Origin of the sequence: Amycolatopsis iheyensis, assembly GCF_024703995.1 — a bacterium.
GTDB lineage: Bacteria > Actinomycetota > Actinomycetes > Mycobacteriales > Pseudonocardiaceae > Amycolatopsis > Amycolatopsis iheyensis.
The window spans coordinates 166,137-223,807 of record NZ_JAMXQV010000012.1 but is presented as its reverse complement, the minus strand read 5'-3'; the positions used below and the strand labels follow the sequence as shown (position 1 = coordinate 223,807).

The window sequence follows — 57,671 nt, the reverse complement described above, 5'->3', positions numbered from 1 at the left end:
TGCGCGGCGTGCTGGAGCTCGACGGCGACGTCGGGCGGGCCCTGGTGGAGGCGTTCCGGCTGGGCCGGCTCGACGTGCCGTTCTGCCTCCACCCGGACAACGCCCGCCGGACCCGCAGCCACCTGGGCGCCGACGGCCGGCTGTCCTGGGCCGACATCGGCGGGCTGCCGATCGGCGACGTCACGACCGCCCGCGGCGGGCCCGCACCCGGCTCCGCGGAGCTGTTGTCCGCGCTGTCGTTCGTGCGGGACGAGTTCGACCGCGCCGCGGCGGCGCGGTCAGGGAAGCAGTGGCGCACCACCACACCGATCGGGAGGACGACATGACCGAGCAGAGCCGTGACCCGGGCGCGCACCTGCGCAGCCCGGCCACCCAGGCCGTGCTGCGGATCCAGGGCCGGATCGTGGCCGCGGCGCGCGAATGCCTGCGCGACGCCGGGTTCACCGAGCTCCTGCTGCCCGTCATCGGCCCGGTCACCGATCCGGGCGGGCGCGGGTCCAAGCAGGTCGACGTCGACTTCTACGGCCACCGGTACAAGCTGATGACGAGCGCGATCCTCTACAAGCAGGCCGCGCTGCTCGGGTTCGAGCGGATCTTCACGGTGGCGCCGAACGTCCGCCTCGAACCACTCGAAACCCGCGACACCGGCCGGCACCTCGTCGAGTTCCACCAGATCGACGTCGAGGCCGCGGGCGCGTCCCGTGAAGAGCTGATGACGGTCGCCGAAACCGTGGTGCGCCACGCGGTGTCCGCGGTCGTGCGCGACGCGGCGGCGGACCTGGCCCTGCTGGGCCGGGACCCGGCGGCCTTCGTCGAGCTGCTGGCCCAGCCGTTCGACCGGCTCACCCACACCGACGCGGTGGCCGACCTGCGGCGGTTCGGTCACGACCAGAACCCGGACGCGGAGCTCGACTGGGCCGGCGAGGCGTTGCTGTCCGGCAAGGCCGGACGCCCGTTCTTCGTCACCGGCTACCCCAAGGGCGCGCGGGGCTTCTACGACCGCGAAGACGAGGACGAGCCCGGCCGGCTGCGCAACTTCGACCTGATCGCCCCGGAGGCGTTCGGTGAACTGGTCAGCGGCGGCGAGCGGGAACACGACTACGCGCGGATCGTCACGCGGATGCGGGAGACCGCCGAGAACCCGGCCAAGTACGGCTGGTACCTCGACCTGGTGCGCCAGGGCATTCCGGCCAGCGCCGGGTTCGGCCTCGGCCTCGAACGGCTGACCCGCTACGTCGCCGGGCTCGACGAGGTGTGGCAGGCGAGCGCGTTCCCGAAGCTGGCCGGGGTGGTGTCGCCGTGACCGGCCTGCGGGCCGCGGGCTTCCCCGAGGCGGCCGTCCGCGAGCGGGCCCGGTCCGGCGCCGCCGCGGTGTTCCCCGCGGAGGAGGAGTACGGCCGTGGGCTGTTCGGCGCCGTCGCGGACCGGAGCGGGGCTGACGCGCTCGACGCGCTGCGCCTGGTGCCGCCGGTCTTCGTGCCGGAACGGCTGGAGAAGCTGATCGACCTGGGCCGGGAGCCCGGGCACGAGGACGTCGCCCTGGACACCGACATCGGCGGGTTCTCCGCCGCGTTGCCGCTCTACGTCTCGGCGTTCGGCTCGACGCGCGCCGGCTCGTCGCTCGCGATCGCCCTCAGCGCGCAGGCCGGAGCACTCGGGATCCCCTTGGTGATCGGGGAGAACGTCGTGCCGACCGACGGCTCTCGGTCCGAAAAGGACGGTGCGCGGGGGCTGATCGCGCGGCTGCTCGCGTACGCGGAATCCTCGAGCGGCACGAGCGGCGGCGTCGCGGTCCAGCAGAGCACGGAGGACGCCGACGCCGAGGTGTGGAACCTGGTCTACAGCGCGCCGGAGGCCCAGCCGCTGCTGGCGTCCGGGCGGCTGGCCTTCGAGCTCAAGGTGGGACAGGGCGCGAAACCCGGGCTGGGTGGCATGGCCATTGTGGACGCGGCAGCGGAGACCGTGGCCGCGGGCCGCTACCGCTCCGCCGACGTCCTGCGCGACGGCCGCCGCGTCCTGCGGTGCGCGACCGCGGGGACGTTCACCGAGGAGATCCTGCGCCAGCAGGTCCGGTTCATGCGCAACAACTACCCGCGGGCCCGGGTGTGGGTCAAGCTCCCGCCCGGCCGGGACGTCGGCGCCGCGTCGGCCATCGCCTGGGCGGCGGGTGCGGACGTGGTGACCGTGGACGGCGCCGAGGGCGGCACGGGGTGGGCGCCGAAGGCGGCGCTCGAGCACGCCGGGTTGCCGCTGGCCGAATGCCTCGAGCGGATCGACCCGGGTGAGTCGTGCCTGCTCGTGTCGGGCCGGATGTGGGAAGGCGCCCGGGTGGTCAAGGCGCTGGCGCTGGGAGCGCGCGCGGCCGGCCTCGGGCGGGCGGCGCTGCTGGCCGTCGACGAGGACCCGGCAGCCGGGCTGACCCGCCTGGTGGCCTGCCTGCGGCTCGAGCTGCAGCTGCTGGTCAGCGCGCTCGGCAAGTACTCCGCCCGCGCGCTGCGGGTCGAAGACGTGTGGCGGCCCGGCGAGCCGGCGGCGGCCCGGGAGGTGGGGAAGCGCGATGACGAATCCGTTCGATGACGGCGACGCGCGGTACGTGCTGGTGGTCAACGAGCTCGGGGACACCGCCCTGTGGCCGGCGGACCACGCGGTCCCCGGCGGCTGGTCACGGCGGCACGGACCGGCGAGCCGGGCCGAGTGCCTGCGGGAGGCCGACGCGTCCGGACGGACCCGGCCGGTGCCGCTCCCGCCCGATCCCGCGCTTCGCGTGCACCAGCTCTTCGAACAGCAGGCGGCGGTCACGCCCGACGCCGTGGCGCTGCTGTTCGCCGGGACGCGGCTGAGCTACGCCGAGCTGAACGACCGGGCGAACGTCTTCGCCCACCGGCTCCTCGCCCGGGGGGTGGGCCGCGGCGACGTCGTCGGGGTCCACCTCGAGCGCGGCATCGAGCTGGTCGTCGCGCTGCTCGCCGTCCTCAAGACCGGCGCGGGGTACGCCTTGCTGGACCCGCACTTCCCGGTCGCGCGGCTCGACGCCGCGTTGGCCGACAGCGGCAGCGCGCTCGTCGTGTGCTCGCCGCGGCTGCGCGGGCAGCTGGCCGCGGAACCCCTCGTCATCGAGCCACCGCAGGCCGGCGAACCGGCTCCCGGCACGGTCAACCCCGCTGTGCCCGGCCACCCCGCCGACACCGCCTGCGTGATGTACACGTCGGGCTCGACGGGGCGGCCCAAGGGCGTCGCGGCGCCGCACCGGGCCCTGCTCGGCACCTACGCCGGGCAGACGTACGCGAAGTTCGGCCCGGGCGAAGTGTTCCTGCAGTGCTCGCCGGTGTCCTGGGACGGGTTCGCGCTCGAGCTGTTCGGCGCGCTGCTCTTCGGCGGGGCGTGCGTGCTGCAGCCGGGGCAGAACCCGGACCCGGCCGCGATCGAGGAACTGGTCGCGGTGCACGCGGTGACGATGCTCCAGCTTTCGTCGAGCCTCTTCAACTACCTGGTCGACGAGCACCCGGCGGCGTTCACCGGCGTCCGGCTGGTGTTCACCGGTGGGGAGGTGGCTTCGGCCGAGCACATCGCCCGCGCGCTCGGCCGGTTCCCAGGGCTGCGGGTGGGCAACGGGTACGGTCCGGTCGAAAGCATGGGGTTCACCACCTGCCACCCGGTCGGCCCCGACGATTTCACGGGCGAGCCCGTGCCGATCGGGAACCCGGTCGAAAACAAACGGCTGTATTTGCTCGACAACCGCCTCGAACCGGTCCCGGACGGGGAAACCGGCGAAATCTACCTGGCCGGCGCCGGACTCGCGAACGGATACCTGGGCCAGGCGGCGCGCACGGCGGAACGGTTCGTGCCCGACGTCGTGCGGGCGGACGGGAGCCGGATGTACCGCACCGGCGACCTCGGCCGGCGACGGCCCGGCGGGACGCTGGACTTCCGCGGCCGCGGCGACCTGCAGGTCAAGATCCGCGGGTTCCGCGTCGAACCCGGCGAAGTCGAAGCAGCGCTCGCGAAACACCCGGACGTCGGCCGGGTCGCGGTCGTCGTGCGGGAGGACCGTCCCGGAGCGCGTCGGCTCGTCGCCTACGTCGTCGGCCGCGCGGGCGCGGCGCCACCACGAGCCGGCGAACTGCGTGCGCACGCCCGCAAGACGTTGCCGGAGCACATGGTGCCGGCCGGGTTCACGATGCTCGCCTCGTTGCCGTTGACCGCCAACGGAAAACTCGACCGGGCCGCGTTGCGCGCGCTTCCCGCCGCCGCCCGGAACCGGCGCCGTCCGGTCGCCTGAGGCGTTTCGCCGGGCCGTTTCCAGAATGCGCCGCCGATACGCGGCGACTTTATCTTCGAAGAAGCCTCAGCTCGTTTCGTGGTGAAGGGGAGCCGTCTTGAGTGACCGATTCGTGGTCGTCGTGAACGACGAAGAGCAGTATTCGATCTGGCCGGCGGAGCGCGCGCTCCCGGCGGGCTGGCGCGAGAGCGGGTTCACGGGGAGCCGGGCCGACTGCCTCGCCCACGTGGACGAAGCCTGGCGCGACATGCGCCCGGCGAGCCTGCGTCGCGAAATGGAGCGGGCGTGACCGCCGAAAGCCTGCTCACCTCGGCGCCGGCCCGGACGGCCCTGGTGCACCGGATCGTCGCGGAGTGGGCGGAACGACGGCCCGGGGCGCTCGCCGTCGCGGACACCACGGGACGCCGGCGGACCTACCGCGAACTCGACCGCGGTGCCGACGCGGTGGCGCACCGGCTCGCCGCACTCGGCGCCGGACCGGAAACCGTGGTGGCACTGGCTTTCGAGACCGGGGTCGAGGTCGTCACGGCGATGCTCGGCGTGCTCAAGGCCGGCGCGGCCTACCTGCCGCTGAGCCTCGCGGACCCGCGGGAGCGGCTGGAGTTCCTGCTCGAAGACGCGGGCGCGCGGTTCGTCCTGGCCGACGCGGCCGGCTCGGAACGCTTGTCCGGCACCGGGATCCCGGTGCTCGAACTCGACGACGACGTGGCGGGCGAGCCGTTCACCGCGCCGGTCTCCGGCGACGCGCTGGCGTACCTCATCTACACCTCCGGCTCGACCGGGCAGCCCAAGGGCGTCGGGGTCACGCACGCGAACCTGGCCGCCTACGTCGACCAGATCCTCCCGGTGCTCGGGGCGGAGCCGGGCGAGGTCTTTTCGATGGTCCAGCCGGTCACCTTCGACTCCTGCCTGACCGTGCTGTACCCGGCGCTGGCGAGCGGGGGCGCGCTGTGGCTGGTGCCGCCGGAACGCGCTGCCGACGCCCGGTGGCTGGCGGAGCACTTCCGCGACGCCGGAGTCGACCACGTCAAGATCACCCCGTCGCACCTGGCCGCGTTGCATCAGAACGGCGACCCGGCCGCGGTCATGCCGCGGCGGACCCTCCTGCTCGGCGGGGAACCGTCCACCCGGGAGTGGTTCACCGGGCTGCGGAGCCTGCGGCCGGGCTGCGCCGTCGTCAACCACTACGGCCCCACCGAGACGACCGTCGGCGTCGCGGCGTTGACGGACCCGTCGGCGGCCCGCCCGCCCGGTCCCGGCACCCCGCTCGGCCCGGCCATGCGCAACGCGAGCCTGTACGTGCTCGACGAAGCCGGTGTTCCGGTGGCCGACGGCGAAGCGGGGGAACTCTGCGTCGGCGGCTCGACCGTCAGCCGCGGGTACGTCGGCCGTCCCGCGGCGACCGCGGCCGTGTTCGTCCCCGACCCGTTCGGGGACGTCGCCGGGGCGCGGCTGTACCGCACCGGGGACCGCGTCCGCCGTCGCGCGGACGGCACCTTCGACTTCCTCGGCCGCGCCGACGACCAGGTGAAGGTGCGCGGCTTCCGGGTCGAGCCGGCCGAAGCCGCCCGGGCGTTGCGCGAGTGCGATGGCGTTGTGGACGCCGTCGTCGTCCCGGTGCGCGACGAGGCAGGCGGGCACCGGCTCGCCGGGTACGTGCGGGCGTCGGCGGGCACCACTTCCGACGCCGTCCGCGCCGAGGCCGCGCGGCGGCTGCCGGCCCACCTGGTGCCGGAGTCCGTCCGGATCGTGGCGTCGTTCCCGTTGACCCGGCACGGCAAGCTCGACCGCGCCGCGCTGCCCGCGCCGGAGTTCCCCGCGCCGTCCCCGGCCGGGCCGCTCGCGGGCACCGCCGGCCGGCGCGTCGCGGCGATCTTCGCCGACCTGCTCGGCCGCCCGTCGGTCGAGGAGTCCGAGAGCTTCTTCGACCTGGGCGGGCATTCGCTGCTGGCGGCCAAGCTGATTTCCCGGCTGCGCGCGGAGTTCGCCGTCGAGGTCCCGGTCAAGCTCGTGTTCGAGGCGCCGACGCCGGCCGGGATCGCCGCGCGGCTGCGGCCCGAGGACACCGGGGACGTGCTGCCCCCGGTGCGCCCGGCGTCGCGCACGGAGCCGATCCCGGCGTCCCCCGGCCAGCGGCGGATGTGGTTCTTCAACCAGTTCGCGCCGGAAAGCGCGCTGTACAACACGAATCTCGCGGTGCGCATGCTCGGCGCGGTCGAGCTGACCGTGCTCCGCGACTGCGTGAGCACCCTGGTCGAGCGGCACGAAGTGCTGCGGACGCGGCTGGTCGCCGACGGCGACGAGCTCGTCCAGCTGATCGAAGCCGCGCCGGTGCTCCCGTTCGAGGAGGCCGACCTGACGGACTGCGCGGAGGACGAGCTCGACGACGAGGTCCGCCGGTTCGTCGAGAGCTACAGCGAGCGCCCGTTCGACCTCACCGCCCGGATCCCGGTCCGGGTGCTGTACCTGCGGCTGGCCGAGGACGAGCACCTGCTGCTGCTGAGCCTGCACCACGTGGCGACGGACGCGTCGTCGATGGTGCTCCTGCACCGCGAGCTCGGCGCGTTGTACGCCGCGAAGCTGGCCGGCCGGGAGGCCGGGCTGCCGCCCGTGGCCGCCCAGTACGCCGACTACGCGGCCTGGCAGCGGGAAGTCCTCGCCGGCGACGCGTGGGCCGGACAGCTGGAGTACTGGCGCCGCCGGCTCGCGGACGTCCCGCGCCGGCTCGAGCTGCGCACCGACCGGCCCCGGCCCGTCGAAGGCGGGGCCGCCGGCTCGCGGGTGCGGTTCGCCGTGCCCGACCGGACGGTCGAGAAGCTGCGGGCGCTGGGCGCCCCGGCGGGGGCGACGCTGTTCATGGTCCTGTTCGCCGGCACGCTCGTCGCGCTGCGCGACCTGACCGCCCAGGAGGACATCGCCGTCGGGGTGCCCACGGCCTTTCGGCCGCGGCCGGAGCTGGAAAGCACCGTCGGCTACTTCGGCAACCTGGTGGTGCTGCGCACGGACGTCTCCGGTGCGCCGACGTTCCGCGAGCTCGTCGGGCGGGTCGCCGAGACCGCCGTTTCGGCGATGGCGAACCGCGACCTGCCCTTCGAAGCGCTCGTCGAACAACTCGCGCCGCGCCGGAGCTTCGCCGAGACCCCGTGGGTCAACGTCATGTTCGCGCTGGCCTCCGAAGAACGGGAGCCGGTCGTACTCGACGAGGTGACCTTCCAGGCCGAGCCGGTGGACACCGCGACCGCCGCGGCCGACCTCGCGGTGCTCTTCCAGCAGACGGCGGCGGGGTGCGCGGCGGAGGTCGAGTACCGCACCGACCTGTTCGACGAGGCGACCGTGCGGCGGTTCGCCGACCGGCTCGGGCGGGTGCTCGAAGCCGTGGCTGCCGAGCCGGAGCGCGCCGTCACCGAGTTCGCCGACCCGGACGTCCCCGCCGTGGGGCCCGCCGCGGAACTCTTGGTGCCGGCGGCCGACCTCGACGAGTACGTGGCGCCGGCCACCGACCTCGAACACGAGCTCTGCGCCCTGTGGGCCGAGCTGACCGGGACCGACGACATCGGGACGGCGGACGACTTCTTCGCCGTGGGCGGGCATTCGCTGATGGCGGCCCAGGTCGTCCAGCGGATCCGGCACCGTCACGGCGTCACGCTGCCGCTGCGCTGGTGCTTCGACCAGCCCACGGTCGCCGAGCTCGCGCTGCTCGTGCTCGCCGCGCAGCTGGGCGGCCGTGCCGACGGTGACCGGATCCTGGCCGATGTGGAGGGGGACGACCGATGACCGAGTTGCTGGAGCGGCTGGCTTCGCTGACCGCGGACCAGCGGGCCGCGCTCGAACGGCGTGTCCGCACGACGCCGGCCGAACCGGCGCCCGCACCGGTGGCCACCGGCGCGCGCCCGCCGCTGTCCCACACCCAGCAGCGGCTGTGGTTCCTGGACCGGCTCGACCCGGACGGCGTGGGCTACAACACCTTGTCCGCCTGGGAGCTCGTCGGCGACCTCGATCGCGACGCCCTGGTGGCCGCGTTCGCCGCGGTCGTCGAGCGGCACCCGGCGCTGCGCACGGTCTTCCCGGACGATGGCGGCGAACCCTGGCAGCACGTGCTGCCCGCGGCCACCGCGCCGGTGGAGTTCGACGAGCCGGCCGGCGCGTCCGAGGACGACCGGCGCGCGCAGGCCGCCCGGATCGCGCGGCAGGAGGTCCGTCGCCGGTTCACGCTGGCGACGGGCCCGCTGGCCCGGCTCAGGATCGTGCGGATCGGCCCGCGGGAGCACCACCTCCTGCTCACCGTGCACCACATCGTGCTCGACGGCTGGGGGCTGTCGATCCTGCTGACCGACCTCTTCCGCGCTTACGAGGACCTCCGCGCCGGGCGAGCGCCGGCGTGGGCGCCGCTCACAGCGTCGTACGCGGACTTCGCGGCCGCGCAGCGGGCAGCCGGCGTCGACGAGGCAGGGCTGGCCCACTGGCGGGACGCGCTCGCCGGGCTGCCCGCGGTCCTCGAACTGCCGGCCGACCGGCCCCGGCCGCCGCGGCCGAGCCTGCGCGGGCACCGGGTCACCCGCTGGCTCGACGCGGACCTCACCGCGGGCCTGCACCGGTTGGCGCGCAAGGAGAACGCGACGCTGTTCACCGTGCTGCTGGCCGGCTGGCAGGTGCTGCTGGCCCGCTACACCGGACGCTCGGACATCCCGGTCGGCACGCCGATTTCGATCCGGCCGCCGAGCCACGAAGGGGTCGTCGGGCTGTTCCTCAACACCGTCGTCCTGCGCGGCGACCTCGCCGGAGACCCCGCGTTCGCCGACCTCGTCCGGGCCACGACGACCACCGCGTTCGAGGGCTACGAGCACCGGGGCGTGCCGTTCGAGACCCTCGTCGACCGGCTCGGCGTCGAGCGCGACCTCAGCCGGAACCCGCTCTTCCAGGTGATGCTGGCGTTGCAGAACACGCCGCCACCGCCACGGCGGGCCGCTGGGTTGGAGATCACCGCCCTGCAAGTGGACACCAAGGTCGCGAAGTTCGACTTGAACCTGGGCGTCACCGAGGTCGACGGCCGGCTCCGGTGCGACCTGGACGCGGCGGCGGACCTGTTCGACCTCGAGCGCGCCGAACGCGTTTGCGAACACCTGCGGGAGCTGCTGACCGCCGCGATCGCCGACCCCGGGCTGCGGGTGTCCGAACTGCCGCTCCTGACGACGGCCGAACAGACAGCGATCGACGAGTGGAACCGCACGAGCACGACGTTCGGCAGGCAGATGCTTTCGGAACAGTTCTTCGCCCGGGCGGCGGAGACCCCCGATGCCCCGGCACTCGGGTGCGAAGGCACCTGGCTGACCTACGGCGAACTCGTGTCCCGGGTGCGCACGCTGGCCGCCCGGCTGCGCCGAGCCGGCGCCGCACCGGACACGGTGGTCGGGGTCTGCCTGCCGCGAGGTGCCGACCAGGTCGTGGCCATCCACGCGGTGCACGCGGCGGGGGCCGCGTACCTGCCGCTGGAACCGGGCTACCCGGCCGAGCGGCTCGAGTTCATGCTCGGCGACGCGAAACCGGTCGCGGTGGTCACCGAAACCGCGCTTGCCGCGCGGTTCGACCGGCCGCTGCTGGTCGACGCCGACGTCGCGCCCGGGCCCGGACTCGAACAGCCGGTGCCGGTGCCGCCCGACTCGCTCGCCTACGTGATCTACACGTCGGGTTCGACCGGCCGGCCCAAGGGCGTCGGCGTCTCGCACCGCGCGATGGTGAACCGGCTCGCGTGGATGCAGGAGTACTTCCCGCTCACCGCGGCGGACCGGGTCCTGCAGAAGACGCCGTTCAGCTTCGACGTCTCGGTGTGGGAGTACTTCTGGGCGTTCGCGACCGGGGCGAGCCTGGTCGTGGCGAGTCCGGACGGTCACCGCGACTCGGGCTACCTCGCCGGGCTGATCGAACGCGAGCGCGTCACCACGGTGCACTTCGTGCCGTCGATGCTGGACGCCTTCCTCGACGAGCCGGACCTGGGCACCCGCCTGCCGGGGCTGCGGCGGATCTTCTGCTCGGGTGAGGCGCTGCCCGCCGAGTTCGTCGCCAGGGCGTGTGCGGCGCTGCCGGGGACCGAGCTGCACAACCTGTACGGCCCCACCGAAGCCGCGGTCGACGTGACCTGGCAGTCGTGCCGGGGGCTCGCGCGTGACGGCGGCGTGCCGATCGGGAAGGCCGTCGCCAACACGCGGCTGGAGATCGTCGACCCCGCGCTGCGTCGGGTGCCGGTGGGGGTGCCCGGCGAGCTGTGCCTCGGCGGGGTCCAGCTCGCCCGCGGGTACCTCGGCCGCCCGGGCCTGACCGCCGAGCGGTTCGTCCCGGACCCGTACGGCCCGGCGGGCGAGCGGCTCTACCGCACCGGCGACCTCGCCCGGTGGCGGCGGGACGGGACCGTGGAGTACCTCGGCCGGCTCGACCACCAGGTGAAGATCCACGGGTTCCGGATCGAGCTCGGGGAGATCGAAACCGCGCTGCTGGCGGAGCCGGACGTCCGCGCCGCGGCGGTGCTGGCCGGCGACGGCCGGCTCGTCGCCTACGTGGTCCCGGAACCCGGGACCGGCGAGGACGCCGACTGGGCCGGCCGGCTGCGGCGGTCGCTACCCGAGCACTGCGTGCCCCGGCACTGGGTCCGGCTCGACCGGATGCCGGTCACCGCCAACGGGAAGCTCGACCGGGCGGCGCTGACCGCGCTGTCGCCGTCGGTCCCGGCCGGTGGCTCGGCCACGCCGCTGGCGCCCGGCGCCGAAACCGTGATCGGCGCGGTCTGGGCCACCGTGCTCGGCGTCACCGGTCTCGGCGCCGAGGACGACTTCTTCGCTGTGGGCGGGGATTCCATCCGGAGCCTCAAGGTGCTGTCCGGGCTGCGGGAGGCCGGCTACGCGGTCACCCTCGCCGAGCTCTTCACCCACCCCACCCCGCGCGCGCTCGGCCGGCTGCTCGCCGGGCGCGGCGGGCAGGCGCCGTCCGGAGCCGGACCGGCCCGCACGGCCTTCGCCATGCTCACCGCGGCCGACCGGGCCCGGTTGTCGGCCACCGACCGGGAGGACCCGTCGTGATCGAAGACGCTTATCCGCTCGCCGCACTGCAGTCCGGCATGCTCTACCACGGCCTGAAGGAAGCCCGCACGGCCATGTTCCACGACGTCTTTTCCTTGACGCTGGCGGGCCCGTTCGACTACGCGACGCTGCAGGCCGCGGTCGACGCGGTGCTCGCCCGGCACCCGGTGCTGCGCACGTCGTTCGACCTGACCGGGTTCTCGGAGCCGGTCCAGCTCGTGCACGACCGGGTCGAGCTGCGCATCGAGGTGACCGACCTCGCCGCGGTGAGCGCCGCCGAAGCCGGCGAAGCCCTGCGGCAGTGGCGCACCGACGAGCAGTTCCGCGGTTACGACCTCACCGCCGCGCCGCTGCTGCGGGTCGCGGTGCACCTGCTGCCCGAAGGCCGGTTCACCCTCAACATCAGTTTCCACCACGCGATCCTCGACGGCTGGAGCGCGGCGAGCCTCGTCACGGAGGTCTTGCGCCGGTACAACGACAGCCTGCGCGGCCGGACGTCGCCCGCGGTGCCGCTCGAGGACAGCTACGCCGATTTCGTCGCCGCCGAGCGGGCGGCGGTCGAGTCCGCCGAGACCGCGGAGTTCTGGCGCGACGTGGTCACCGGCAGCCCGGCGACCCGGGTGCCGCGGTGGCCGGGGCACCCGAGCGACGGGCCGACGGTGTGCGAACACGCCTCCGCCGACCTCGACCCGGAGCTCACCGAGCGGCTCGTGAAGGTCGCCGAACGGCTGCGGGTGCCGCTGCGCGCGGTGCTGCTCGCCGCGCACGTGCGCGTGCTGGGCCTGCTGAGCGGGGAAACCGAGGTGCTGACCGGGATCGTCGCGCACGGCCGGCCCGAAACCGCCACCGGCGACCAGGTGCTCGGGCTGTTCCTCAACATGGTCCCGGTGCGGGTCCGCCTCGACCGGCCCAGCTGGGCGGAGCTGATCCGCGACGTCCACGCGGCACAGGTCGCCCTGCTGCCGCACCGGCGCTTCCCGTTGTTCGAGATCCAGCGGCTCGCGGGACGCTCGCCGCTGTTCGAGACCGGCTTCGACTACCGCGACTTCCACGTCTACGACACGCTCGACGACGACGCCCCGGTCACGCTGGTCGAGCGAGACCACCGCGAGACCACCGACATCCCGTTCGCCGCCGCGTTCGCCCGCTCGCGCGACCACGGCGGGCTGGTCATGATGCTTTCCCACGACCGCACGCAGTTCCCGGCGGCCCAGATCGCCGAGGTGCTCGACCGGTACCTCGCGGCGCTGGGGGAGATCGCCGCCGACCCGGCCCGCGACCCGCGGCCCGCCGAGCCCTTCCTCGCCGGCGACCCGGCCCGGATCGAGGAGTGGAACGACACCGCGGTCACGTTCACCCGGCCGGCCGCGATGCACGCGCTCGTGGCCGGAGCGGCCGCGGCCACGCCGGACGCCGTGGCCGTCGTCGACGAGCACGGCGCCACGACCTACGCCGAGCTCTGGCGGCGGGCCGGCGCGCTCGCCGCCCGGCTCGAAGCGGCCGGCGCCGGCCGTGAGTCGGTGGTCGCCGTCGGCCTGCCGCGGACGGCGTCAGCCGTCATCGCGATGCTGGCCGTGCTGCAGGCCGGCAGCGCGGTGCTGCCGCTCGACCTGGGCCATCCCGACGCGCGGCTGGCCGAGCTGATGGCCGCCGCGGGCGCGGACCTGCTGGTGACCCGCGCCCGGCTGCGTGACCGGTTCGCGAGCGCGCAGCAGGTCGTCCTGGTCGACGCTGTCGAGGAGGTCGCCACGGGCCTGAGCCCGGCACCCGCCCCGCGTTCGCCCGCGTCGCTCGCCTTCGTCCTGTTCACCTCCGGGTCGACCGGGCGGCCGAAGGGCGTCATGCTCTCGGACGAGGCGGCCGCGCACCACCCGCTGGTGGCGGCGGCGAGCCTCGGGCTCGGCCCGGACACCCGGATGGCCCAGCGTTCGCCGTTGAGCGTCGACGCGTCGCTGGCGGAGCTCATCACGGCGTTCGCGGCGGGCGGCGCCGCGGTCATGGTGCCCACCGAGACGGTGGTGGACCCGGCGGCGTTCGAACAGGCCTGCCGGGACTTCGGGATCACGACCGCGATCCTCGTCCCCAGCCTGCTCGCGCCCCTGGTCGAAGCCGGGACGCTCGCCCGCTGTCCGTCGCTGCGGCAGATCGCTTCGGTCGGCGAGGCGTTGCCGCGCGCGCTCGCCGAAGCGTTCCTCGCACAGTCGGACGCTCGGCTGCACAACCTCTACGGGCCGACCGAGGCCGGCATCGGCGTCACCGAGTTCGCCGCCCGCGCCGGGCAACCCGGCGACGTCGTGCCGATCGGGCCGCCGAGTGCGAACGTCCGGGCCCGGGTGCTCGACGCGCGGGGCGAACCGGTGCCGGTCGGCACGCCGGGTGAGCTCCACGTCAGCGGGCGGCAGCTCGCCCGCGGCTACCTCGGCCGGCCGGGGCTGACGGCGGAGCGGTTCGTCCCCGACCCGTTCGCCACCGAGCCCGGGCAGCGCATGTACCGGACCGGCGACCTGGTTCGCTGGCTGCCCGACGGCGTCCTGGAGTTCCTCGGCCGCGCCGACGGCCAGCTGAAGATCCGCGGCGTGCGGACCGAGCCGGGCGAGATCGAAGCCGTGCTGCTGGAGCACCCGGACGTGGTGCAGGCGGTCGTCGTCCCGCACCAGGAGGGCGACCGGGATCCCGTGCTCGTGGCGTACCTGCGCTGGACCGGGGAGCTGTCCCGGCCCGCGGCCGTCCTGCGCGCGTTCCTGTCCGACCGGCTGCCGCGGGCGCTCGTGCCGACCGCGTACGTCGTGCTCGACGAGCTTCCGTTCCTGCCCAGCGGAAAGGTGGACCGGGCCGCGCTGCCCGCGCCGTCGCTCACCCCCGGCGGTGACCGGCTGCCGCCGCGGGACCTGATCGAGGGGCGGCTGGTCGCGTTGTGGGAGGAGACGCTCGACCTGCCCGAAGTGGGGGTCCGGGACGACTTCTTCGCGCTGGGCGGGCACTCGCTGAGCGCGTTGCGGCTGACCATGCGGATCCGTCAGGAGTTCGGCCGCGACATCGCGATGGACGCGCTGCTGTCCGGCCCGACCGTCGAGCAGCTCGCGGCGGTGCTCCGCGCCCCGGAGCTCCTCGCGCCGTCGGTGCCGGTGGTGCCGCTGCGGGCCACCGGGAAGAAGCCGCCGCTGTTCTTCGTGCACGGCCTGGGCGGCCAGGTCTTCCGCTACCACAAGATCGCCAAGCACCTCGGCGAAGACCAGCCCGTGTACGGCATCCCGGCCCGCGGCTTCGGCGCGCAGGAGGAACCGCACCCGAGCGTCGACGCGATGGCGGACGACTACGCCCGGCGGATTCTCGAAGCCCGTCCGGAAGGGCCGTATTTCGTGGGCGGGTTCTGCGTGGGCGGCAACCTTTCACTGGAAGTCGCCCGCCGGCTGCGCCGGGCCGGCGCCGAGGTCCCCCTCGTCGTCGCCTTCTGGTCGCACGCCGACAACCCGATCTCACCCGACCTCTACGACGACACGACGTTGATGATGTACGCGCTGGCGGACGGGCCCTTCGAGATCGACCGGGAGAGCCTCGCCGGGCTGAGCGCCGACGAACAGCTGCTGGCCGTCGTCGAGGGGGCCGGGCGGCGGGGCGACCTCAACCCCGCGGTCACCGATCTGGACCAGGCCCGGCGGATCATGCGGGTCTACCGGTCGAACGCGATGGCGCTCGGCGGCTACCGGCACGAGCCCTACGACGGGGACATGGTGCTGCTGAAGCCGGTCGAAGACGACGACTTCCCGATCGAGGACGACTTCAGCTGGGGCGAAGTCGTGCGGGGCGAGCTGCGCCTGGTGCCCATCCCGGGCAGCCGGGGGAATGTTGCCGACGAGCCGCAGGCCGGTGGGGCCGCGGCGATCCTGAAGGGCCTGATCGACGGTGTCCAGTGAACTGACCGAGCTCGACGCGCCGCGCCCGGAGGACCGGGCGCCCAAGACGCTGTGGCGCCAGCCCGACTTCTTGAAGCTCTGGGCGGGGCAAAGCCTGTCGCTGATCGGGTCGGAGGTGACGGTGGTCGCGCTGCCCTTGGTGGCCGTGGCCGTCCTGCACGCGACGACCGCCCAGATGGGGGTGCTGACGGCGCTGGGCCGGGCTCCCTACATCCTGATCCTGTTCGTGGGGGTGTGGGTGGACCGGGTCCGGCGCCGTCCGCTGCTCGCCGGCTCCGACCTGGGCCGGGCGTTGCTGCTGGCTTCGGTGCCCATCGCCTACTTCGGCGGTCAGCTCGGCATGGGCTGGCTGTTCGTGGTCATGCTCCTGGTCGGGTTCCTGACGGTGATCTTCGACGTCGCCTGGGCGGCCTACCTGCCGTTCCTGGTCGACCGCCGCAACCTCGCCGAGGGCAACAGCAAGCTGCAGCTGAGCATGTCCACGGCCGAGGTGGCCGGGCCGGGGCTGACCGCGATCCTGCTGCGCTGGCTCTCGGCGGCGACGGTCGTCCTCGTGGACGTCGTGTCGTTCCTGGTTTCGGCGGTCCTGCTGGTGCTGATCCGCAAGCCCGAGGAGCCGCCGAGCCGGAACACCGAGAAGCAGCCGGGAGTCCTGCGGTCCATCCGCTCCGGGCTCCGTCTCGTGTGGACGGAGCCGCTCCTGCGCCCGACGCTCCTCTCGACCGCGTTCTTCATGTTCTTCGTGCCCGGGATCCAGGCGCTGTACTTCGTCTTCACCTACCGCGAGCTGCACCTGTCGGCGAGCACGATCGCGGTGGTGCTGACGCTCGCCGGGCCCGGTGCGATCGTCGGCTCCATCCTGGCGCCGCGGCTGATCAAGAAGATCGGGCTGGGCCGGATGTGCGTGATCGCCGCGCTCGGCGGCAACACCTCGTACCTGCTCGTGCCGCTGGCCGGCGGGCCGCCTTGGCTGGCCGTCGGGATGCTGGGCGCCGCCCAGGTCCTGTTCGGCTTCACGATGCCGCTCGGCGGGATCAGCGTCACGACGATCCGCCAGGCCATCACGCCGGACGACATGCAGGGCCGGGTGGCGGCGACGTTCCGCGCGTTCGGCCTGGGCCTGGCGCCCTTCGGCGCGCTCGCGGCCGGGTTCGCGGGCGACGTCATCGGGCTCCGCACGACGATCCTCGTCGGCGCGGTCGGTGTCCTCGTGCCGATCTTCTTCCTGCTGCGCTCCCCGCTGCCGAAGGTCCGCGGCGAGGAAGACCTGGTGAAGGTGGGCTCGTGAGCCGGGCCGCGGTGGCGCGCATCTGGGCGGAGGTGCTGCGCGTGCCGGAACCCGGCGCGCACGACGACTTCTTCGTGCTGGGCGGGGATTCCATCGCCGCCACCCGGCTGATGGCCCGGCTGCGCGCGGAGCTGCGGATCGACCTGCCGGCGACCGCGGTGTTCGGTTCGCCCGTGCTGGGGGAGCTCGCCGAGCTCGTGGCGGGCGCCGACGTGCTCCCGCCGGCCGCGCCGCCGCGCACGGACCCGGCGGAGCTGTCGGCGGCCCAGCGCCGGCAGTGGTTCCTCGAGCTGTTCTCCGAAGGCGCGCCGTCGTACCACATCCCGCTGGTCCTGCGGATCCGCGGACCGCTCGACACCACGGCGCTGCGGGCGGCCGTGCGCGACCTGGCCGCCCGGCACCGGATCCTGCGTACGCGTTACCCCGACCGGGACGGGGAGCCGTACGCGGTGACCGACGACGCCGGCGGGTTCGCCGTCGGGATGGCCCGGGTGCCGCCGGACGAGGCCGGCGCGTGGGTCCGGGCGCGGGTCCGCGCGCCGTTCGAGCTCGCCACCGGTCCCGTGTTCCGCGCGGCGATCGGGCGGACCGGGCGCGCCGACCACGTCTTGGCGATGACCGTGCACCACATCGCCGCGGACGGCTGGTCACGCCGGATCCTGCTCGACGAGCTGGGGGAGCTCTACGCGTTCCACCGGGGACTCGGCCCGGCGCCCGCCGCCGCGCCCCCGCAGTACGCGGACGTCCCCCAGCGGCCGCCGACCGAGGCCGACGTGACGTGGTGGGCAGAGGAGCTGCGTGGGGCGCCCGACCGCACCACCTTCCCGGCCGCCCGGCCCCGTCCGGCCGTGCTGACGGACGACGGCGCGACCATTCCGTTCGACCTGGGCGCGGACCTTTCGGCGGCGGTGCGGGCGCTGGCCCGGTCGTGCCGGACCACGACCTACACCGTGCTGATGACCGCGCTGCAAGTACTGCTTTCCCAGGAGACGGGCGAGACCGACGTCGTCGTCGCGACGTCGGTCGCCGGCCGCGACGACGCGGCGGCCGAGCCGGTCGTCGGCTGCTTCATCAACACCGTCGCGATCCGGGCCGACCACTCGGGGGATCCGGTCGTGACCGAGCTCGTCGGCCGGGTCCGGGCCGCCACGATGGGCGCGCTGGACCACGCGCACGTGTCCTTCGACCGCGTGGTCGAGGCGGCGGACGTCCGGCGCGATCCCGCGTACCGCCCGCTGTTCCAGGTCATGCTGACCGTCCACAACGAACCCGTGCCGGACCCGGCGCTGGCCGGGCTCGAGGTCACCTGGCTCGACGTGGACACCGGTGGCGCCAAGTGCGACACCTTCTTCGCCGTGACCGACGACGGGGGGCCGTTGACCGGCGCCCTGACCTACCGCACCCAGCTCTACGACCACTCCGACGCCGTCCGGCTGGCCGGTCGCTTCCGCGCGGTCCTCGCCGCCGTGGCCACCCGGTCCGGCCGGCGGGTTTCGGAGCTCGGCACCGCACAACCGGAGGGAACCCCAGATGACTGACGAAAAGCTGAGCCACGGCGGGACCACGCTGACCGTGCTGAGCGCGACGAGGGCGGAGCTCCCGGACCGCCGCGCCGAGATCGAGGCGGCGTGCCTGCGCGACGGCGCGGTCGTCGTGCGGGGGCTCGGCGTCGCCGAGCCGGCGGACCTGCACGAGGTGGTGAGCGGGTTCGGCGCGCCGCTGGACAGCTACCGCGGCGGCAACACGCCACGGAAGTCGCTGGCCGACGGCGTCTTCACCTCGACGGAGTACCCGGCGCAGTTCGAGATCTCGTTGCACAACGAGCTTTCCTACGCTGCCGCGGCGCCGCGGCGGCTCTACTTCGCCTGCCTGCTGGCCGCCGAGACCGGCGGCGCCACCCCGGTGTGCGACGGCCGGGCGCTGCTCGCGGACCTCGAACCCGCGGTGCGGCACCGGTTCGAGGACAAGGGGGTCCGTTACCACCAGCTCCTGCACGGCGGGCACGGCTTCGGCAAGTCGTGGCAGGAGACGTTCGAGAGCGACGACCGCGCCGTCGTGGAGTCGTTCCTGGCGGCGTCGCGGGCCACGTGGAGCTGGACCCGCGAAGGCGGCTTGCGCGTCGCGCAGAACCGCCCGGGCGTGCGGCGGCACCCGGAAACCGGTGAGCCGGCGTGGTTCAACCAGGCCGAGCAGTGGCACCCGTCGAGCCTGCCGGCCGAAGCCGCCGAGGCGATGCTGGCCCTGGCCGGCGTCGAGGAGGACCTGCCGCAGTGGGTGACCTACGGCGACGGCACCCGGATCCCCGACGCGGACCTGGCCCAGGTGCGGGCGGCCGCCGAGCGCAACAAGCTCGTCCGGCCGTGGCGGGCCGGTGAAGTGCTGTTCGTGGACAACGTGCTGGCGCTGCACGGGCGTTCGCCATACACGGGCCGGCGCCGGGTCACCGTCGCGATGACCTGAACTCAGGAAAGCACCGAGCCCGGCAGCTCCTCGAAGATCAGCCACGTCCGCGTCGACCGGACGCCTTCGAGGGCCTGCAGGCGCTCCAGGACCACATCCCGCAGCGTCTGGTTGTCCGGCGTCCGCACCAGCAGCAGGATGTCGAAGTCGCCGCCCACCAGGGCCACGTGGTCGACGTACGGGATCTCGTGCAGGTCCGTGGCCATCGTGCGCCACGATGTCTGCTCCACCGTCACCATGATGTACGCCGACGTGCCCAGGCCGGCGCGGCGCGGGTCGATGCGGGCGCCGAAGCCCGTGATCACGCCCTCCGCCATCAGGCGCTCCAACCGCGCGTACGCGTTCGTGCGCGAGATGTGCAGCTTCTCCGCCAGTGCGCGCACCGCCAGGCGGCCGTCCGTCGACAGCTCCGCGAGCATGGCCCGGTCGACCTCGTCCAGGGCGGGGGCCGTTCGTCCCGGCGGGGCGCCGACAGCCGACGTCGTCGAAGACGTTTGGTCACCAGGAGCACCCGTCAGGGGCCGTTTGTCGCTCATTTCGCCGAGACCTTGAACACAAGACCGCCAAGAACCACCATTTCAGCATCATATGTCTGCGAGAGGTGGTGTCCATGGAGACCTTGCTGCCGTCCGCGTCGCCGGTGCGGTTCGTCGCCGAGGACGGGACGCGCGTCGACCAGCACGGCGAGTACGCCGAGCCGGCCCGTGACCGGCTCGAGGAGGCTTACCGGCTGATGGTCCTGGGCCGCCGGTTCGACGTCCAGGCGACCGCGCTCACCAAGCAGGGCCGCCTTGCCGTCTACCCGTCCAGCGCCGGCCAGGAGGCCTGCCAGGTCGCCGCCGCGCTCGCGCTCGCCGAGAACGACTGGCTCTTCCCGACCTACCGGGACTCGGTCGCCCTCATCGCGCGTGGCCTGAAGCCCGGCGAAGTCCTGACGCTGCTTCGCGGCGACGCGCACTGCGGCTACAACCCCGCCGAGACGCGCGTCGCGCCCCAGTGCACTCCGCTCGCGACGCAGACGCTGCACGCCGCCGGGCTCGCGCACGCGATGCAGCGACGCGGTGAGGACGCCGTCGCGCTCGCGCTCATCGGGGACGGCGCCACCAGCGAAGGCGACTTCCACGAGGCGCTCAACTTCGCGGCCGTCTTCAAAGCGCCCGTCGTGTTCTTCGTGCAGAACAACCGCTACGCCATCTCCGTCCCCTTCGAGAAGCAGAGCGCCGCGCCCGCGCTGGCCTACAAGGGGATCGGCTACGGGATGCGCTCGGAGCAGGTCGACGGCAACGACGCCGTCGCGGTCCTCGCCGTGCTCGACGACGCCGTGAAGCACGCCCGCGAAGGCCAGGGGCCGGTGCTCGTCGAGGCCCACACCTACCGCATCGACGCGCACACCAACGCCGACGACGCCACCCGCTACCGCGACGCCGGCGAAGTCGCGAAGTGGCGCGAAGCAGACCCGCTCAAGCGGCTCGAGACCTATCTGAAAGACGACCTGACCAAAAACGACATCGAGCGGTACCAGCAAGAAGCCGAGGAGTTCGCCCAGTCCGTCCGCGACACCCTCAACGCCGACGCCGAGCTGGACCCGATGTCCCTGTTCGACCACGTCTACGCCGAGCCGACCCGCCAGCTGGAACGTCAGCGGGCCGCCCTCGAAGCCGAGCTGGAGGCCTGATGACGACCACGATGGCGCAGGCGCTCAACGCGGCCCTGCGCGACGCGCTCAAGGACGACGACCGCGTGCTGGTCTTCGGCGAGGACGTCGGCACGCTCGGCGGCGTCTTCCGGGTCACCGACGGCATCACCGCCGACTTCGGCGAGGACCGCTGCTTCGACACGCCGCTGGCCGAGTCCGGCATCGTCGGGTTCGCCGTCGGGATGGCCATGGGCGGCTTCCGCCCGGTCGTCGAGATGCAGTTCGACGCCTTCGCCTACCCGGCGTTCGAGCAGATCACCTCGCACGTGGCGAAGCTGCGCAACCGCACCCGCGGCGCGCTCTCGCTGCCGATGGTCATCCGCATCCCCTACGCCGGCGGCATCGGCGGCGTCGAGCACCACTGCGACTCCAGCGAGGTCTACTACACGCACACGCCGGGCCTGCGCGTCGTCACGCCGGGCACCGCGCAGGACGCCTACGACCTGCTGCGCGACGCCATCGACTCGCCGGACCCGGTCGTCTTCCTCGAGCCGAAGTGCCGCTACTGGTCCGCCGAAGAGGTGAGCTTCACCCGCTCCGGCCCGGCCATGGACCAGGCCGTCGTGCGACGACACGGAAAGGACGTCACGCTCATCGCGTACGGCCCGATGGTCGCCACCGCCATGGAGACCGCCGAAGCGGCGAAGGAAGAGGGCTGGGACGTCGAGGTCGTGGACCTGCGCTCGTTGAGCCCGTTCGACGACGAGACCGTGACCGCGTCCGTGCGTCGCACCGGCCGGGCCGTGGTCGTGCACGAGGCAGCCGGCTTCGGCGGCTACGGCGCCGAGGTCGTCGCGCGCGTCACCGAGCAGTGCTTCCACCAGCTGCACGCGCCCGTGCTGCGCGTGACCGGGCTCGACATCCCCTACCCGGCGCCGAAGCTCGAGCGCCACCAGCTGCCCGACGTCGACCGGATCCTCGACACCATCGCGCGCCTGCAGTGGAACGACACCCCGGCGGTGGCCGGTGCCTGACTTCCTGCTGCCGGACCTCGGCGAGGGCCTGACCGAGGCGGCGATCCTGAACTGGCACGTCGGCGTCGGCGACACGGTCGCGGTCGACCAGGTGGTCGTCGAGGTCGAGACGGCGAAGGCGTCGGTCGAGGTGCCGGTGCCCTTCGCCGGCGTGGTGTCCGCGCTGCACGGCGAGCCGGGGCAGCTGCTGCCGGTCGGCTCGCCGCTGCTGAGCGTCGGCGGGTTCGCCGAGCCGGGCGTCACGACGTCCGCCGGCAGCGGCAACGTCCTGATCGGGTACGGCACCGCGCCGACGACCCGGCGCAAGCGGGTCCGCCGCGTCGAAACCCCCGCCCCGAAAACGAAGACTCCGGGCGTGATCTCGCCGTTCGTGCGGAAACTGGCTTCGGACAACGGAATCGACCTCACGAAGGTGACCCCCACCGGCGCGGACGGCATCATCCGCCGCGCCGACGTCGAGGCGATGCTGCGGAAGAAGCCCGCCGCGAACGGCAAGCGGATCCCGCTGACCGGGGTGCGCAAGGCCGTCGCCGACAAGCTCACGACGTCCCGGCGGGAGATCCCCGAGGCCACGGTCTGGGTGGACGTCGACGCGTCCGAGCTGGTCGCCGCGCGCGTGGCGCTGAACGCCAGGTCGGACCGGCCGGTCAGCCTGCTCGGGCTGATCGCGCGGTTCGCCGTCGCGGGGCTCAAGAAGTACCCGGAGCTGAACTCGCGCGTCGAGGGCGACGAGATCGTGCTGCTCGACGAGATCCACCTCGGGTTCGCCGCGCAGACCGACCGCGGGCTCGTCGTGCCGGTGGTGCGCGACGCCGGAGACATGTCGACGCGGGACCTGTCGGCGGCGATCGGCGACCGCGCGAAGACCGCGCGCGACGGCAAGCTCGCGCCCGCGGACCTCACCGGCGGCACGTTCACCGTCAACAACTACGGCGTCTTCGGCGTCGACGGCTCGGCCGCGATCATCAACCACCCCGAGGCCGCGATCCTCGGCATCGGCCGGATCATCGACCGGCCGTGGGTGGTCGACGGGACGCTGGGTGTGCGCAAGGTCTGCGAGCTGACACTGGCCTTCGACCACCGCGTCTGCGACGGCGGCACGGCGGGTGGCTTCCTGCGGTTCGTCGCGGACTGCGTGGAGTCGCCGGTCACGGCCCTGGGCGACCTGTAACGACTCACCGCGCGCATTGTCCGGTGGTGACGGCCGTGGCACTTAAAGTGTTCGCGTGACGACTCCAGCCCAGCACGACCGGGACCAGGCGGAAACCCGCGTGGGCCGGCTCAAGCAGGACCTGCGCGACGGGCTGACGACCCCACCCGCCGACGTCGAGGCGATGGACGAGCTCGTCGCGACGGCCCACCGGCTGCTCGACGCCGAGCTGGCGTTCGACGAGGCGAAGCACCGGCTCGCGAACGCCGAGCTGGAGTCCCGGCACGCCGCGACGCAGCGCGCGGTCGTCTACTTCGCGGCCCCGCCGGTGCTGGTGCCGCTGGTCGCCGCGGCGCTGGTCCTGTTCGACGTCCTCGAACCGGTGTGGCTGCTCGCGCTCGTTCCGCTGTTCGCAGCGGGGCTGTGGATCGGCTTCGGACCGGTCCGTCGCGTCGGCGACGTCATCCGCGAGCGGACGCGGGCGGCGTGGGCGGGCAGCGTCACGGCGGTGCTGCTGGTCGCGGCGCTGGTTCCGTGGCCGGGGGCGGTCGTGTGCACGATCCTGACGGCGCTGGGCGTCGCGGCCACGGCCGGGCTGCTGTGGCGGGAAAGCCGGATCCCATGAGCCACGGCTACGCGACCTACGGCGACGACCCCGAATTCACCCAGGAGTACCAGGAGTACCCGGACACCACCCGCCGGGACCTCGACGAGCTGTTCGCGGCGGTCGACGGGTTGCGCACGGCGATCGAGGACGTCGACGCCCGCGATGCCGCGTTGCGCGAGGAGTTCGCCGAGCAGCTCCGGCCGGAGCCGGTCCAGGAGGGCCGGATCGACCAGCTCGGTCGGCAGCTGGAGCGGCTGCAGCAGCAGGTGCAGGCCCTGGAGCGCGCGGTGCGCGTGTCCGACGGCGTGCCGCAGGTGAACCTCGACGACGTCGGCGCGGAGACGCGGGCGCTGGCCGCGGAGGCCGCCCGCTGGGACGACCTGCACAAGGAGCTCGTCACGAAGGAGCAGCGCGCCCGCCACCAGCAGGAGATCGCGCGCCTTTCCGAGGTCCGCGAGGCGTTGTCCCGCTGCGACGGCGATCTGCTGGCCGTGATCGGTGTGCTGGCCACGACCGATCGGGCGGCGCGCGGCCGCGGGGACGCCGAGTCGTCGTTGCGGGCGTTGTCGACGCGGCGCCGGACGTTGCTGGACGAAGAGATCCCGGCCGCGGAGGAGGCGGCGGAGCAGGCGAAGCTCGCGCTGCGCGAGGCGGACGCGGTCGAGGCGCGGATCGTCCCGCAGCTGGAACGGGCGGAGCGGGCCTGGCACGACCTGCAGGTGCGGCTGCGCACCCGCATCACGGACGCGCTGGGCTCGAACGCCCTGCTCCCGACCTGGTTCGGCCACGCGCTCGGCGTCGCGCCACCGGCGGGCGCGTCGGGCGACGCGTGGATCCGCACCGCGGCTTCGGTGCTGGCGTACCGGGTGACGTTCGGGATCGTGGACCCGGCGTTGCCGCTGGGCCCGCCCGCCGGTGAAGACGTCGACAAGACCGAGCGCCGCTGGACCTGGCGGGCCCGCCTGGAATCGGACCTCGACGAGCTCTCGCTCTAGCCGGACTTCTTGCGCTGGTTGGCCAGGTAGCGCGCTTTTTTCTCGCGGTTCCCGCACGTGCCCATGTCGCACCACCGGCGGGTGCGGCTCTGGCTCGTGTCGAAGAAAGCGGCCTGGCAGGTCGGCGACCCGCACAAGGCCATCCGCCCGTCGCGTTCGCCGGAGACGATGCCGATCGCGTCGGCGGCGATGACGCTCAAGGCGTCTTCCACGCGGGAAGCCGAGCCGAGCTGCCAGCGCCGGTCGCCCTCGGGCGTGAGCACCGGCGCGGCCCGGCCCCGCGTGCTGCGTTCGTTGATGACTTGGACGGCGGCCGCGGGCAGCGCTTCCCCGCGCGCGGTCGCGGTCGCGGCGGCGTGGATGGCTTCCCGCAGCTCGCGGGCGAGGTCGAGCTGCGCGGGAGTGCAGGACTCGACGGCGAGACCGCTCACGGCCAGCCAATCGACGAGCCGCTGCGGCGTGGGGATGCGTTCCAGGGCGTCACCACACCGCTCGGTCAGGGTCGCCGTGAAGCTCGTCGCCAGCACGCTGCCGAGCCGGAAGTCGGGGTACCGGGCCGCCACGGAACCAGCTTAGCAGGTTGCTCGTGGCCGACGGTCCGTGTTAGAACCTTCTCAGCCGGTTCAGAACCAGCAAAGCCGGTTCCGCGACGATCAGGAGGCCCGACATGACCCGCGAGGTGCACCCGTTCGAAGCCCACGCTCCCGACGCCGACCTCGACGACCTGCGCGCGCGGCTGGCCGCGGCGCGGCTGCCGGAAGCCGAGACGGTCCACGGCGCCCGCCGCTGGGACCAGGGCGTCCCGCTCGCCGACCTCGCCGACGTCGTGGCCTACTGGCGCACCGGGTACGACTGGCGCGGGTTCGAAGCGCGGCTCGAGGAGATCGGCCAGTTCCGCACGACCATCGACGGGCTGGGCATCCACTTCCTGCACCGCCGGTCCCCGCGGGCGGACGCCACCCCGCTGGTCATGACGCACGGCTGGCCGGGCAGCGTCGCCGAGTTCGTCGACGTCATCGACGAGCTCGCCGATCCGGCGGACGCGACCGCGCCGGCGTTCCACGTCGTGGCCCCCTCGCTGCCGGGCTTCGGCTACAGCGGCAAGCCGGCCACCACCGGGTGGGGCACCGAGAAGATCGCCGCCGCCTGGGTGGAGCTGATGGGACGGCTCGGCTACGCGGAGTTCACCGCCCACGGCGGTGACTGGGGCGGCACCATCACCACGGTCCTCGCCGGCCGCTTTCCGGCGCACGTGCTGGGCGTCCACACGACGTTCGCGGAGGCCCCGCCCGGGTTGTCCACCGACGGGCTGACGGCGGAGGAACGCCGGTGGACCGAGGAAACCCGCCACTTCTGGCGGCACCGCGCGGCGTACGCGAAGCAGCAGGCGACCCGGCCGCAGACCATCGGCTACGCGCTCGTCGACTCACCCGTCGGGCTGCTCGCCTGGATCCTCGACAAGTTCGCCGAGTGGACGGACACCGGGGACAGCCCGTTCGAGACGGTTTCCCGGGACCGCGTGCTCGACGACGTCACGCTGTACTGGCTGACGCGCAGTGGCGCGTCGGCGGCTCGCATCTACCACGAGAGCCACAACTCGCTCGACCCCGAGCTGCGGGTCGACGTCCCGGCGGCGGTCACCATGTACCCCCGCGACATCGAGAAGACCCCGCGTCCCTGGGCGCGGGAGCGGTACCGGCAGATCGTCCGCTGGCGCGCGCCCGAAGCCGGTGGGCACTTCCCGTCGCTGGAGGTGCCCGGGTTCTTCGTCCGGGACCTGCGCGAAGGTCTCGCGGCGGTGCTGGCCGCGCGTCCGTGAGCACCTCAGCCGCGCAGCGCGGTCTCCAGCTGCCGGTGCAGCTCGCCGAGGCGGGTGCGGCCCGGCTTGCCCGGTGGGAAGCGGCGCAGGAGCTCGCGGACCTCCGGCGGGGCGTGGTCCAGCGCCCAGGCGATCTCGGCCGAGGCGTCGCCGCCGGCGAGTTCGCACGCCAGCGCCGCCTGCTGGGACGGACCGACGATGTGCTTGACCTGGTGTGGCGACTCCAGCGGGTGCAGGTAGGCCGCGCCCGCCGCGCCGACGGCGGCTCGGGCCGCCGCCGAAGCCGCCGGGTCTTCGGCCGCCCCCGCCGCGGCCAACGCGGCCCAGGCCGCCGTGCGCAGGGCCTTCGTGCGTGGACCCCCCGAAGCGAACTCCCGCGCCGCCGAGATGGCCGCCGCCGGGCGCGGGTCACCCGGGATCAGCGGCAGGGCTCGTGCGGCGCAGTCGGCGGCCCAGCCGGTCAGCGCCCGCAGCTCGTCGAGAGTCAGCTCCATGTGGCTGAAGCGTATCTTTGAAACCTCGGTTGAGACTTTCAGACGACGGCCGGGCGCCGGAGCGGGCGGCGCAGGCGGTTGAACAGCTTCGCGTTGTTCAGCGCGAACACGCCCACCGTCTCGCCGTCGCGCGCCCAGACCGCCGCGAACGACGAGGCCGACAGCTCGCCGTCGACCACCGAGAGCGAGTCGTCCGGACGCGGGTGCCCGGCCAGCTGCAGAGTGCCCGAATACTGGTCCGACCAGACGTACCCGCTCGGCGAGTACGTGCGTGCGGTCTGCCCGGCGAGCAGGTTCGCCACCGCGACCGGCGCCTGCTCGGACGCGTTCGTCCAGTGCTCGTGCCGCCGTCCGCCGTACCGCGCGACATCGCCCACCGCGACCACCTGCGGCAGCTCGGTGACCAGCCCGGTGTCGGTGTGGACGCCGTTGCCGACCTTCAACCCCGAGCCGGCCAGCCAGTCGGTCGCCGGGGTCATCCCGACGCCCGTCACGACGACGTCGGCCGGGACCATCGAGCCGTCGGCCAGGTGGACGCCCGAGGGATCCATGCCCGTCACCGACACGCCGCAGCGCAGGTCGGTGCCGTGGTCGGCGTGCAGCCGCGCGCACACCGCGGCCAGCTCGGGGCCGAGCACCGGCGCGAGCGGCGCCGGCAATGCCTCCAAGACGGTCACCTCGAGCCCCAGGGCGCGGCACGTCGAAGCCACCTCGGCGCCGATGAACCCGGCCCCGACCACGACCACGCGCGCCCCGGGGACCAGGGCCTCGCGCAGGGCGAGCGCGTCGTCGATCGACCGCAGCGTGTGGGCGCCTTCGAACCCCGGGAGCGTGCGGGCGCGGCCGCCGGTGGCGATGACGACGCCGTCGGCGTGCACCGAACTGCCGTCCGACAACCGGACGCGGCGGTCCGACGGCTCCAGCGCCGTCGCGCGCACGCCGAGCCGGAAGTCGAGCGCCAGTGACGCGAGGTCGCCGGCGTCGAGCAGCTCCAGCGAGGCCCGGGAAGTGGTCCCGGCCAGAAAACCCTTGGACAGCGGCGGCCGGTCGTAAGGCAGGTGCCGCTCTTCGCCGATCAGCACGATCCCGCCGTCGTAGCCCTGCGCGCGCAGCTCCTGCGCGGCGCGGACCCCGGCGAGCGACGCGCCGACGACCGCGATCCGCTTCACGCGGCGTCCTCCCGGGCCGTGCCCTGGATGTAGACGACCCCTTCGTCGACGACGACCGGGTACGTGCGCACCGGTTCCTTCGCGGGCAGGCAGCTCGGCATACCGGTGCGCAGGTCGAACAGCGCGGCGTGCAGCGGGCACTCGACGAAGCAGCCTTCGAGCCAGCCGTCGGCCAGCGAGGCGTCCTGGTGGGTGCACGTGTCGTCGATGGCGTACAGCTCGCCGTCTTCGGTGTGGAACACCGCGATGGCGGGGGCCCCGGGGATCCGGACGGACTCCCCGGGGGGCAGCTCGTCCACGGTGCATGCGCGAATCATGACTCCTCCGAGTGTTGCGCATTGGGGAACATCAACTGTGATCCGCAACAAAGTCTGAGTGCCGTGAAGGACGTCGTCAAGGGGGTACGCCCCGGTAGTTTCCGTTACCGGGTAACGGGTAATCCGGGCACGTCGAAGGCCCGTACCGAGGATGGCGGTACGGGCGCTGCGACGTCCGGGCTAGTTCTCTCCGTGCCGGTAGAACGGCGTCTTGATCGGGGCCAGCGGGGTGTTGCCGAGGATGAGGTCGGCGGCCTTCTCGGCCGTCATCATCACCGGCGCGTAGATGTTGCCGTTGGGGATGTAGGGCATGACCGAAGCGTCGACGACGCGCAGGCCCTCGGTGCCGTGCACCCGCATGGTCTGCGGGTCGACGACGGACTTCTCGTCCACGCCCATCTTCGCGGTGCACGACGGGTGCAGCGCGGTCTCGGCGTCCTTGGCGACCCAGTCGAGGATCTCCTCGTCCGTCTCGACCGACGGCCCCGGCGAGATCTCCCCGCCGTTGTACTGGTCCATCGCGGACTGGTTGAGGATCTTCCGGGCCACCCGCACGGCCTCGACCCATTCCTTGCGGTCGTTCTCGGTCGAGAGGTAGTTGAACTTGATGGCCGGGTGCTGCCGCGGGTCGGTGGAGGTGAGCTTCACCGAGCCACGGGTGTCGGCGTACATCGGGCCGACGTGCACCTGGTAGCCGTGGCCTTCCGTGGGCGCCGACCCGTCGTAGCGGATCGCCACCGGCAGGAAGTGGAACATCAGGTTCGGGTACTTCACCTCGTCGTTGGACCGGACGAACCCGCCGCCCTCGAAGTGGTTGGTGGCGGCCGGGCCGTTCCGCAGGAACAGCCACTGCGCGCCGATGTAGGGCCGCTTCCACTTCGCCAGCGACGGCTGCATCGACACCGGCTGCTTGCAGGCGTACTGGATGTACACCTCCAGGTGGTCCTGCAGGTTCTCGCCGACACCCGGCAGGTCCTTCACGACGTCGATGCCGAGCTTCTCCAGATCGGCCGCGTTGCCGACGCCGGAGAGCTGCAGCAGCTGCGGGCTGTTGATCGCCCCACCGCAGAGGATGATCTCCTTGCCGTACACCTCACCCGGCACGCCCCGGCCCTCGGCGTACTCGACGCCGATCGCGCGGGTGCCGTCGAAGAGGATCTGCGACACGAAGGCGTGCGTCTTCACCGTGAGGTTGGGCCGGTTCTCCACCGGGTGCAGGTACGCGCCCGCCGCGGACAGCCGCCGTCCTTTCCGGACGTTGCGGTCGAAGGCCGCGAAGCCTTCCTGGCGGTAGCCGTTGACGTCGTCGGTGCGCGGGTAACCCGCCTGCTCGGCGGCGTCGAAGAAGGCGCCGAAGAGCGGGTTGGTCGCCGGGCCGCGTTCGAGTTCGAGCGGTCCGTCGTGTCCGCGCCACTGGCCGTCGGGAGCATCGGCCAGGCAGTTCTCCATGCGGTTGAAGTACGGCAGGCAGTGCGCGTAGTCCCAAGTGGACATCCCGGCGTCGCCGGCCCAGCGCTCGTAGTCCATCGGGTTGCCGCGCTGGAAGATCATCCCGTTGATGCTGGACGACCCGCCGAGCACCTTGCCGCGCGCGTGGTAGATGCGGCGCCGGTTCATGTGCGGCTCGGGCTCGCTGCGGTAGCCCCAGTCGTAGAACTTCGACCCGATCGGGAAGGTCAGCGCGGCCGGCATGTGGATGAAGACGTCCCACTTGTAGTCCGACCGCCCCGCTTCCAGGACGAGGACCTTGTTCGACGGGTCCGCGGACAGCCGGTTCGCCAGCGCGCAGCCCGCCGAGCCACCGCCGACGATGACGAAGTCGTAGGTATCGGAACTCATGGGGCCTCCTCAGCCGGGTAGCGAATCCGGGGCGGTGTCGGGCATGTGCTCGGGGCTCGTGTGCGACGAACCCCAGGTGCCGCGCCGGATGTAGAGCATGATCGCACCGACGACGATGATCAGCCCGGTGACGATCACCGCGCCCCACTGGAAGTACCAGTGGTCGTCGCCGTAGACCTCGGCGCGCGGCCAGATCAGGTTGATCGTCATCCCGGCGCCGTAGAGCACCGCGACCGCGTTCACGAACGTGCCCCAGCGGCCGAGCTTGAAGTACGGCCCGTGCTCCGGGCGCGGCCACTGCCCACGCAGGCGGCGCAGCAGCATCGGGCCGGTGACCATCAGGTAGGGGATGTAGAACAGGATGATCGCGGTCGAGGTCAGGATGAAGAACGCCCGCTGGTTGCCGAGGTTGATCAGCAGCACCACGACGGTGAGGCCGCCGGTGAGCAGCGCGGGCAGGATCGGCGTCTTCGAGCGCGGCGACACCTTCGCCATCGCCTTGCTGAACGGCAGCCGGCCGTCGCGGGCCATCGCCCACGCCATCCGGATCGCCGCGGTCTGCACGGCGAGGCAGCAGACGGTGATCGCGATCGCCGAGCAGATCAGGAACGCGTCCCCGAGCCCTTCGCCGAGAGTGCTCTTCAGCAGGTACGGCATGCCGGACGTGGTCAGCTCTTCGGCGTTGATGTTGCCGACCGCCATCATGCCGACCAGCATCACCAGGCCGCCGACGATGAACGACGCGGTGAGCGCCCGCAGGATCGCGCGCGGCGCGTGCTTGCGCGGCTGGGTGGTTTCTTCGGCGAGCGAGCCCGCGGTGTCGAAGCCGTAGAAGACGTACGCGCTCATCAGCGACGCCACCAGGAACGCCCCGAGATACCCGAGTGAGTGACCGTCACCCGTGGCGTGCGTTTCGAAGACGACCTGCGGACCACGCTTGATGTGGATGGCCAGCGCGATGATCAGCAGGATGACCGCGGACAGTTCCACCGCGACGCCGAAGTTGTTGATCTTCGCCATCAGCTTGACGCCGATGACGTTCACGATCGTGGCGAACACGACGAGCACCAAGGCCAGGATGATGGCGTTCTGCGCCCCGCCCGGGGTCGACGTCAGGCCGGCGTCGGAGTCGCTGCCGACGATCTGGAACGCGGTCGAGACCTGCGGCAGGATGATCTGGTAGGCGACCGCGACGGCGCCGGCCGTCACGATGGCGCCGATGATCATGATCCAGCCGGCCAGCCACGACGTCGCCGGTTTCGCGATCTGTTTCGCCCACTGGTAAACGGACCCGGCGAGCGGGAACTGGCCGGCGAGCTCGGCGAAGCACAGCGCGACGGCGAGCTGGCCCAGAAACACGAGTGGCCAGGTCCAGATGAACGCCGGCCCGCCCGAGGCGAAGCCGAAGAAGAACAGCTGGAACACGCCGGTCATGATCGAGATGTAGGAGAAACCCGCGGCGAAGCTGGAGAAGGAGCCCAACGAGCGTTCGAGCTCCTGGCGGTAGCCGAACTTCTCGAGGTCGGAGCTGTCGTCCGGGGCAGGCCCCCCGCCCGCCGGCTTTTCTTGCGTGGTCATGGCAACGTCCTCACGTGGTGGGGAGGGGGATCAGCCCTTGAACCAGTGCTGCGGAACCGGATCGATGTTCTGGTAGACGTGCTTGTGCTCCTGGTACTCCGCCAGCCCGGACGGTCCGAGCTCGCGGCCGATGCCGGACTTCCCGAACCCGCCCCACTCCGCCTGCGGCAGATAGGGGTGGTAGTCGTTGATCCACACGGTGCCGTGGCGCAGGGCCCCGGCGACCCGCTGGGCGCGGGACGCGTCCGACGTCCACACGGCTCCGGCGAGCCCGTACTCGGTGTCGTTGGCCAGCGCGATCGCGTCGGCCTCTTCGGTGAAGCGTTCCACGGTGACGACCGGGCCGAAGACCTCTTCCCGGACGATCGCCATGTCCCTGGTGCAGTCGGAGAACACGGTCGGGCGCAGGAAGAAGCCGTTTTCGTACCGCGCGCCCTCGGGACGCTTGCCGCCCGCCCGGAGCGTCGCGCCGGCTTCGATCGCGCCTCGGATGTAGCCCTCGACCTTGGCGCGGTGCTGCGCCGAGACGAGCGGGCCCGTCTCGGTCGCGGGGTCGAGGCCGTCGCCGACCCGGATCCGGTCGGCGCGCGCGGCGAGGTCCGCCACGAACCGGTCATGGATCTCATCCTGGACGATCAAGCGCGCGCCCGCCGAGCAGACCTGTCCCGAATGGACGAACGCGGCCAGCAGCGCGTAGTCGAGCGCGGTGTCGTAGTCGGCGTCGGCGAAGACCACGTTCGGGTTCTTGCCGCCGAGCTCCAGCGCCACACGCCGGACGCCCTTCGCGGCGGCCGCCATGATTTTCTCCCCGGTCGCGTAACCGCCGGTGAAGGAGACCAGGTCGACACCCGGGTGCTCGACCATCGCCGCGCCGACCCGGCCGTCGCCGAGCAGCAGGTTCACCACGCCGGCCGGCGCGCCGGCTTCTTCGAGCAGGGCGACCAGCTTGATCGTGGTCAGCGGCGTGACCTCGCTCGGTTTCAGCACGACGGTGTTGCCCGCGGCCAGGGCGGGCGCGACCTTCCAGGACATCTGGAGCAGCGGGTAGTTCCACGGCGCGATCAGCGCGCAGACGCCGACCGGCTCGTACGTGATCCGGCTGACGACGCTCGCGCTGCCCGCGTCGACCAGGCGGCCGGCGTCCTTGCCGGCGAGGTCGGCGTAGTAGCGGAAGACGTTGGTGACGTCGTCGATGTCGATGCGGCCCTCGCCGAGGGTCTTGCCGGTGTCGAGGCTCTCGGTGCGGGCGAGGTCTTCGCGGTCGCGGACCAGGAGGTCGGCGGTGCGGCGGAGCAGCGTGCCGCGTTCGGTGGCGGTCGTCTGCCGCCACGGGCCCTCGTCGAAGGCCCTCCGGGCGGCTCTGACGGCGGCGTCCACCTCCGCGCGGCCCGCCTCGGCGACGGTCACGATGACCTCGCCGCTCGCGGGGTTCAGCACGTCGGAACGCGTCCCGGTGGACGCGTCCAGCCAGATGCCGTCGATGTGGAGGTCCTTCACTCCGGCTCCTTCCGGATCGGTGGTGGCCGGTTCGCGTCAAGAGTGCGTACATTTGTACGCGAAGTGTGTACAGATGTCCACAAGGGGGCTCGATGGCGAAGAGCGAACCCGGCGCCCGGCGGCGCGGCCCGAACGACCCCGACCGGCGCGCGCGGATCGCGAAGGCGGCGATCGAGGTCGTCGCGCAACGCGGGATCGACGGGCTCACGCACCGGTCGGTGGCGGCCGCGGCCGGCGTCCCGCTGGGGTCGACGACCTACCACTTCGCGACGCTGGACGACCTGCTCGAAGTCGCGTTGCACGAGGCGGCGGAGAAGAACGTCCACGCGCTGAAGGAGTGGGAGTCGGCCCTCCCGCCGGACGCCGACTTCGCCGCGGCGCTCGCCGACCTGGTGATGGGCTACATCAACGAGCAGTACCGCGACACGGTGGTCGAGTACGACCTGTACGTCGCGGCTCTGCATCGTCCCCGGCTCCGCGCGGCGAGCGCGGCCTGGGACGAAGCGCTCATCGCGTTCTTCGGCTCCCGAACCGACCCGCTGACCGGCCGCCTGCTGGCCGGCCTCTTCTGCGGCCTCCTGATGCAAGCGGCCCTGGCCGACCCCCGCCCGACCCGCGAAGAGATCGAAACCCTCTTCCACCGCGCAATCACCGGCCCCGCGATGTGACGGAAAGGTCGACACGCGTGATTGGGGAGTCGACACGCGTGACTGAAGGGTCGACACGGCGCGCGGGCTGCCTGGGCCGTGTCGACCCTCTGATCACGCGTGTCGACCCTCCAATCACGCGAGTTGACTCTTCAGGCACGCCGTGTGGGTGAAACCTGTGGTGGGCGCTGAAAAACTTGGGTTGACATCGTTACGGGGTGGCAGTCACTCTGTTCCGGAGTGAGCAACAAGACGCGTTATGCGCAACTCCCGAACTGATCCGCGGAGAGGACCACGCCGGTGACCGCTATCGATCTCCCGCCGAGCCTGCTCGCCACGCTGCCGGGTTCCGCCTACACCGATCCGGCGGTCTTCGCGCTGGAGCAGGCGAAGATCTTCGAGGCCGACTGGTTCTGCGCCGTGCGCAGCGCCGACCTCGCCGGGCCGGGGGCGTTCGAGACCGTGCAGGTGGGCAAGGAGAGCGTCCTGGTCTCGCGGGGGCGCGATGGCAAGCTCAACGCGTTCCTCAACGTCTGCCGGCACCGCGGCGCGCGGCTCTGCACGTCCGAACGCGGCACGGTCAAGCGGGCCTTCCAGTGCCCGTACCACGCCTGGACCTACGGCCTCGACGGCAAGCTCGTCGCGGCCCCCAACCTCACCGGGATGCCCGACGTCGACCGCACCGAGTTCGGGCTGACGAAACTCCACCTGCGGGAATGGCTCGGCTACGCCTGGGTCTGCCTGGCCGACGAGCCGCCGTCGTTCGAGGAGACCGTTGTCGGCGCGGTCACCGAACGGCTGGGCGGCCCGACCGAGATCGACGCCTACGGCCTCGACGGCCTCGCGCTCGGCAAGCGCATCGAGTACGACGTGAAGGCCAACTGGAAGCAGATCATCGAGAACTTCATGGAGTGCTACCACTGCGCGACGATCCACCCGGAGCTCACCGAGGTTCTCCCGGAGTTCGCCGACGGCTACGCCGCGCAGTACTACGTCGGCCACGGCGCCCAGTTCGGCGGCGAGGTCAAGGGCTTCACCATCGACGGCAGCGAGGGGGTCGACCGCCTCCCCGGCGTCTCCGAAGCGCAGGACCGCAAGTACTACGCCATCACCGTCAAGCCGGGCGTCTTCGTCAACCTCGTGCCGGACCACGTGATCTTCCACCGGATGTTCCCGCTGGCCCCGGACCGGACGCTGGTCCGCTGCGACTGGCTGTACCTGCCCGAAGTGGTCGAGTCCGGCCGGGACCTCACCCGGTCGGTCGAGCTGTTCCACCGCGTCAACCTGCAGGACTTCGAGGCCTGCGAACGCTGCCAGCTCGCGATGGACTCGCGCTCCTACGTCAACGGCGGGGTGCTCGTGCCCAGCGAGCACCACATCGGCGCGTTCCACGACTGGGTCCGCGCCCGGCTGAACAGCTAGATCAACGCCCGGATGGCGGCCTCGAAGCCGGTGACGTGCTCGAGCGTGAGCGCGGCCGCCTTCTCGGCATCGCCTTCGATGATCGCGGTGAGGAGCGGGACGTGCTCGTCGACGTGGCCGGCCATCCCCGACAGCCGGGGCACGAACACGCACCAGATCCGGGTCGCGAGGTTGTCGTACCGGATCAGCGTGTCCTCGAGGAACGGGTTGTGCACGCAGCCGTAGATCGCCCGGTGCAGGGCGAGGTCGGTGCGCAGCAGCTCGTTGTTGTCGCCGGTGGGCACGCCGGCGTCGAGCTGCGCGCGCAGCTCGGTGAGCGTGGCCCGGTCGGCCGCGGTCGCGCGCTCGGCCGCGGCGGCCGTGGCCATCGGCTCCAGCGTCCGCCGCACCTCGGAGATGTGCGCGAGGTCGGAGATGTGGACGTCGGTGGCGAACGTCCCGCGCCGCGGGTAGGCGACGACCAGCCGTTCGGACTCCAGCCGTTTCAGCGCCTCGCGGATCGGCGTCCGGCCCATGCCGAGCGTCGCGCCCAGTTCGTCCTCGTTGATGGGCGCGCCCGGCGGGATGTCGAGCATGACGAGCCGGTCGCGGACGAAGCGGTACGCCTGTTCCGCCAAGGATGGGGGATTGACCTGTGGGTGCACGCCGCTTAGCCTACATCGACGATTGATATATCAGAAGTCGACCACGGAAGGTTTCGCGATGACCGCGACGATCGACCCGGTGCTCAACCGAACTCTGGCCGACTACGACCCGGCGGTCGCCGAAGCGATCGGCGCCGAGCTGCACCGGCAGCAGTCGACGCTGGAGATGATCGCCTCCGAGAACTTCGCCCCGCTGTCCGTGCTCCAGGCGCAGGGGTCGGTGCTCACCAACAAGTACGCCGAGGGCTACCCCGGCCGCCGCTACTACGGCGGCTGCGAGCACGTCGACGTCCTCGAGCAGCTGGCCATCGACCGCGTCAAGGCGCTGTTCGGCGCCGGGTTCGCCAACGTCCAGCCGCACTCGGGCGCGCAGGCCAACGCCGCCGCGATGGCCGCGCTCCTGAAGCCCGGCGACAAGATCCTCGGCCTCTCGCTGGCCCACGGCGGCCACCTGACGCACGGCATGCGGATCAACTTCTCCGGCCTGCTCTACGACGTCGCCGCCTACGAAGTGTCCGAAAAGGACTTCCGCGTCGACATGGCCGAGGTCGCCCGGCTCGCGCGGGAACACCGGCCCAAGCTGATCATCGCCGGCTGGTCGGCCTACCCGCGGCAGCTGGACTTCGCCCGCTTCCGCGAGATCGCCGACGAGGTCGGCGCGTACCTGATGGTCGACATGGCCCACTTCGCCGGCCTGGTCGCCGCCGGGCTGCACCCGTCGCCGGTGCCGCACGCGCACGTCACGACGACCACCACGCACAAGACCCTCGGCGGCCCGCGCGGCGGCGTCGTGCTCACCAACGACCCGGCGCTGGCCAAGAAGGTCAACTCCGCGGTCTTCCCCGGTCAGCAGGGCGGCCCGCTCGAACACGTCATCGCCGCCAAGGCCGTCGCGTTCAAGATGGCGGCCGAGCCCGAGTTCGTGGAACGCCAGCAGCGGACGCTCAGCGGCGCGAAGCTCCTGGCCGAGCGGCTCCTGGACGGCGGGATCGACGTGCTGACCGGCGGCACCGACGTCCACCTGGTGCTCGTCGACCTGCGGAACTCCGAACTCGACGGCAAGCAGGCCGAAGACCGGCTGCACGAGGTCGGCATCACCGTGAACCGTAACGCCGTCCCGTTCGACCCGCGGCCGCCGATGGTCACCTCCGGTCTGCGGATCGGCACGCCGGCCCTGGCCACCCGCGGGTTCGGCGACGCCGAGTTCCGCGAGGCCGCCGACGTCATCGCCGAAGCGTTGAGGCCCGGCTACGACGCAGGGAAGCTGCGAGCCCGCGTCACGGCGCTGGCCGAGGCGTTCCCGCTGTACCCCGGGGAGGAGACCCGATGACCGACCTGCCCGAACACCCGGACTTCCTCTGGGACAACCCCGAACCGCGCAAGAGCTACGACGTCGTCGTCGTGGGCGGCGGCGGGCATGGGCTCGCCACCGCGTACTACCTGGCCAAGGTGCACGGCATCACCAACGTCGCCGTGCTGGAGAAGGGCTGGCTCGCGGGCGGCAACATGGCCCGCAACACCACGATCATCCGCTCCAACTACCTCTGGGACGAGAGCTCCGGCATCTACGAGCACTCCCTCAAGCTGTGGGAAGGGCTCGAAGAGGACCTCGGCTACCCGATCCTGTTCAGCCAGCGCGGGGTGCTGAACCTGGCGCACAGCCTGCAGGACGTCCGCGACAGCGTCCGCCGCGTCGAGGCCAACAAGCTCAACGGCATCGACGCCGAATGGGTGGACGCCGACGGCGTCAAGGAAATCTGCCCGATCGTCAACACCGCGCCGGACGTGCGTTACCCGGTGCTCGGCGCGACCTACCAGCCCCGCGCGGGCATCGCGAAGCACGACTACGTCGCGTGGGGCTTCGCGCGGGCCGCGCACGAGCTGGGTGTCGACCTCATCCAGAACTGCGAGGTCACCGGCATCGAGACCACGGCCGGCCGGGTCTCCGCGGTGAACACCAGCAGGGGCCGGATCGCCGCGGGCAAGGTCGCGTTGTGCGCGGCCGGGCACTCGTCGGTGCTGGCCCGCATGGTCGGCCTGGACCTGCCGCTCGTCTCGCACCCGTTGCAGGCCCTGGTGTCCGAGCTGCTGGAACCGATCCACCCGACGGTCGTCATGTCGAACGCCGTGCACGTCTACGTTTCCCAGGCGCACAAGGGCGAACTGGTGATGGGCGCGGGCATCGACAGCTACAACGGCTACGGCCAGCGCGGCTCGTTCCACATCATCGAGGACCAGATGGCGGCCGCGCTCGAGCTGTTCCCGGTGTTCGCGCGGGCGCACCTGCTGCGGACGTGGGCGGGCATCGTCGACGTCAGCCCGGACGCCTCGCCGATCGTCGGGCTCACCCCGGTCGAGAACCTGTTCCTCAACTGCGGCTGGGGCACCGGCGGCTTCAAGGCGACGCCGGGAGTCGGCGACGTCTTCGCGGCGACCATCGCGCGGGGCAAGCCGCACGAGTACGCCGAACCGTTCACCCTCGACCGGTTCACCACCGGCGCCCTCGTCGACGAGCACGGCGCCGCCGCCGTCGCGCACTAGGAGTGTCCACATGCAACTGATTCCCTGCCCCTGGTGCGGGCCCCGCGAGGAAGCCGAGTTCCACTACGGTGGCCAAGCGCACGTCGCCTACCCCGCCGACCCGGCCGCGATGTCGGACGAAGAGTGGGCGAAGTTCGTCTTCTTCCGCGAAAACCCGAGCGGACCGTTCGCCGAGCGCTGGACCCACTCCGCGGGCTGCCGACGCTGGTTCAACGCCGTCCGCGACACCCGCACCCACGACCTCCTGGCGGTCTACCGCCTCGACGAGCCCAGGCCGGTGATCTCATGACGCGGTTGTCCGGCGTCCCGCTCAAGTTCACCTTCGACGGCCGCGAGCTGACCGGCTACCTCGGCGACACCCTGGCGTCCGCCTTGCTGGCCAACGGCATCCACCACGTCGCGACGAGCATCAAGTACGGCCGGCCGCGTGGCATCGTCGGCGCCGGCGTCGAGGACTCGAACGCCTTGGTGCAGATCGAAAAGCCGTTCCCCGAGCCGATGCTGTCGGCGACCACGGTCGAGCTGTACGACGGTCTGGAAGCCCGCGGCCTGCGTGGTCAGGGCCGCCTGGCCGCCGAACCAGACCCGGCGCGGTACGACGCGAAGCACGCCCACTGCGATGTCCTGGTGATCGGCGCCGGACCCGCCGGTCTCGCCGCCGCCCGCGCCGCGGAAGGCCGGGTGCTGCTCGTGGACGACCAGCCCGGCGGCGAAGCTCCCGAAGGAGTCCGGTTCCTCTCGCGCACCACGGCGTTCGGCGTCTACGACGACGGTTTCGTGCTGGCACTGGAACGCCGGGGCGAGCAAGCGGCCCCCGAGCGGATATCGCGGCAGCGGGTCTGGCGGATCCGCGCGAAGCGGATCGTCGTCGCCACCGGCGCCCACGAACGGCCGATCGTCTTCCCGGACAACGACCGTCCCGGCATCATGCTCGCTTCCGCGGCCCGGACTTACCTGAACCGGTACGGCGTGCTCGCCGGGCGGCGCGTGGTCGTGTTCACCACCAACGACAGCGCGCTCGACGCCGCGTCCGACCTGGCCGGCGCCGGGGCGGAGATCGTGCGGATCGTCGACGCCCGCGAGGGCTACGGCGTCATCGGCACCGACGGCGACACCCACATCACGGCCGCCCACGTCGCGAAACTGGGCGAGACTCAGGGGGAGCGGGTGCCGTGCGACCTGCTGCTCGTGTCCGGCGGCTGGAACCCGGCCGTGCACCTCTACAGCCAAGCTCGCGGCACCCTCCGGTACTCCTCGGAACTCGGTGCGTACGTCCCGGCCGGTGACCTGCCGAACGTGAGCGTCGTCGGTGCGGCCGCGGGGGAGGGCCTGCCGGCGACGAAGGTGCTCTGGCAGGTGCCCGCGCCGGCGTCCGAAGTGGACACCCGGTTCGTGGACCAGCAGCGCGACGCCACGGTGTCCGACGTCCTGCGCGCGACCGGCGCCGGCCTGCGCTCGCTGGAGCACGTCAAGCGCTACACCACCATCGGCACCGCGCACGACCAGGGCAAGACCTCCGGCATGCTCGCCGCGGGGATCACCGCCGAGGCGTTGAGCGCCGACCTCGCCGACCGCCGGCCGACGACGTTCCGGCCGCCCTACACGCCGGTCCCGTTCGCGGCGCTGGCCGGGCGCAACCGCGGTGAGCTGCACGATCCCGTGCGCGTCACCACGATCCACCCGTGGCACGTCGAGCACGGCGCCGAGTTCGAGAACGTCGGCCAGTGGAAGCGGCCGTGGTACTACCCGCGGCCGGGGGAGTCGATGCACGACGCCGTGCTGCGCGAGTGCCGGGCGGCGCGCAACGACGTCGCCTTCATGGACGGGTCCACGCTGGGCAAGATCGACGTCCAGGGCCCGGACGCCGGCTGGTTCCTCGACATGCTCTACACGAACATGATGAGCACCCTCAAGGTCGGCCGGATCCGCTACGGCGTGATGTGCGGTGTCGACGGCATGGTGATCGACGACGGCACGGTCATCCGCGTCGCCGAGAACCGCTTCCTGGTGACCACGACGACCGGCAACGCGGCGATGGTCCTCGAGTGGATGGAGGAGTGGCTCCAGACGGAGTGGCCGCACCTGCGGGTTTTCGCGACGTCGGTCACCGAGCACTGGACCACGATCCCGCTGGTCGGGCCGCGTTCGCGGGAGGTGCTCGGCCGCCTGGCGCCGGACCTCGACGTTTCGAACGAGGCTTTCGGGTTCATGGCCTGGCAGGACGCCGAAGTGGCCGGCCTGCCGGCGCGCGTGTGCCGGATCAGCTTCTCCGGCGAGCTGGCCTACGAGATCAACGTCCGGTCGTGGCACGGGCCCGAGCTGTGGCAGGCCATCGCGGACGAGGGGGCGACGCCGTACGGCACCGAGACCATGCACGTCCTGCGGGCCGAGAAGGGCTACCCGATCATCGGCCAGGACACCGACGGCACCGTCACCCCGCAGGACCTCGGGATGGCGTGGGCGGTGTCGAAGAAGAAGGCCGACTTCATCGGCAAGCGGTCCTTCGCCCGCGCCGAGAACACCCGGCCCGACCGCAAGCACCTGGTCGGGTTGCTGCCGGTCGAGCCGTCGGTGCTGCTGCCGGAAGGCTCGCAGATCATCGAGTCCGAGACCGTCGGTGAACCGCCGGTGCGGATGCTCGGCCACGTCACCTCCAGCTACGACAGCGCCGCTTTGGGCCGCACCTTCGCGTTGGCGCTGGTGCGCTCGGGCCGGGAGCGGATCGGGGAGACGCTGTACGTCCCGGTCGGCGACCAGGTGGTGCCGGTGACCGTGACCGAATCCGTGCTCTTCGACAAGGAAGGAGCCCGCCGTGACGGTTGACGCGGTCGACGAACCGTTCCGCACCCAGCTCACCGTCCGCCTCCGCGACGGGCAGTCCCTGCTCGGCGTCGAGCTGCCCGGCCCGTGCCGCTACACCAGCGGCAACGGCGTCGACATCCTCTGGATGGGCCCGGACGAATACCTCGTCCTGGGCCCCGCACTTTCACGTGAAAGTGCCGACCTGGAAGCCGCACTTTCCCGTGAAAGTGCGGTCTTGGCGGTGGTGGATGTGTCGGCGCAGCGGAACGTCGTGCGGCTGACCGGCTCGCACGCGGCCGATGTCCTGGCGCACGGGTGCTCGATCGACCTGGAGGCATCTCCGCCGGGCACGTGCGTGCAGACGTTGTTCGCGCGCACGGGAATCGTGCTCATGGTCCGGGAAGAGGGTTACACCATCCTCGTGCGGCAGTCCTTTTCGGACTACTTCAAGGCGTGGCTGGCCGACGCGAGCCTGGAGTACGTCCGATGACCTTCACCTTGACGCTCAAGTGCCCGGAGCGTGCGGGCATCGTCCACGCCGTCACGACGTTCCTGGTCGGGCAGGGTTGTGACATCGTCGAGCACCAGCAGTTCGACGACGACGTCCGCGGCTCGCTGTTCCTGCGCACGTCGTTCACCTGCGCCGAGGAATCCACAGTGGATGATCTGACGCGGGCGTTCGCGCCGGTGGCCGGGGACTTCGGCATGGAGTTCGGCTTCTCCGACGGGACGCCGCCGCGGATCCTGGTGCTGGTCTCGAAGTTCGGGCACTGCCTCAACGACCTGCTCTTCCGCTGGCGCGCGGGTGGGCTCGGCGCGGAGATCGCGGTGGTCGTCTCGAACCACGAGGACCTGCGGCCGATGGCCGAGGCCGCCGGCGTGCCGTTCGTGCACGTGCCGGTCACGCCGGACACCAAACCCGAGGCGGAGCAACGGCTCCTGGACCTGGTCGGCGAGTACGAAGCGGACTTGGTCGTGCTCGCGCGGTACATGCAGGTGCTGTCCAACGAGCTGTGCCAGAAGCTCGAAGGCCGCGCGATCAACATCCACCACTCGTTCCTGCCCGGGTTCAAGGGCGCCAAGCCCTACCACCAGGCCTACGACCGCGGCGTCAAGTACGTGGGCGCGACCGCGCACTACGTCACGCCCGACCTCGACGAGGGCCCGATCATCGAGCAGGAGGTGCAGCGCGTCGACCACACGTACTCGCCGCGCGAGCTCGTGACCGTCGGCCGTGACGCCGAAGCCCTCGCCCTCTCCCGCGCGGTCCGCTGGCACTGCGAGCGCCGCGTCCTGCTCAACGGCAACAGCACTGTCGTGTTTCGTTAGGAGTCCGCCATGACCGCACCGCGAGTAGTGATCATCGGCGCCGGCATCGTCGGCGCCAACCTCGCCGACGAGCTGACCGCCCGCGGCTGGACCGACGTCACCGTGCTCGACCAGGGCCCGCTGCCGCGCACCGGCGGGTCGACCTCGCACGCGCCCGGGCTGGTGTTCCAGACCAACGCGTCCAAGGCGATGACGGACTTCGCGAAGTACACCGTCGAAAAGTTCCTCGGCCTGGACTGCTTCACCCAGGTCGGCGGCATGGAGGTCGCGACCACCCCGGCGCGCTGGGAAGACCTGAAGCGCAAGCACGGCTGGGCGCAGTCGTGGGGCGTGCCGGGTTCGCTCATCGACGCCGAGGAGTGCGTGCGCCGCTGGCCGATGCTCGACGGCTCGAAGATCTTCGGCGCGCTGCACACCCCGACCGACGGCCTCGCGCGGGCGGCGAAGGCGGTCGAGGTGCTGATCGCGCGGGCGGGTTCGCGGGGCGCCCGGTTCGTCGGCTCGACGCGCGTGACCGACGTCTCGCAGGAAGCCGGGCGGGTCACCGGTGTCCGGACCGACCAGGGCGACTTCGCGGCCGACATCGTCGTGTCGTGCGCCGGGTTCTGGGGCCGGGAGATCGGCGCGATGGCCGGCATGGACGTGCCGCTGCTGCCGCTCGCGCACCAGTACGTGAAGACCGGTCAGGTCGCGGAGCTGGTCGGGAAGAACACCGAGGAACTCGAGGCGAGCCTGCCGATCCTGCGCCACCAGGACCAGGACCTGTACTTCCGCGAGCACGTCGACCGGATCGGCATCGGCTCCTACGCGCACCGGCCGATGCCGGCCGACGAGTCCACTTTGGATCTCACGGTGAGCGAGACGGCCATGCCGTCGATGCTGCCCTTCACCGAGGACGACTTCGCGCCGTCCTGGGAGGAGAGCAAGCTGCTGCTCCCGGCGTTGCGCCGGACCAAGGTCGAGGAGGGCTTCAACGGGATCTTCTCGTTCACCCCGGACGGTCAGTCGCTGGTCGGCGAGTCGGCCGACGTCCGCGGGTTCTGGCTCGCCGAGGCGATCTGGGTGACGCACTCCGCGGGCATCGCGAAGGCGGTGGCCCAGGTGCTGGTCGACGGGCAGTCCGAAGTGGACCTGCACGAGGTCGACGTCCACCGCTTCGAGGAGGTCCAGCTCGCGCGGTCCTATGTGGATGAGACCGCGCAGCAGAGCTTCGTCGAGGTCTACGACATCCTGCACCCGTTGCAGCCCAAGCTTTCCCCGCGCGATCTGCGGGTGACGCCGTTCCACGCGCGGCAACGCGAACTGGGCGCGGTGTTCCTGGAGGCGGGCGGCTGGGAGCGGCCGCACTGGTTCGAGGCCAACGCGCCGCTGCTGAAGAAGCTCCCGCACGACGCCCTGCCACCGGCGCGGGACGCGTGGTCGGCGCAGTTCCACTCGCCGATCGCGGCCGCCGAGGCGTGGCAGACCCGCAACGGCGTCGCGATGTACGACATGACGCCGTTGAAGCGCGTCGAGATCAGCGGGCCGGGATCGCTGGAGTTCCTCCAGTCCTTGACGACCAACCAGCTCGACAAGTCGGTCGGTTCGGTGACCTACACACTGATGCTCGACAACGCCGGCGGCGTGCGCAGCGACGTCACCGTGGCGCGGCTCGGCCCGGAGCTGTTCCAGGCCGGGATCAACGGGAACATCGACGTCGACCACCTCGTCAAGCACGCGCCGGCCGGGGTTCAGGTCCGGGACGTCACCGGTGGGACGTGCTGCGTCGGCGTCTGGGGACCGCTGGCGCGGGACCTCGTGCAGCCGCTGAGCCGCGAGGACTTCTCCCACACCGCCCTGAAGTACTTCCGCGCGAAGCGGGCGCGGATCGCCGGCGTGCCGGTGGTCGCGATGCGACTGTCCTATGTGGGCGAACTCGGCTGGGAGATCTACACGAGCGCGGACAACGGCCTCCGGCTGTGGGACGCGCTGTGGGCCGCCGGGCAGCCACTCGGCGTCATCGCGGCCGGGCGGGCGGCGTTCAACAGCCTGCGGCTGGAGAAGGGCTACCGGCTGTGGGGCACCGACATGACGACCGAGCACGACCCGTACGAAGCCGGGGTCGGGTTCGCGGTCCGGCCGGCGAAGGGGGACTTCCTCGGTCGCGCGGCGATCGAGGGCCGGAGCGAAGAGACGGCCTCACGGCGCCTGCGGTGCCTCACGATCGACGACGGCCGCACGGTCGTCCTGGGCAAGGAACCGGTGTTCGTCGACGGGGTGCCCGCGGGCTACGTCACGAGCGCGGCGTACGGCTACACGATCGGCCGGCCGATCGCGTACGCCTGGCTCCCGGCGGCCGCGGACGTCGGCAGCGGCGTGGAGATCGAGTACTTCGGGCGCCGGGTCGCGGCCACCGTGGCCGCCGAGCCACTGGTCGACCCCGGCATGGAACGGATCCGGCGGTGAATCATGCGTGACCAGATCATGACCGACTACCTCAGGGCTCTCGCCTCGGACGCGTCCCCGGGTGGTGGCGCGACGGCGGCGTTGCACGTCGCCCAGGCCGCGGCCCTCCTCGGCCGGATCTCCGGCGCCCACGAGGCCGGCGACTTGAGCATGCACGCGCTGCGTCTGGCGGAGAAGGAGGCCCACGCGGCGACCGTCCTGACCCGCGCGCGGCGGATGCCGCCGGGCGCGGCTCGGGAGTCCGCGCTGGCCGAAGCCCGCCGGCGCGCGTGCGAACCGGCGGCGGCGGTGATCACCGCCGCCGCGGCGGTGCTCGACCTGGCCGGCCGGGTGCCCCCGGACCCCTGGGTGGCGACCGACCTCGCGGCGGCGGTGGCGGCGGCGAGGGCCGCGGCGACGACGGCCGGGGTGAGCATCGAGATCCACTCCGGCGCGGCGGCCCCACCCGAGGTGGCCGCGGTGCGGGAGCGCGCGGACGAGCTGACGGCCGCCGTTCGGGAGGTCGCGCTGGTCAGTCGCTGAAGTCGCCGGTCAGCGACTGGGTCGACGGGCCGTCGCCGGCGCCGGCGCTGCTGCTCTGCAGCTTGCCGTCGAGCTTGGCCGTCGCGTTCACCGAGCCGTCCGCGTACTTCAGGACGACGCGGTACTCGTGCTTCCCGGTCCCGGGCGGGAACTCGAAGACGCGTCGCCACGGCAGCCCGACGTTGTTCTCGGTCGACTCCTTGCCGTCGACCGTGCAGGTCAGGGTGCTGACGGTCGCCGTGCCGGAGACCTCGAACAGGAGCTGGTGCGGCTCACCCGGCGGCACCTCGGTGCCGCAGCCGGCGAGCACCGCGGCGGTCATGAACACGGCAGCGCGCTTCACCCCTCGAGGGTAACGTCGGTCACGTCGGCTCGTCTCGGGATCCGGCACGGGTACTTCCACAGCAAGTCCATGGAAGCGCGCCAGGAAATTCTCAGGAATGGGGCGTTTCCTGGAACGGCCGGAGGCTTGTCGAGGGCTGGAGCTGTGCATGAGCGAGTACGACCGAGGGCGCCACGGCGGCGGCGAGTACCCGTACGGCTACTACCAGCAGCCCTATGGGCAGCAGCCGTCCTACGGGCAGCAGCCGTACGAGCACCAGTACGGCCAGGCTCGTGACCAGTGGGGCCGGCCGTACCCGCCGCAGTACACGCAGCCGATGTACGGCTACCCGCCGCCGGTCCCGCCGCCGCCGCGCAAGCGCCATCCCCTTCGGGCGCTGACCGTCGCGGTGGTCGCCGTCGCGCTCGCGGTCGTCGCCGGGCTCGGGATCGGCCACTTCATCTCCGCGTCGAACGGCCAGAGCGCCGCTGGCAACCAGAACTTCGGCTTCTCCGGGCAGCCCAGCTCCGCGAAGGTGCTCGACGCCGAAGCCGTGGCGGCCAAGGTCAACCCGGCGATCGTCAACATCAACACCGAGCTGGGCCTGCAGGGCGCGGCCGCGGCGGGCACCGGCATCGTGCTGACCGCCGACGGCGAGGTGCTCACCAACAACCACGTCGTCGCGGGCGCGACGAGCATCAAGGTCACCAGCATCGGCACCGGGGACACCTACAAAGCGGAAGTTGTGGGCTACGACCGCAGCGAGGACATCGCGGTCATCCAGCTCGAGGACGCCTCCGGCCTGCCGACGGCGACGATCGGCGACTCCTCGGCCGTCCGCGTCGGCGACCAGATCCTCGGCCTCGGCAACGCCGGCGGCCGCGGCGGCGACCCGGTCCCCGCCCCGGGCACGGTGGCCGCACTGGACCAGTCGATCACGGCGTCCGACGAGTCCAGCGGCGCGTCCGAGCAGCTCACCGGCCTGATCCAGGTCAAGGCGAACATCGAGTCGGGCGACTCCGGCGGCCCGCTGGTGAACGCGGACGCGCAGGTCATCGGCGTCGACACCGCGGCGTCAACGGGCTACCAGCTGAACGGCCGACGCAGCGGCGCGGGCGGCCAGGGCTTCGCGATCCCGATCAACCAGGCCGTGGACATCGCCCACAAGATCATCGCGGGCACGGCAACGGACAAGATCCACATCGGCAAGACGGCGTTCATCGGCGTCTCGGTCGCGGACGCCCAGGGCCAGGGCGCCCAGGTCCGCCAGGTGGTCCCGAGCGGCCCGGCCCAGCAGGGAGGCCTGGCAGCGGGCGACGTGATCACGGCAATCGACGGCACGCCGGTCACCTCGGCGACGACGTTGACCAACGTGATGGACACCCACCACCCGGGTGACCAGCTGACTTTGACCGTGTCGAATGCCGGAGGCGCTCAGCAGCAGGTGCGGGTCAAGGCCATCGAAGGCCCGGTGGGCTAGCGCAGCGTCTCGTTCAGCACTTCGCGGTGCGTTTGCTTCGCCGCGAGGTAACGCTCCCGGCCGGCGTCGGTGAGGGTGACGAAGATGCCGCGGCGGTCCACCTCGCACAGTGCTCGCTGGACCAGGCCCTCCTTCTCCAGACGGGCGACCAGGCGGGACGTCGCGCTCTGGCTGAGGTGGATGGCCTCGGTGAGGTCGGCCGAGCGGCACTTCGAGTCGCCGGTGGCGACCCGCTCCAGGGCCTCGAACTCGTTCGCGCCGATTCCGTGGCGCTCCTGCAGCCGGCACTCGAGCGTGCTGAACACGGCCGAGTAGCGCGCCAGCAGCGAGTGCCACTCCTGAACCAGGCCTTGCTCAGCGACGTCGCTCACGGCGACCAACCTAGCATGCACGGACATCAGATGCAAACGCATTAAATGCTTAGACATTAGATGCGTGTGCATGTAGTGTCGCCGTCATGAGTTCTTCCGCGTACCTGTCCACCACCTCCACCCGGTGGGACGCGCGCCTCTGGGGTGTCCTGCTCACGGTTTCGATCGTCATCGGCCTCGACGCGCTCGACGTGTCGATGGTCGGCGTGGCCCTGCCCGCCATCCAGGCCGACCTCGGCCTGTCCACCAACGCACTGCAATGGGTCGTCAGCGGGTACGTCCTCGGCTACGGCGGCCTGCTGCTGCTCGGCGGCCGCACCGCCGACCTGCTCGGCCGGCGTCGCGTGTTCCTCGTGGCCGTCGCCGTCTTCGCGCTGGCTTCGCTGCTCGGCGGGCTCGTCGACGACGGCGCGCTGCTCATCGCGAGCCGCTTCATCAAGGGCTTGGCCGCTGCGTTCACGGCGCCGGCCGCGCTGTCCATCATCACCACGACGTTCCAGGAAGGCCCGGCCCGCAACAAGGCGATCAGCATCTTCGCCGTGTTCGGCGCGAGCGGGTACTCCGCCGGCCTCGTCTTCTCCGGCCTGCTGACCGAGGTCGGCTGGCGCTGGACGTTCCTGCTGCCCGCGCCGATCGCCCTGGTCGCGTTCGCCGCCGCCTGGAAGCTGATCCCGTCCTACCGCGCCGAAGGCGGCCGCGGGTACGACTTCCCGGGCGCCATCACCGGCGCCGCCGGTTCGCTGCTGCTGGTCTTCGGCGTGGTCGAAGCGCCCGAGATCGGCTGGGCCGCACCGCGCACGCTGATCACGTTCGCCGTCGCGCTCGCCCTGCTGGTGACGTTCGTGCTCATCGAGAAGCGCAGCAGCCACCCGTTGCTGCGCCTGGGCATCCTGCGCTCCGGCCCGCTGGCCCGCGCCAACCTCGGCGGCGCGCTGTTCTTCGGCGCGTACATCGGGTTCCAGTTCGTCGTGATGCTGTACCTGCAGCGGGTGCTCGGCTGGTCGGCGCTGCAGACCGCGCTCGGCTTCCTGCCGGCGGCGTTGATCGTGGCGTTCGGCTCGCCGCGCATCGAGCCGCTGATCGACCGCGTCGGCACGCCGCGGACGATCTTCGCCGGCGTCGTCGCGCACGTCCTCGGGTACGCGCTCTTCCTGCGGATCGACGAGCACTCGGGGTACGCGGGCTACGTCCTGCCCAGCATGATCCTGCTCGGCATCGGCTTCACGCTGGCGTTCTCGTCGCTGAACATCCAGGCGACGGCCGGTATCGCGGACGACGAGCAGGGCCTGGCCGGCGGCCTGCTGAACACGTCGCTGCAGGTCGGCGGCGCGATCGGGCTCGCGGTGGTGACGGCGGTGCTGACCGCCAACGGCGGCGGCGAGGCGTCACCCGCCGCGCTCCTCACCGGCCTGACGCCGGCGCTGAGCGTGGTCACCGGCATCGCGGTGCTGGGCCTGCTGGTCGCGATCAGCGGCCTGGTGGCCCGCAAGCGGACCGTCGAAGAGCCGGTCCGCGACGAGGCCGACCTGCTGGCCCTCGCGGACTGACCCAACGCGGAAGAGCCACCATCGCGGGGGATGGTGGCTCTTCCGCGTGCCCGTGGCGCCGAATCTTGTCGGTGCCTTCCGCTAGCGTGGAAATCGGGGGCTGCTCAGGCCGGCACGGCCACGCCCCGGCGCGCCCCGCCGAACCGCAAGGCCACCACCGCGGTGAGCGCGATCCCGGCCGCGGCCAGCAGGACCGCCGTCCGCAGACCGTCCACTTCGGACGAACCCGCGTTCGCCGCCGCCACGAACACCGCCAGCCCGACCGTGCCGCCGACCTGCTGGGCCGTCGAAGCCACTCCGGACGCGATGCCTTGCTCCGCCGGGGAAATGCCCGCCGCCGCGGCGCCGAACATCAGCGTGTAGCCCGCGCCCTGCCCCAGCCCCAGCACGAGCAGCGCCGGCACCAGTTCCCAGTAGGACGCCGAAAGCGTCATCGACAGCCCCAGCATGACCGCCCCGGCTCCGCCGACCGCCAGCGATACCACCAGCGTCGGCCGGGTGCCGTAGCGGGTGGCCAGGCGGCCCGCCGTCTGGGAGCCCGCCGCGATCGCCAGCATCGGGACGCCGAACGCGAGCCCGGTCGCCAGCGCGCCGTAGCCGTGCACGCCCTGGAAGTAGCCCGTCAGGAAGTACAGCAGCGTGCCGAACGTGCCCATGTAGAGGAACGTCACGACGACCCCGGTGCCCAGGTTGCGTTCCCGCAGCAGCCGCAACGGCAACAGCGGGTCGCGGCTGCGGTGCTCGATCACGGCGAACGCCGCCAGTGCGGCAAGACCGGCGAGAGCTGGGAGCAGCACCGAAGTCCAGCCCAGCTCCGGGCCTTCGACCAGCGCGAACACCACGAGTGTCGTGCCGAGCGTCGCGGTCAGCGCGCCGGGGAGATCGAAGCGGCGGCCGGGTGCCCGGGCCGGGTCGGGCGGCAGCAGGGCGAACGCGAGCACCGCGGCCGACGCGGCCAGGGGCACGTTCACGAAGAACACCGCCGCCCAGCCGAACACCTGCGTCAGCACGCCACCCAGCAGCGAGCCCAGGATCATCCCGCTGCCGCCCGCGGTGCCCCACACCGCGAACGCGCGGTTGCGCTCGCGACCGGCCGCGAAGGACGTGCTGACCAGGGTGAGTGTCGCGGGGAAGAGCAGCGCCCCACCCAGGCCCTGCCCGGCCCGGGCGGCGACGAGCAGACCGGGCTCGCCGGCCAGCCCACCCAGCAGCGACGCCCCGGCGTAGAGCGCGCACCCGGCGGCGAACACCCGGCGCGGGCCGATCAGGTCGCACGCCCGGCCGCCGAGCAGCAGCGCGCCGCCGAACGCCACCGCGTACGCGCTCACCACCCACTGCAGGCTCTGCGCGGAGAAGCCGAGGTCGCGGCCGATGTCCGGCAGCGCGACGTACACGATGTTGTAGTCGAGGGAGATGATCAGCTGCGCGAACGCCAGCAGCGCCAGCACCGCGCCAGGACGGCGGGTCATCGTGCGACCCGCTCGTCCGTGCCCGGCACCTTCGCCGTGGTGATCGCGATGCGGTTCCACGTGTTGATGGTGAAGATCAGCGCGAGCAGCTGGGCGAGCTCCGCCTCGTCGAACTGGCCGGCGGCGCGGGCGTAGACGTCGTCGGGGACGCCGCCCACCGAAACCAGCGTGACGGCTTCGGTCAGGGCGAGCGCGGCCTGCTCCTTCTCGCTGAAGAAGCTCGTGGCCTCGTGCCACACCGCGACCATGTGCAGCCGCTCCTCGCTCTCGCCGGCCTTGCGGGCGTCGGAGGTGTGCATGTGCAGGCAGTAGGCGCAGCGGTTGAGCTGCGACGCGCGGATCTGGACCAGCTCGACCAGCGCGGGGTCCAGCCCGGCGCGGGCGGCGGCGTCGAAGCCGATCAGGGCCTTGAAGGCCTTCGGGGCGGTCTTGGCGAAGTTCACTCGGTTCGTCATGACCAGAAATCTATGGCTTGGTTGACCCCCGTGTAGGGTGCATTTCCGTGCCGGAATCATGGGTCAATTCCGGGGTGGACCTCCACCTCGAACTGGCGGGCGCCGGGGGCAGACGGGCCGCGCTGATCACCGCGTTGCGCGACGCCGTCCGCACCGGGCGGCTCGCCCCCGGCACCCGGCTGCCGCCGTACCGGGCGCTGGCCGTCGACCTCGGGCTGGCCCGCAACACCGTCGCCGACGCCTACGCCGAGCTGGTCGCCGAGGGCTGGCTCACCGCGGTGCAGGGGTCCGGCACCCGCGTCGCCACGCGCGCCGAGCCCCTGCCGCCGGCCCGGACGCCGAAGAAGGCGCCGGCCGCGCCGCCGCCGCGGCACAACCTGCGGCAGGGCCAGCCGGACGCGACGTCGTTCCCGCGTCCCGAGTGGCTCGCCGCCGCGCGCCGCGCGCTGAACGTCGCGCCGCACGACGCCTTCGCACCCGGTGACCCGCGTGGCCGCCGGGAGCTGCGGGAGGCGCTGGCCGGGTACCTGGCGCGGGCTCGCGGGGTGCGGACCTCGCCGGAGCGGATCGTGGTGTGCTCGGGGTTCGCCCACGCGCTGCGGCTGCTGTTCCCCGCGGTGCTGACCGGGCCGCTCGCCGTCGAGGCGTACGGCCTCGCGTTCCACCGCTCGATCTTCACCTCGGCCGGGATCGAAACGGTGCCGGTCCCGCTGGACGAACAGGGTGCCCGGGTGTCCACAGTGGACGTCCCGACGGTGCTGCTGACACCCGCGCACCAGTTCCCGACGGGCGGCCCGCTGCACCACGACCGCCGCACCGCGGTGCTCGACCACGTCCGCGCGAGCGGCGGCGTGCTCATCGAGGACGACTACGACGGCGAGTTCCGCTACGACCGCAAGCCGGTGGGCGCGGTACAGGGGCTCGACCCCGAGCACGTCGTGTACGTCGGCTCGGCGAGCAAGAGCCTCTCACCCGCGCTGCGGCTCGGCTGGCTGGTGCTGCCGGAGCGGCTGGTCGACGCGGTGCTGGCGGCGAAGGGCGAGCGTGAGGCGTGGGCGGGCGTGCTCGACCAGCTGACGCTGGCGGAGTTCGTCACCGGCGGTGCGTACGACAAGCACATCCGGCGCATGCGCCAGCGCTACCGGCGCCGGCGCGACCTGCTGGTGACGACGCTGGCGTCCCGGGCCCCGCACGTGGTGGCGACGGGCATCGCGGCGGGCCTGCACGCGGTGCTGCGGCTCCCGCCGGGCACCGAGGCTTCGGCGCTGAAGGCCGCGGCGTGGCAGGGCCTCGCGCTGGACGGGCTGGCCGCGTTCCGGCACCCGGCCAGCACGATGTCCACAATGGACGGACTGGTGGTCGGCTACGCGACCCCGCCCGAACACGCCTACGCCGCGGCGCTCGACGCCTTGTGCCGCGCGTTGCCGCCCGCGTGAGCCGGGCCCGGCTCGAGCGCCCCAATGTGGCGGTGGGGGGGGGGCACCCCCCCCCCCCCCCCAATGGGGGGGCCCCCGCCCCCGGCGGCGCGGCCACCCGGGGGCGCCGGCCCCGGGCCGCGCCCCCCCTGGGGGGGTGGGGTGCGCCCAACGCACCCAACGCCACATTGGGGCGCAAGCGAACCCGGGCCGGCTAGCCGACGATGTCGATCTCGAACGGGTCGGTCGAGCTGTAGTTGATGTCCGCCCACACCGCGCCCGGCAGCTCGTACCGGCGGTGGGACGTCAGCTTGTTGTTGTAGCCCGCGGTCTGCGTCGGGTTGTGGCCGACACCCTGGTGGTCGTTGCCCCAGGCGAAGATGTCGCCCACCCACATCGGCTTCGAGAACCCGTCGCCGCCGAGGCGGGGGCGGACGATGACCGCCGAGCCGGGGCTGCCCGACAGGAACACCCGCACGGTGTTCTGCTCGGCGTTGGGCGGGGTGACGGTGATGCGCTCCATGATCTCCACTCCAGTCGAGGCGGATCCGGTGCCGTCCACTCCGGGCCAGTAGTCGGCGACCGACGACACGTCGTAGCCCGGGGCGACGTTGCCCCGGTACTGCTTGGCGATCGCGCCCGCCGGGATGGCGGGGTCACCGTTGTAGTGCGCGATCCAGTAGTGCGGTTCGGCGATGCCGGCCGACGAGAACGCCGAGCGCACCGCCGGCCACGTCGAGAGGCTGCAGTAGATCGTGGGGTCGGCGCCGGCGGCACGGCGCATGTTCACCCAGCCCGGCGCCTCACCCGGGGTGGCGTCGCCGGGTTCGACGTCGAGCACGTGGCCGTCGTTGGTGCCGGCCTTCTTGACGATGGTGACCTTGACCGCGCGGGGGAAGCGCGCCCAGTCCGCGGCCGACCAGGGTTCGAGCTTGATCTTGTCGATGTATCCCGCGACCATCTGCGCGTCGGCGGGGATGTTCGCGGCCGTGACCGCGTCGTACATCGTGCGCACGGGTTACGTCTCCGTTCGGTGCCGGATCGCCGTTTCGGGGCACGGCGAAATCGTCTCCGCGATCCGCCATCGTGCTGTTACCCACGTGGGACGAGCGTCAAGCGGCAAACGTTACGCGGCCGGTGTCAATCACCAAAACGGCCGCATCGCGCAATTCCTTCACCGCGGGCTCACGAGTCCACGGTGACTTTCCGCTATCGGCACTGGCTTCCCGCTCACCCGGCTGGCAAGCTGCCAGGACTTCACGACGGAAGGCGAGTGCATGGCGGCACACCCGGCGCGGGCCCGGCGCGTCGACGCGCGGGTCGTCGTACTGAGCGTGCTGCTGGTCATCGCCCTGCTCGCCTGGTTCGGCGTCGGCTACCTGCGCGACCGGCTCGCGGCCGGCGGCTGCGACACCACGACCCCGGTGCACATCACGGCCGCGCCGGACATCGCGCCGGTGCTCACCGCGCTCGCCCGGTCCGTGCCCGCGCCGGACTGCTACACCGTCGAGGTCACCGCGGCCGCGTCGACGGCCACCGCGGCCGCCCTGGAGGCCAACGGCGCGAACGGCCCCGACGTCTGGGTGCCGGAGTCGAGCACCTGGCTGCCGCAGGCTCGCGACGGCGGCGCGTGGAACCTGCCGGAGTCCGGCCAGTCGGTGGCGAGCTCGCCGGTGGTGCTGGCGCTGACCGACGACGTCGCGAAGCAGGCCGGCTGGCCCGGGAAGTCACCGTCCTGGTCGGACGTTCTCGCGCGGAGCCCGGTCGGGCTGCCGGACCCGGGACGCGACCCGGCGAGCATCAGCGCGTTGCTCGGGCTCCAGCAGCTGACGAAGGACGCGCCCGATCCAGCCGCCGCGTTCACCGAAGAAATCCGCAAGGTGTCGGCGGTCAAGGAGCCCTTCACCGCGTCCCCGGCGTCGGAACAGTCCGTGCTGGCGCGCAAGCTCGTCGCCGCCTACCCGGCCACCGGGGTGCCGAGCTTCGACTACCCGTACGTCGTGCTGCCGCGCGCGTCGGAGGCCTCCCGCTCGGCGGCCGAGCGGTTCCTGCGGCTGCTGCTGGACCAGACCGCCACGAAAGCCTTCGCCGACGCGGGGTTCCGGACGCCCACCGGGCAGCTGCTCGGCGGCAGCCCGGACACGCGCACGAACGCCGCGCCGCGCCCGGCCGGTGCCCCCGCGCCCGAGGCGATGTACGGCGTGCTCCAGGCCTGGGCCGGGGCCAACCTCAGCGCCCGCGTCCAGGTGCTGCTCGACGTCTCCGGCTCGATGGCCGCGACCGTCCCCGGCACCGGCCGGAGCCGGATGGCGCTGACGCTGGAGGCCGCCACGCAGGGCTTGGGCCTGTTCAAGCCGACGACCGAGCTGGGGCTGTGGTTGTTTTCCACCAAGCTCGACGGCGACAAGGACTACAAGGAACTGCTGCCGATGCGGACGCTGTCCGAGCAGCTCGCCGCGGGCGGCGTGGCGACGCTGCAGGCGGTCAAGCCGAAACCCGGCGGCGCGACCGGGCTGTACGACTCGATCCTCGCCGCCTACCAGAACGCGCGCCAGAGCTGGCAGCTCGGCCGGATCAACGTCGTCGTCGTGCTCACCGACGGCCGCAACGAGGACAGCGACTCGGTCGGGCTCCCCGGCCTGCTCGCCGAGCTCGGCCGGCTGCAGGACCCGCGGAAACCGTTGCCGGTGATCGGGATCGGCATCGGCCCGGACATCGATTCGAGCGAGCTGAAGCAGATCTCGGCCGCCACCGGCGGCGAGTCCTTCACCACGCCCGATCCCCGCAAGATCTCCGACGTCTTCTACCAGGCGCTGAGCAAGCTCATGTGCCAGCCACCCGCTTGCAAGAATTGAGGACACCCGTGTTGGTGGAGACACAACAGCCCGCGCCACGGGTGAGCCGAAGACCGTCCATTGTGGTGCTCGCGGCCTTCGTCGCGGGCGTGGTGCCGTTCGCGTTCCACGCCTGGGCGGCACTGCACGGGAGTTTCGCCCAGGACGACTTCGTCGTCACCTACCGGGCGGCCGCGGCCGGGCCGTTCGACCTCGGCTACCTCTTCCAGGACTACCACGGGCACCTCCAGCCCGGCGGGTTCTTCCTCGCCGCGGTCGCGACCTGGTGGGCGCCGCTGAACTTCGCGCTGCTCGTGGCGCCGCTGCTGCTGATGCGGGCGCTGGCGACGGTGTTGTTCTGGTGCGTGCTGGTGCGCGTCTTCGGCCGCCGGTGGGCGATCCTGGTGCCGTTCACCGTGTTCACGGCGTCGACGCTGCTGCTGGTCCCGACGCTGTGGTGGTCGTTCGGAGTCCAGCTGGTGCCCGTCGTGCTGGCGGCCACCGGCGCACTGCACGCGCACGTCCGCTACCTCGCCGACGGCGGCCGCTGGTGGATCGGCTCGTTCGCGTGGACGGTCTTCGGGCTCGCGTTCTACGAGAAGGCCGCGCTGGTGCCGGTGCTGCTGGCCGCGGTGACCGTCCTGCTCGGACGGTCCGTTCGCGAGCACCTGCGTTACTGGGCCGGGCAGGCCGCGCTGCTGGTCGCCTTCGCCGCCGTCTTCCTCACGGTGACGTCGAGCCAGGTCGGGTCCGGCGGGCAGCCGATGTCCGCGGGCACGGTCGCCGACCTGACCGGCCGGATGCTCGGCGACACCCTGCTGCCCGGCCTGGCCGGCGGGCCGTGGGCCGGCCCGGGGCCGGGCGCGACCTGGGCGCCGTCGCCGTTCGCCGTGGTCGTCGTGCTGCTCGCGGCCGCGGTGGCGATCGTGGTCGCGGGCGTGCGTGCCGGTGGGCGGCGGGCGTGGGGCGCCTGGGCGCTGTTCGTCGCGGTGTTCGCGGTGGACGTCGCCCTGCTCGCGCTGACCCGGCTGCGCGAGGTCGGCCCGGCGGCCGGGGACGATCCCCGGTACGTCGCGGATCTGGCGCTCGTGGCCGCCCTTTGTGGAGCGTTCGCGTTCCTGCGCCCGGGCGAAGTTGCGCCGTCCGGCGGAAAGCGTGAACGGCCGATCGCGCTAACCCTGTGCGTGCTTTTGCTCGTCAGCTCGGCGATCGGGTTTTCGCGGCTCGCGCCGGCGTTGCGGTTCGAACATTCGGCGCAGTACCTCGGAAACGTCCGGGCCGCCGTCGCCGCCGACCCGGATCTGGTCTTCTACGACACCTTCGTGCCGTCCGATGTGGTCCACGAGTGGTTCGGGGCCGACTCACAGGCGTCGCGGGTGGCCGGGCTGCTGCCCGGCACGCACTTCGACCAGCCGACCAGCCGGATGTCCGTGCTCGACGCCGCCGGCACGCCGCACCGGATCACCGGCGTGGAGCCGGTTTCCCGCGGGCGGCCGGGACCGGTGCCGAACTGCGGGTACGCGGTCGGGGAGACACTGGTGAGCGTCCCGCTGGACACGCCCGTGCTCGGCCGGCACCTGTTGAAGATCGATTACTACACTTCGGACGGTGGCGAAGGCCTGGTGGAGCGGACCCCGGTGTGGTTCCAACCCGGCCTGCATTCGGTGTACCTGCCGGTGGACGGGCTGTTCGACCACATCGGCGTGCAGCTCTCGAGCCCGGGCGCGCCGGTGTGCGTGGCCAAGGTCGAAGCCGGGAAACCGGTTGCTCAGTAAGGGTCGTACGGGCTGTCGTGGCCGAGCAGCCGCGCGACCGGCCGCAACCGCAGGCGCAGCAGGACCTTGACGACGACGTTGCGCAGGAACCACGGCAGCTGCGCGAGCACGCGCAGCCGGTCCGCCGCGGCCGGTGGCGCGAGCCGGAACCGCGCCAGCGACGTCGTCCGGTCCACATAGGTGTACCGGCGTCCGAAGAGGACCTTGGCCAGGGTGCCGAGGGTGACGCCGATCGAGGAAAAACAGTCGTGGACCAGGATTTCCGCACCCGGCGGCAGGTGTGCCGACCAGCGCAGGTCGTCGGTGTAGGTCCAGTAGTCGTGCTTGCCGTCGATGTAAAGCAGCTGTATGGGCCGGTCCCAGTCAGGGCGCAGTGCCGTGCTGTAACCGGCGACGAGCTCGACGACGTCGTCCAGCCCGGCCTGGCGGATGTTGCGCTCGAACAGCTGCCGCGTCGGCGATCCGCCGAACAGGCGGCCGTCGACGAACGGGTCGACGGCGATCACCG

47 protein-coding genes (2 of these 47 cut by a window edge) are annotated in these 57,671 nt (G+C 72.2%); 32 read left to right on the top strand and 15 right to left on the bottom strand.

The features are described 5' to 3' along the window. The 11 genes from M8542_RS23390 to M8542_RS23340 all read left to right on the top strand — a co-directional run. On the top strand, positions 1-326 hold the 3' portion of the coding sequence (locus M8542_RS23390) for a methylaspartate mutase (protein WP_257922347.1). The gene continues 1,000 nt to the left of window position 1, outside the view; only the last 326 of its 1,326 coding nucleotides appear in the window; its start codon lies beyond the left edge, outside the window; the stop codon is at positions 324-326. Then, positions 323-1,303 (top strand): asparagine synthetase A, encoded by a 981-nt coding sequence (locus M8542_RS23385; RefSeq protein WP_257922346.1) that lies wholly within the window; start codon positions 323-325, stop codon positions 1,301-1,303. Before M8542_RS23390 ends, M8542_RS23385 begins: the two co-directional genes overlap by 4 nt. Then, on the top strand, positions 1,300-2,577 hold the full coding sequence (locus M8542_RS23380) for a glutamate synthase-related protein (protein ID WP_257922345.1): 1,278 nt from the start codon (positions 1,300-1,302) through the stop codon (positions 2,575-2,577). The genes M8542_RS23385 and M8542_RS23380 overlap by 4 nt, the downstream gene beginning before the upstream one ends. Then, a complete protein-coding gene (locus M8542_RS23375) occupies positions 2,558-4,279 on the top strand; it encodes an amino acid adenylation domain-containing protein (RefSeq protein WP_257922344.1) in 1,722 nt (573 codons plus the stop codon). The genes M8542_RS23380 and M8542_RS23375 overlap by 20 nt, the downstream gene beginning before the upstream one ends. 97 nt (positions 4,280-4,376) lie before the next feature. Continuing rightward, positions 4,377-4,568 (top strand): MbtH family protein, encoded by a 192-nt coding sequence (locus tag M8542_RS23370; RefSeq protein ID WP_257922343.1) that lies wholly within the window; start codon positions 4,377-4,379, stop codon positions 4,566-4,568. After that, positions 4,565-8,053, top strand: a complete 3,489-nt coding sequence (locus M8542_RS23365) for a non-ribosomal peptide synthetase (protein ID WP_257922342.1) — start codon at positions 4,565-4,567, stop codon at positions 8,051-8,053. The genes M8542_RS23370 and M8542_RS23365 overlap by 4 nt, the downstream gene beginning before the upstream one ends. Then, positions 8,050-11,346, top strand: coding sequence for a non-ribosomal peptide synthetase (locus M8542_RS23360; RefSeq protein WP_257922341.1), 3,297 nt, complete (start codon positions 8,050-8,052; stop codon positions 11,344-11,346). Before M8542_RS23365 ends, M8542_RS23360 begins: the two co-directional genes overlap by 4 nt. Then, the gene (locus M8542_RS50400; protein ID WP_257922340.1) at positions 11,343-15,260 is read left to right on the top strand and encodes a non-ribosomal peptide synthetase; all 3,918 of its coding nucleotides are present in this window, start codon (positions 11,343-11,345) and stop codon (positions 15,258-15,260) included. Before M8542_RS23360 ends, M8542_RS50400 begins: the two co-directional genes overlap by 4 nt. After that, positions 15,250-16,548 (top strand): MFS transporter, encoded by a 1,299-nt coding sequence (locus tag M8542_RS23350; protein WP_257922339.1) that lies wholly within the window; start codon positions 15,250-15,252, stop codon positions 16,546-16,548. Before M8542_RS50400 ends, M8542_RS23350 begins: the two co-directional genes overlap by 11 nt. Then, complete coding sequence (locus tag M8542_RS23345; protein WP_257922338.1) at positions 16,545-18,086, top strand: condensation domain-containing protein; 1,542 nt, start codon at positions 16,545-16,547, stop codon at positions 18,084-18,086. Before M8542_RS23350 ends, M8542_RS23345 begins: the two co-directional genes overlap by 4 nt. Continuing rightward, positions 18,079-19,008 carry a TauD/TfdA family dioxygenase gene (locus M8542_RS23340; RefSeq protein WP_257922337.1) on the top strand — a complete coding sequence of 310 codons (930 nt, stop codon included), beginning with the start codon at positions 18,079-18,081 and terminating at the stop codon, positions 19,006-19,008. The genes M8542_RS23345 and M8542_RS23340 overlap by 8 nt, the downstream gene beginning before the upstream one ends. A 2-nt stretch (positions 19,009-19,010) precedes the next feature. Here the strand turns inward: M8542_RS23340 and M8542_RS23335 are convergent, their stop codons facing one another. Further along, positions 19,011-19,544 (bottom strand): Lrp/AsnC family transcriptional regulator, encoded by a 534-nt coding sequence (locus M8542_RS23335; RefSeq protein ID WP_257922336.1) that lies wholly within the window; start codon positions 19,542-19,544, stop codon positions 19,011-19,013. 74 nt (positions 19,545-19,618) lie between these two features. On the opposite strand from M8542_RS23335, the gene pdhA reads away from it, so the two are divergent. Genes pdhA through M8542_RS23310 form a run of 5 tightly spaced genes read left to right on the top strand, consistent with a single transcriptional unit; the run spans position 19,619 to position 24,430 of the window. Then, complete coding sequence (pdhA, locus tag M8542_RS23330) at positions 19,619-20,683, top strand: pyruvate dehydrogenase (acetyl-transferring) E1 component subunit alpha (protein WP_257922335.1); 1,065 nt, start codon at positions 19,619-19,621, stop codon at positions 20,681-20,683. Beyond that, positions 20,683-21,678: an alpha-ketoacid dehydrogenase subunit beta gene (locus M8542_RS23325; protein WP_257922334.1), complete on the top strand. Its 996-nt coding sequence runs from the start codon at positions 20,683-20,685 to the stop codon at positions 21,676-21,678. The genes pdhA and M8542_RS23325 overlap by 1 nt, the downstream gene beginning before the upstream one ends. Continuing rightward, positions 21,671-22,849 (top strand): dihydrolipoamide acetyltransferase family protein, encoded by a 1,179-nt coding sequence (locus M8542_RS23320; RefSeq protein WP_257922333.1) that lies wholly within the window; start codon positions 21,671-21,673, stop codon positions 22,847-22,849. The genes M8542_RS23325 and M8542_RS23320 overlap by 8 nt, the downstream gene beginning before the upstream one ends. A 55-nt stretch (positions 22,850-22,904) precedes the next feature. Beyond that, positions 22,905-23,453, top strand: coding sequence for a hypothetical protein (locus M8542_RS23315; protein WP_257922332.1), 549 nt, complete (start codon positions 22,905-22,907; stop codon positions 23,451-23,453). Continuing rightward, complete coding sequence (locus M8542_RS23310; RefSeq protein WP_257922331.1) at positions 23,450-24,430, top strand: hypothetical protein; 981 nt, start codon at positions 23,450-23,452, stop codon at positions 24,428-24,430. The genes M8542_RS23315 and M8542_RS23310 overlap by 4 nt, the downstream gene beginning before the upstream one ends. On the opposite strand, the gene M8542_RS23305 is transcribed toward M8542_RS23310, so the two are convergent. Continuing rightward, complete coding sequence (locus tag M8542_RS23305; RefSeq protein WP_257922330.1) at positions 24,427-24,993, bottom strand: CGNR zinc finger domain-containing protein; 567 nt, start codon at positions 24,991-24,993, stop codon at positions 24,427-24,429. The two genes, M8542_RS23310 and M8542_RS23305, sit on opposite strands and share 4 nt — an antisense overlap. Positions 24,994-25,097: 104 nt before the next feature. On the opposite strand from M8542_RS23305, the gene M8542_RS23300 reads away from it, so the two are divergent. Further along, positions 25,098-26,249, top strand: coding sequence for an epoxide hydrolase family protein (locus M8542_RS23300; RefSeq protein WP_257922329.1), 1,152 nt, complete (start codon positions 25,098-25,100; stop codon positions 26,247-26,249). 5 nt (positions 26,250-26,254) lie between these two features. Here M8542_RS23300 and M8542_RS23295 read toward each other — a convergent pair whose 3' ends face one another. From M8542_RS23295 to M8542_RS23270, 6 genes are all read right to left on the bottom strand, one after another. Next, positions 26,255-26,743 (bottom strand): putative immunity protein, encoded by a 489-nt coding sequence (locus tag M8542_RS23295; protein ID WP_257922328.1) that lies wholly within the window; start codon positions 26,741-26,743, stop codon positions 26,255-26,257. Between the two features lie 38 nt (positions 26,744-26,781). Beyond that, a complete protein-coding gene (locus tag M8542_RS23290) occupies positions 26,782-27,912 on the bottom strand; it encodes an NAD(P)/FAD-dependent oxidoreductase (RefSeq protein WP_257922327.1) in 1,131 nt (376 codons plus the stop codon). Beyond that, positions 27,909-28,229, bottom strand: a complete 321-nt coding sequence (locus M8542_RS23285; protein WP_257922326.1) for a bifunctional 3-phenylpropionate/cinnamic acid dioxygenase ferredoxin subunit — start codon at positions 28,227-28,229, stop codon at positions 27,909-27,911. The genes M8542_RS23290 and M8542_RS23285 overlap by 4 nt, the downstream gene beginning before the upstream one ends. A 180-nt stretch (positions 28,230-28,409) precedes the next feature. Continuing rightward, positions 28,410-30,068 carry a choline dehydrogenase gene (gene betA, locus M8542_RS23280; RefSeq protein ID WP_257922325.1) on the bottom strand — a complete coding sequence of 553 codons (1,659 nt, stop codon included), beginning with the start codon at positions 30,066-30,068 and terminating at the stop codon, positions 28,410-28,412. A gap of 9 nt (positions 30,069-30,077) precedes the next feature. Continuing rightward, complete coding sequence (locus M8542_RS23275; protein WP_257922324.1) at positions 30,078-31,646, bottom strand: amino acid permease; 1,569 nt, start codon at positions 31,644-31,646, stop codon at positions 30,078-30,080. Positions 31,647-31,676: 30 nt separating this feature from the next. Next, positions 31,677-33,143, bottom strand: a complete 1,467-nt coding sequence (locus M8542_RS23270; RefSeq protein WP_257922323.1) for an aldehyde dehydrogenase family protein — start codon at positions 33,141-33,143, stop codon at positions 31,677-31,679. Between the two features lie 92 nt (positions 33,144-33,235). Between M8542_RS23270 and M8542_RS23265 the strand changes: the two genes are divergently transcribed. Together M8542_RS23265 and M8542_RS23260 are read left to right on the top strand one after the other, a co-directional pair. Continuing rightward, positions 33,236-33,811: a TetR/AcrR family transcriptional regulator gene (locus M8542_RS23265; protein ID WP_257922322.1), complete on the top strand. Its 576-nt coding sequence runs from the start codon at positions 33,236-33,238 to the stop codon at positions 33,809-33,811. Positions 33,812-34,090: 279 nt separating this feature from the next. After that, positions 34,091-35,212, top strand: coding sequence for an aromatic ring-hydroxylating oxygenase subunit alpha (locus M8542_RS23260; RefSeq protein WP_257922321.1), 1,122 nt, complete (start codon positions 34,091-34,093; stop codon positions 35,210-35,212). Here the strand turns inward: M8542_RS23260 and M8542_RS23255 are convergent. Beyond that, positions 35,209-35,856 (bottom strand): GntR family transcriptional regulator, encoded by a 648-nt coding sequence (locus M8542_RS23255; RefSeq protein WP_257922320.1) that lies wholly within the window; start codon positions 35,854-35,856, stop codon positions 35,209-35,211. The two genes, M8542_RS23260 and M8542_RS23255, sit on opposite strands and share 4 nt — an antisense overlap. A 58-nt stretch (positions 35,857-35,914) precedes the next feature. Here M8542_RS23255 and glyA point away from each other — a divergent pair, with 58 nt between their 5' ends. From glyA to M8542_RS23215, 8 genes are read left to right on the top strand one after another with little or no spacing between them, the layout of a single operon-like run. Continuing rightward, a complete protein-coding gene (gene glyA, locus M8542_RS23250) occupies positions 35,915-37,186 on the top strand; it encodes a serine hydroxymethyltransferase (protein ID WP_257922319.1) in 1,272 nt (423 codons plus the stop codon). Beyond that, complete coding sequence (locus M8542_RS23245; RefSeq protein ID WP_257922318.1) at positions 37,183-38,397, top strand: sarcosine oxidase subunit beta family protein; 1,215 nt, start codon at positions 37,183-37,185, stop codon at positions 38,395-38,397. Before glyA ends, M8542_RS23245 begins: the two co-directional genes overlap by 4 nt. Before the next feature lie 10 nt (positions 38,398-38,407). Further along, complete coding sequence (locus tag M8542_RS23240; protein WP_257922317.1) at positions 38,408-38,686, top strand: sarcosine oxidase subunit delta; 279 nt, start codon at positions 38,408-38,410, stop codon at positions 38,684-38,686. Then, positions 38,683-41,220 (top strand): 2Fe-2S iron-sulfur cluster-binding protein, encoded by a 2,538-nt coding sequence (locus M8542_RS23235; protein ID WP_257922316.1) that lies wholly within the window; start codon positions 38,683-38,685, stop codon positions 41,218-41,220. Before M8542_RS23240 ends, M8542_RS23235 begins: the two co-directional genes overlap by 4 nt. After that, positions 41,210-41,689 carry a sarcosine oxidase subunit gamma gene (locus tag M8542_RS23230; protein ID WP_257922315.1) on the top strand — a complete coding sequence of 160 codons (480 nt, stop codon included), beginning with the start codon at positions 41,210-41,212 and terminating at the stop codon, positions 41,687-41,689. The genes M8542_RS23235 and M8542_RS23230 overlap by 11 nt, the downstream gene beginning before the upstream one ends. Further along, positions 41,686-42,528 carry a formyltetrahydrofolate deformylase gene (gene purU / locus M8542_RS23225; protein WP_257922314.1) on the top strand — a complete coding sequence of 281 codons (843 nt, stop codon included), beginning with the start codon at positions 41,686-41,688 and terminating at the stop codon, positions 42,526-42,528. Before M8542_RS23230 ends, purU begins: the two co-directional genes overlap by 4 nt. Positions 42,529-42,537: 9 nt before the next feature. Continuing rightward, entirely contained in the window at positions 42,538-44,973 is a 2,436-nt protein-coding gene (locus M8542_RS23220) for a GcvT family protein (protein WP_257922313.1), read from the top strand. A 3-nt stretch (positions 44,974-44,976) separates the two neighbouring features. Further along, entirely contained in the window at positions 44,977-45,495 is a 519-nt protein-coding gene (locus M8542_RS23215) for a cyclodeaminase/cyclohydrolase family protein (protein WP_257922312.1), read from the top strand. Here M8542_RS23215 and M8542_RS23210 read toward each other — a convergent pair. Continuing rightward, positions 45,485-45,838 carry a hypothetical protein gene (locus M8542_RS23210; RefSeq protein WP_257922311.1) on the bottom strand — a complete coding sequence of 118 codons (354 nt, stop codon included), beginning with the start codon at positions 45,836-45,838 and terminating at the stop codon, positions 45,485-45,487. The genes M8542_RS23215 and M8542_RS23210 overlap by 11 nt on opposite strands. A gap of 148 nt (positions 45,839-45,986) precedes the next feature. Between M8542_RS23210 and M8542_RS23205 the strand changes: the two genes are divergently transcribed. Next, positions 45,987-47,297 (top strand): S1C family serine protease, encoded by a 1,311-nt coding sequence (locus tag M8542_RS23205; protein ID WP_257922310.1) that lies wholly within the window; start codon positions 45,987-45,989, stop codon positions 47,295-47,297. Here the strand turns inward: M8542_RS23205 and M8542_RS23200 are convergent. Next, positions 47,294-47,668 carry a MarR family winged helix-turn-helix transcriptional regulator gene (locus tag M8542_RS23200; protein WP_257922309.1) on the bottom strand — a complete coding sequence of 125 codons (375 nt, stop codon included), beginning with the start codon at positions 47,666-47,668 and terminating at the stop codon, positions 47,294-47,296. The two genes, M8542_RS23205 and M8542_RS23200, sit on opposite strands and share 4 nt — an antisense overlap. 86 nt (positions 47,669-47,754) lie before the next feature. Here M8542_RS23200 and M8542_RS23195 point away from each other — a divergent pair, with 86 nt between their 5' ends. Beyond that, positions 47,755-49,215: an MFS transporter gene (locus M8542_RS23195; protein ID WP_257922308.1), complete on the top strand. Its 1,461-nt coding sequence runs from the start codon at positions 47,755-47,757 to the stop codon at positions 49,213-49,215. Positions 49,216-49,319: 104 nt separating this feature from the next. Here M8542_RS23195 and M8542_RS23190 read toward each other — a convergent pair whose 3' ends face one another. Both M8542_RS23190 and M8542_RS23185 read right to left on the bottom strand, forming a co-directional pair. Then, complete coding sequence (locus M8542_RS23190) at positions 49,320-50,684, bottom strand: MFS transporter (RefSeq protein WP_257922307.1); 1,365 nt, start codon at positions 50,682-50,684, stop codon at positions 49,320-49,322. Then, positions 50,681-51,139, bottom strand: a complete 459-nt coding sequence (locus M8542_RS23185) for a carboxymuconolactone decarboxylase family protein (RefSeq protein ID WP_257922306.1) — start codon at positions 51,137-51,139, stop codon at positions 50,681-50,683. Before M8542_RS23185 ends, M8542_RS23190 begins: the two co-directional genes overlap by 4 nt. Positions 51,140-51,186: 47 nt before the next feature. Here M8542_RS23185 and pdxR point away from each other — a divergent pair, with 47 nt between their 5' ends. After that, entirely contained in the window at positions 51,187-52,575 is a 1,389-nt protein-coding gene (gene pdxR / locus M8542_RS23180; protein WP_257922305.1) for a MocR-like pyridoxine biosynthesis transcription factor PdxR, read from the top strand. A gap of 193 nt (positions 52,576-52,768) precedes the next feature. On the opposite strand, the gene M8542_RS23175 is transcribed toward pdxR, so the two are convergent. Continuing rightward, on the bottom strand, positions 52,769-53,569 hold the full coding sequence (locus tag M8542_RS23175) for a glycoside hydrolase family 25 domain-containing protein (protein WP_257922304.1): 801 nt from the start codon (positions 53,567-53,569) through the stop codon (positions 52,769-52,771). Positions 53,570-53,831: 262 nt separating this feature from the next. On the opposite strand from M8542_RS23175, the gene M8542_RS23170 reads away from it, so the two are divergent. Both M8542_RS23170 and M8542_RS23165 read left to right on the top strand, forming a co-directional pair. Beyond that, positions 53,832-55,409: a substrate-binding domain-containing protein gene (locus tag M8542_RS23170; RefSeq protein WP_257922303.1), complete on the top strand. Its 1,578-nt coding sequence runs from the start codon at positions 53,832-53,834 to the stop codon at positions 55,407-55,409. A gap of 41 nt (positions 55,410-55,450) precedes the next feature. Further along, the gene (locus tag M8542_RS23165; protein ID WP_257922302.1) at positions 55,451-57,163 is read left to right on the top strand and encodes a glycosyltransferase family protein; all 1,713 of its coding nucleotides are present in this window, start codon (positions 55,451-55,453) and stop codon (positions 57,161-57,163) included. On the opposite strand, the gene M8542_RS23160 is transcribed toward M8542_RS23165, so the two are convergent. Further along, positions 57,157-57,671: the 3' portion of a class I SAM-dependent methyltransferase gene (locus M8542_RS23160; protein WP_257922301.1), read on the bottom strand. The gene runs 136 nt beyond the window's last position; only the last 515 of its 651 coding nucleotides appear in the window; its start codon lies beyond the right edge, outside the window; its stop codon occupies positions 57,157-57,159. The genes M8542_RS23165 and M8542_RS23160 overlap by 7 nt on opposite strands.

Bases quoted from the DNA above. Each gene is read 5' to 3' on its own strand.
- M8542_RS23220 (WP_257922313.1), top strand. From the start codon at position 42,538: ATGACCGCACCGCGAGTAGTGATCATCGGCGCCGGCATCGTCGGCGCC.
- M8542_RS23385 (WP_257922346.1), top strand. From the start codon at position 323: ATGACCGAGCAGAGCCGTGACCCGGGCGCGCACCTGCGCAGCCCGGCC.
- M8542_RS23285 (WP_257922326.1), bottom strand. From the start codon at position 28,229: ATGATTCGCGCATGCACCGTGGACGAGCTGCCCCCCGGGGAGTCCGTC.
- M8542_RS23340 (WP_257922337.1), top strand. From the start codon at position 18,079: ATGACTGACGAAAAGCTGAGCCACGGCGGGACCACGCTGACCGTGCTG.
- M8542_RS23185 (WP_257922306.1), bottom strand. From the start codon at position 51,139: ATGACGAACCGAGTGAACTTCGCCAAGACCGCCCCGAAGGCCTTCAAG.
- M8542_RS23325 (WP_257922334.1), top strand. From the start codon at position 20,683: ATGACGACCACGATGGCGCAGGCGCTCAACGCGGCCCTGCGCGACGCG.
- M8542_RS23300 (WP_257922329.1), top strand. From the start codon at position 25,098: ATGACCCGCGAGGTGCACCCGTTCGAAGCCCACGCTCCCGACGCCGAC.
- M8542_RS23240 (WP_257922317.1), top strand. From the start codon at position 38,408: ATGCAACTGATTCCCTGCCCCTGGTGCGGGCCCCGCGAGGAAGCCGAG.
- glyA (WP_257922319.1), top strand. From the start codon at position 35,915: ATGACCGCGACGATCGACCCGGTGCTCAACCGAACTCTGGCCGACTAC.
- M8542_RS23205 (WP_257922310.1), top strand. From the start codon at position 45,987: ATGAGCGAGTACGACCGAGGGCGCCACGGCGGCGGCGAGTACCCGTAC.
- M8542_RS23360 (WP_257922341.1), top strand. From the start codon at position 8,050: ATGACCGAGTTGCTGGAGCGGCTGGCTTCGCTGACCGCGGACCAGCGG.
- pdhA (WP_257922335.1), top strand. From the start codon at position 19,619: ATGGAGACCTTGCTGCCGTCCGCGTCGCCGGTGCGGTTCGTCGCCGAG.
- M8542_RS23215 (WP_257922312.1), top strand. From the start codon at position 44,977: ATGCGTGACCAGATCATGACCGACTACCTCAGGGCTCTCGCCTCGGAC.
- M8542_RS23310 (WP_257922331.1), top strand. From the start codon at position 23,450: ATGAGCCACGGCTACGCGACCTACGGCGACGACCCCGAATTCACCCAG.
- M8542_RS23245 (WP_257922318.1), top strand. From the start codon at position 37,183: ATGACCGACCTGCCCGAACACCCGGACTTCCTCTGGGACAACCCCGAA.
- M8542_RS23275 (WP_257922324.1), bottom strand. From the start codon at position 31,646: ATGACCACGCAAGAAAAGCCGGCGGGCGGGGGGCCTGCCCCGGACGAC.
- M8542_RS23295 (WP_257922328.1), bottom strand. From the start codon at position 26,743: ATGGAGCTGACTCTCGACGAGCTGCGGGCGCTGACCGGCTGGGCCGCC.
- M8542_RS23335 (WP_257922336.1), bottom strand. From the start codon at position 19,544: ATGAGCGACAAACGGCCCCTGACGGGTGCTCCTGGTGACCAAACGTCT.
- M8542_RS23170 (WP_257922303.1), top strand. From the start codon at position 53,832: ATGGCGGCACACCCGGCGCGGGCCCGGCGCGTCGACGCGCGGGTCGTC.
- M8542_RS23375 (WP_257922344.1), top strand. From the start codon at position 2,558: ATGACGAATCCGTTCGATGACGGCGACGCGCGGTACGTGCTGGTGGTC.
- M8542_RS23190 (WP_257922307.1), bottom strand. From the start codon at position 50,684: ATGACCCGCCGTCCTGGCGCGGTGCTGGCGCTGCTGGCGTTCGCGCAG.
- M8542_RS23235 (WP_257922316.1), top strand. From the start codon at position 38,683: ATGACGCGGTTGTCCGGCGTCCCGCTCAAGTTCACCTTCGACGGCCGC.
- betA (WP_257922325.1), bottom strand. From the start codon at position 30,068: ATGAGTTCCGATACCTACGACTTCGTCATCGTCGGCGGTGGCTCGGCG.
- purU (WP_257922314.1), top strand. From the start codon at position 41,686: ATGACCTTCACCTTGACGCTCAAGTGCCCGGAGCGTGCGGGCATCGTC.
- M8542_RS23195 (WP_257922308.1), top strand. From the start codon at position 47,755: ATGAGTTCTTCCGCGTACCTGTCCACCACCTCCACCCGGTGGGACGCG.
- M8542_RS23265 (WP_257922322.1), top strand. From the start codon at position 33,236: ATGGCGAAGAGCGAACCCGGCGCCCGGCGGCGCGGCCCGAACGACCCC.